We start from the raw sequence: 56,681 nt of genomic DNA, 5'->3' as shown, positions 1-56,681 counted from the left end.
CTCAAGCGAAAAGTCATGAACATCCATGACGGCTGAGGCGAGGTTCGGCGTTTCTGCCTTGGTGATCATTTTATCCATTTCCGAAGTTAGGCCGCTTACGGCGCTAAGAAGCGCTCGAGCGCAGGTGCCATCCAGCACCCTGCAGCCTAACGCTTCGCCATTGCCTTGTTGCGGGAAGTGACGTGTCCCTCGGTTTGATTTTTTAAGCCCTGCTCTCAAGAGGTGACAAAGCGTACACGCAGTGCGAGCAAAATTCTTATCTGTGATCAAACCGAGATAACTGGGTATCGATATACTATCGTAAACGTAACCACACAGTAAGGTTTCAAAGAAGAACGGGACTAACGTTCCGAAAGTGGCGATTTGGCTATATGTCGGATCGTGCGCCATTTGTCTTATCAGCTGAGGCGCTCGGCGCCTTCCGGCCAGAGAATCTCCACCCGGATGCGCCGGCGCCGCGCCGCGTCCACGACCTCCGCCGTCCCGCCCACGCCGCGCGAGGGCCCGCCGTCCCAGACCGCCACCAGCACGTCGGCGTCCGCCAGCATCACCTCGTTGGCCGCCGCGAAGACGGCCGGCGTCGGCTCCTCGTGGGACAGGCGGCGCACCGGGTCGGCCCGGTCCAGCAACCCCTCGAAACGCTCCCGGTCGGGCGGCGGCAGGGCGGAGCCGTACGCGCGGGCCGGGACGATGGCCTCCAGCCGGCCGCCCAGGCGCAGGACCGTCTCGGCGAAGATCTGGTCGGCCCCCGGGGCCAGGCAGCAGACGCCCACCACCTCCGCGCCGTGCGGGACGAGCAGGCCTTCCAGCGCCGTACGGACCAGGTCGGCGGTCCCCGGGCTGAGATCCCGGTGACCGGTCACGGCTACCCGCATCGTCTCCGCCTTGTGCGTGGGCCTGTGTTACCCGCCAACGAGATGGTTGAGCACGCGGACGCCGAAGTCGAGGCCCGAAACGGGCACACGTTCGTCGATTCCGTGGAACATGGTGAAATAGTCCAGGTCCGGCGGCAGCAGCAGGGGCGCGAAGCCGTAGCTGGGGATGCCGATGCGGGCGAAGGACTTGGCGTCGGTGCCGCCGGTCATGACGTACGGGACCGGGCGGGCGGACGGGTCCTCCCGGCGCAGGGCCGCGCAGAGGTCGTCGAAGAGGCCGTGCGCGGGGGCGGAGGGCGCCTCCTCGAAGTTGACGAACTCCCGGGTGATCTTGGGACCGAGCAGGCGGTCGACGGTGGCCAGGAAGTCCTCGTGGGTGCCCGGCAGGAAACGCCCGTCCAGGGTGGCCTCGGCGGTGCCGGGGATCACGTTCACCTTGTAGCCGGCGTTGACCATGGTCGGGTTGACCGAGTTGCGGATGACGCCCTTGAACAGGGCCGCGGCCGTGGGCGGCAGGCGCTTCAGCTCGGCGTCCAGGTCGCCCAGGTCGATGCTCGTGCCGAGCGCCTGGCCGATGCCCCTGATCAGGGCGGCGACGGCCGGCGTGAGCCGCACGGGCCAGGTGTGGTCGGCCAGCCGGGCCAGGGCGCGGGCCAGTTCGGCGACCGGGTTGTCGACGGGCGGCTTGGAGCCGTGGCCGGGTACGCCGCGGGCGGTGACCCGCATCCACGCGGTGCCGCGCTCGGCGACGGCCACGGGGTAGATCCTGGCGCCGTCCGCGGTGACGGTGAAGCCGCCGGACTCGCTGATCGCCTCGGTGCAGCCGTCGAAGAGGTCGCGGTGCCGCTCGGCGGCGTAGCGGGAGCCGTACTCCCCGGTGGACTCCTCGTCGGCGAGGAAGGCCAGGACCAGGTCGCGGCGGGGGCGCACGCCGCGGCGGGCCAGGTCGCGGACCAGGGCCAGGGTCATGGCCAGGCTGCCCTTCATGTCGACCGCCCCGCGGCCGTGCACGCAGCCGTCGGCGATCTCGCCGGAGAGCGGGTGCAGCTTCCACTCGGCGGGGTCGGCGGGCACCACGTCCAGGTGACCGTGGATGAGCAGCGCGTCGGGAGAGTCCCCGGGAACGCGAGCGATCACGCTGGTACGGCGCGGCGCCGACTCGACCATGACCGGTTCCACGCCCGCCTCCGCGAGCAGGCCCGCCACATACTCCGCGGCCGTGCGCTCACCGGGGCCGGGATTGGTGCTGTCGATGCGGAGCAGCCGCGAGCAGATCTCGGCTGCCTCGGTCGTGGAGTCGCTCACCGTGCCATTTTCCCCGGTCCGCGGGGGTGGCCGTGCCAGGGCGGCGGAAGGAACCTAACAAATAGGGCCTTGCCCGTGTGAGAAGTCGGAGTAAGGCTCGAAGTTGACCTCGGGGGCCGCGCGAGAGGAAGGCGCCCCATGACCGAAGTCTCCTCGACCCGTCCGCTCGGCGTCAGCCGCCCGGATCTCTCCGTCACCGACCTCCCGTCCCCCGAGGAAGTGTTCAAGGTCTCCAGGATCGGGCCGAAGGAGCTGGTCAAGTTCGCCATCGGCCCCAGCCTGATCGCCCTGGGCATCTCCATCGGCAGCGGCGAGTGGCTGCTCGGCCCGCAGGCCGTCGGCCAGTACGGCTTCATCGGCGTCGGCTGGGTGATCACCATCTCGGCCGTGCTGCAGACCTTCTACAACGTCGAGATCTCGCGCTACATCATGGCCACCGGCGAGGCCCCGGTGGTCGGCTGGGGCCGCGTCCCGCCCGGCTACCTGCTCTGGGTGCCCCTCTCGGTCTTCGTCGTCATCTTCGCCTTCATCGCGGGCGGCTGGGCCGCCTCCGCGGGCCAGGGCGTGTACGCGCTGGTCCACGGCGAGGTGCCCCCCGCCGGGGCCGAGGAGCCGAGGCTGTGGGCGATCGCCCTGCTGCTCCTGGTCTTCCTGATCACCGCCGCCGCCCGCCGGGTCAGCCGCGCCCTGGAGCTCGCCAACTGGGTCATGATCAGCGCCATCCTGGCGGGGCTGCTGATCATCGACCTGTTCGTGGTCCCGTTCAGCCAGTGGTGGGAGGCCATCCGCGGCTTCGTCACCCCGGCCGCGCCGCCCGCCGGCATCTCGGCCACCCAGCTCGGAGCGCTGGCCGGCTTCACCGCGCTCGCCTCCGGCCTGAACTGGTACGTGATGGGCCACTACCGGGACAAGGGCTACGGCATGGGCTACCGCACCGGCTTCATCTCCGGCCTGCGCGGCGCGCGTACCGAGTTGCTGGCCAGCGGCTTCACCTTCCCCGACGACGAGAAGAACCAGCGGCTCTGGAAGCGCTGGTACCGGCTGCTCCTGACCGACATGTGGGGCGTCTTCTTCGTCGGCGCCATCCTGGGCATGCTGCTGCCCACCATGCTGATGGCCCGCGCGGTGGAGATGTCCGGGGACCGCCCGACGACGGCGAACGTGCCCACCTTCGTGGCCGCCGCCCTCGGCGACGAGTACGGCCGGGGCATGTTCTACCTGATGCTGATCCTCGGCGTGCTCATCCTGTTCTCCACCCAGCTGGGCATCTTCGAGGCCATGGTCCGGGTCACCACCGACGCCGCCCACGCCACCAGCCCCCGCCTGCGCGCCCTCATCGAGGGCGACCCGCGCCGCTTCTACTACCCGTTCATGCTGGTCCTGCTCGTGATCATCGCGGTGGTGCTGCACCTGGCGCTGCCGGTCAGCCTGGTGCAGTGGTCGGCCAACATGTCCAACCTCGGCGCGCTCATCTACCCGTTCCTGCTGATGTACCTCAACAGCAGGCTGCCGAAGGCGGCCCGGCCGCGCCCGTGGCACTACGCGGTCCTGGTGCTCAACTTCCTGTTCTTCGGCTTCTTCTTCGTCAACTTCATCGCCGACTTCGTGGGCGATCCGCTCGTCACGTTTTAGGTAGGGGTGTACTCATGTGCCGGCAGCCCGTCCGGGACAGGCTGCCGGCATGGGAGTCAACCTGCTCGTGTACGTCCCCGGCCTGGACGGCGACCCCGCCCCGCTGCGCCGGCTGGCCGCGGACCTGGGGGAGTCGTGGCGGGCCGAGGTGTCGCCCGTACGCGTCCGGCCGTGGGACCGGCGTTCCGCCGGGGAGCTCGCCAGGGAGCTGAGCTCGTGGATCGCCAGGATCTGGTGGGAGATGGGCGGGCTCGGGCGGGTCGTCCTGGTCGGGCACAGCGTGGGCGGGCTGCTGGTCCGGCACGCGTACCTGATCGCGCGCGGGGACGAGGACAGCAGGGAGACGAAGGCGTGGGCCGGGCGGGTGAGCCGGATCGTGCTGCTGGCCGCCCCGAACCGGGGGGTGGACGCGCGGCGGCTGGCGCTCACCGGGCGGGCGATGGCGGATCTGCGGCGCGGCGCGCCGTACCTGACGGATCTGCGGGTGCGCTGGCTGGACCACTTCGACCGGACGGTGCTCCCGCCGCGGGTCGTGCAGCTGCTCGGCACCGGGGACACCCTGGTCACCCGGGACGACAGCCTGGACGTGGAGCAGTTCGCGAACGCGCGGCACGTCACGGTGCCCGGCGCGGACCACCACTCGCTGCGGGATCACCACCGGCTGATCTGGGCGGCCGTCGCCGGGCCGGGTCTCCCGACCACGCCGATCCTCGGCGTCGAGCCCCGCACGGTCGTCTTCCTGACCCGCTCCCGCGACCGGAACTGGCAGGCGCTGCGGCGCGCCCTGGCCGGGCGCGCCGACGTGCGGGCCGTGCCCGCGCACGGGTTCCTGGACGAGTACGGCCAGGTCTACGCCCGCCACCGGCACGGCGCGATCCACTTCGCCGGCCTCGGGCGCGGCGCCGGTGTGCTCGGCCGTGCCCTCGCCGCCGTCCCCGCGCTCGCGTTCGGCAACGTCTACCTGGCCGGGTCCGCCCTGCCCGGCTTCCCGTGGCGGCGGGTCCTGGAACGCGAGCAGGTCGGGAAAGTACGCGACGACGGAGACCTGAGTCTCGCCCAGGTCCCCGAGGTCGTTGCGTACCTGTCAGAGGTAGAGGCCGATGCCGGCGACCGGCTCAGGCTCGGCGGGCAGGCGGCCAGAACGTAGCGCGAACAGCTCCGCCAGCGTGGCCCCGCCAGGGCCGATGCCGTCGGTGGTGCCCAGCCAGGCCGCCGCCTGCTCGGTGTCCATCCGTCCCACCTCGATCTGCGCCAGGCAGCGTCCCGGCCGGACCACGGCCGGGTGCAGGCGGGCCAGGTCCTCGTTGGTGGTGATGGCCACGAGCACGTCCCTGCCCTGGCCGAGCAGGCCGTCGGTGAGGTTGAGCAGCCGGGACAGGCCCTGCCCGGTGGAGGCCTTGGCCTCGGCGTGGATCAGCTCGTCGCAGTCCTCCAGCACGAGCAGCCGCCACTTGCCCTCGCCGTGGTCCGGGCACTCGCAGCCGATCGCGACCTCCATGAGGTAGCCGGGGTCGCCGAACAGCCGCTCCGGGTCCAGCACGCAGTCGACCTGGCACCAGCCGGCCCACTCCCGGGCGAGTGTGCGCAGCAGCGTCGTCTTGCCCGTGCCGGGCGGGCCGTGCAGCAGCAGGAGGCGGCCGTTCACGTCGCCGGGGCGGACGGCCATGACCCGGTCCAGCCGGTCGGCGGCGGCGCGCGGATAGTTGGCCCGCACCGCCTCCCAGGGCGAGGTCGTGATCTTCTTGCCGGACCGGCGGCGGCCCTGCTGGCCCATCCACCAGAAGCCCATGGAGACCACGTCCGCGTCCTGCGGGGCCTCCTCCTCGGCGTCCTTGACCACCTCGTCCATGATCGCGGCGGCCAGCTCCTCGCTGATCGCGGACACCCCGACGGCGACCGACTGGTTGGTGTACCGCACCACGCGCAGCGTCCAGCCGTCGCCGGCGTACAGGCGGGAGTCGGGGCCGTCCACCGTGCTGGCCGAACGCAGCAGCCTGCCGCGCGAGGGCGCCAGCGGCGCGTCCGGGCGCACCCGGTCCAGCGTCACCGTGCGCGACCACGGCTGCTCCCCGGTGGCGAACGGGGAGAGGGCCAGGGCGTCGATGACGTCGCTGGGGGTGTCGCTGTCGTCGATCCAGACTTTCATCGCCAGCGGCTCGGGCTGCGGGGAGAACTGAACCTCCTTAACCACATTGCTCATATGCTCATGATCCTCACCTGGGGCGATGATTGTCGACGCATTTTCCCCCTAATGCCGTGGCCACCTGTAACCTCCTCGAAACTCTGGCATACCGGACGTGAAATTGGGCTGGCATAGGAAGTGGGGCGTAGCCGTAACCGGAACGTCGACCTGGCCACTTTTGGAGGATAAGTGGGGATCGATCCGTTCGTGCTGTGGGGAACGCCGCCGGAAACGCCCGGAGGTTCCGGGCCGCTCGCCGGGGTGAGGCTGGCCGTCAAGGACGTCTTCGACGTCGCGGGCACGCCGACGGGCGCCGGGCATCCCCGGTGGCTGGAGACGCACGGGGCGGCCACCGGCGACGCGGGCGCGGTGGCGCGGCTGCGGGCGGCGGGAGCCGTACTGGCCGGGAAGACGCACACCGACGAGTTCGCCTACAGCCTGGGCGGGACCAATCAGCACTACGGCATCCCCGAGAATCCGGCCGCGCCCGGGCACGTCTGCGGCGGCTCCTCCAGCGGATCCGCGGCGGCCGTGGCCGCCGGGCTGGCCGACCTCGGGCTCGGCACCGACACGGCCGGCTCCATCCGCGTCCCCGCCTCCTACACCGGCCTGTACGGCTTCCGCCCCACCCACGCCCGCGCCCCGCGCGACGGCATGGTCCCCCTCGCCCCCGAGTTCGACGTGCCCGGCCTGCTCACCCGCGACCTCGGCCTGCTCCGCACGGCGGCCGGGGCCCTGCTCGACGGGACGGGCCAGAACACGCCCGCCACCCGGCTCTGCGTGCCTCCCGACCTGTGGGCCGAGCAGTCGCCCCGGGTCGGCGCGGCGCTGGCCGCCGCGATCGCCCGGCTGGGCCTGCCGGTGCACCGCACCCCGCTCGGCCACGACGTCACCGACGCGTTCGCGATCGCGCAGGCGGCCCAGGCCTGGGAGTGCCACGGCGAGTGGATCACCCGGGAGCGGCCCGGCTTCGGGCCCGGCGTGGCCGCGCGGTTCCGGCGCGCGGAGGGACTCACCCGCGAGGAGGTCACCCTGGCCCGCAAGGCCCTCGGCGAGGCCGCCGACCGGATCAGGGTGCTGCTGGACGGCGGCGGCGTGCTCGTGCTGCCCGCCGCGCCCGGCGCGGCCCCGGCGATCGGGCGTCCCGAGGACCGGCGGCTGAGCACGCTCCGGCTGACCTGCCTGGCGCCGCTGTCCGGCGGCCCGGCCCTCAGCCTGCCCGCGGGGCTGCTCGACGGCCGCCCGATCGGCCTCTGCCTGATGACCGCCCGCGGCCACGACGAGGTGCTGTTCGACCTGGCGGCTCGCCTGTAGACGGACGGGTGTGTCTAGGCTGGCCCGTTATGAGGACGATTGACTGGGTGGACGGCGCGATCGTGCTCGTCGACCAGACCCGGCTGCCGGGCGAGCTGGCCTACCTCCGCGTCACCACGGTGGCGGACCTGATCGACGCCATCAAACGGCTGGCGGTCCGCGGCGCGCCCGCGCTCGGGGTGGCCGGCGCGCTCGGGGTCGCGCTCGCGGCGCGTACGGGCGAGCCGATCGGGCCCCTCAGGTCGGCCAGGCCCACGGCCGTCAACCTGGCCTGGGGCGTCGACCAGGCCGCGGCCAGCCCCGACCCGCTGGCCCGCGCGCTGGAGATCAGGGACGAGGACGTCGCCGCCTGCCTCGCCATGGGCGCGCGCGGCGCGGACCTGCTGGCCGAGCGCGGCGCCACCCGGGTGATGACGGTCTGCAACACCGGCGGGCTGGCCACCGTGGAACGCGGCACCGCCCTCGGCGTCATCCAGACCATGCACGAGCGCGGCGCGCTCCGCGAGGCCATCGCCCTGGAGACCAGGCCGCTGCTGCAGGGCGCCAGGCTGACCGCCTGGGAACTGGCCAGGATGGGCGCGCCGCACCGCCTGATCGTGGACTCCGCCGGGCCGTTCCTGCTGGCCAGGGGCGCCGCCGACGCCGTGCTCATCGGCGCCGACCGGATCGCCGCCAACGGCGACACCGCCAACAAGATCGGCTCGTACGCCCTGGCCCTCGGGGCCCGCCGCGCCGGTGTGCCCTTCCTGGTCATCGCCCCCGAGAACACCATCGACCTGGCCACCCCCGACGGGGACGCCATCCACATCGAGGACCGCGGCGCCGCCGAGGTCGTCTCCGTCGGCGGCGTACGGCTGGCGCCCGAGGGCACCGAGGCGCTCAACCCGGCCTTCGACGTCACCCCCGCCGACCTCATCACCGCCATCGTCACCGAGAGCCGGGTGATACGCGTGGATCGCGGCGAGAGGCCCGATCGCACATAGTCCATGCGGATTCGGGCAATCGGGCAATGCGCTAGACCGTTCCGCAATAGGCTCGCGAATCAGTACGACATACAGGAGATCTTCGTGGCCATCGACCTCGTGACCCGCACCGCCTGGGGCGCGCGTGCCCCGAAGGGGTCCTATTCGCCGCTCAGTTCGACCCGCGGCGTCAAAGTGCACTACACGGGCGGGCGCGTCGATCCGGCCATCGTCAATGATCACGCGAAATGCGTGGCAATGGTGAAATCAATTCAGAATTTCCACATGGATGGGAATGGCTGGATTGATATCGGCTATTCGATGGTGGTCTGTCCTCATCGCAAGGTCTTCACCGGACGCGGCCCGAGACACGTGCCCGCGGCCAACGGCGCCGGCCTCAACGCCGGCCACTACGCCGTGCTCGGCCTGGTCGGCAACGCCGGCCTGGTGGAGCCCACCGACGCGATCCTGCACGGCATCCTGGACGCCATCGAGTACCTGCGGGCCGAGGGCGGCGCGGGCCGGGAGATCAAGGGGCACCGGGACGGCTACTCCACCGACTGCCCGGGTGGACCGCTCTACGCCTGGGTCCAGCGGGGCGCGCCGCGTCCCGGCGGCGGCGACCCGCCGGTGGAACCGGGCGCGCCGCGCTGGCCGGGACGGCTGCTGCGCTTCCCGCCGGTGATGCGCGGCGACGACGTCAGGACCTGGCAGACCCAGATGAAGCGCATCGGCTTCGAACTCGACGCCGACGGCGCGTACGGCCAGCGTTCCCGGGACGTCTGCAAGACCTTCCAGAGAAGAGTCGATCTTCCTGACGACGGCATCGTGGGCCGCCTGACCTGGGACGCCTCGTTCAAGGCGAAGCCGTGACGCGCCGAAACGGACACCCGTTGGCGGAATAAGGGCCCGATTCGGCTTAGCATCCGGTTCATGACGGTGTCTCCTCTGGACCTCGCCGCCGGGTTCCCGCCGGGATCGCGGGAACGGTGGCGCGAACTCGCTCTCGGCGTGCTGCGCAGATCCGGCTACGAGGGCGATGATCCGGAGGCCGCGCTGTCCTCCGCCACCGACGACGGGATCGGGATCGCCCCCCTCTACGACCGGCTCCCGGCCGCGCCCCGCGTGCTGCCGCCCGAGGCCGGCTGGGACGTACGGCAGCGCCACGCCGACCCGGACCCGGCGGCGACCAGGGACGCGATCCAGGCCGACCTGGAGAACGGCGTCACCTCCCTCTGGCTGGACCTGACCTCGCTCGCCCCCGCCGACCTGCCGGCCGTGCTGGACGGGGTCTTCCTCGACCTCGCGCCGGTCGTGCTGGACGCCGGACCGCGCACCGAGGAGGCGGCCCGGATCTTCCTGGAGCTGGCGTCCGGCACCGCCCTGGCGGGCGGCAACCTGGGCGCGTCCCCACTCCACCCGGGCCTGGCCGGCCTGGTGCACCGCTGCGCCGCCGAGCAGCCGGCCGTGCTGGCGGTGACCGTGGACGCGTTGCCGTACCACGACGCGGGGGGCGGGGAGGCGGCCGAGCTGGGCTGCTCGATCGCGGCCGGGGTGGCGGCGCTGCGGGCGCTCACCGACGCCGGGGTCTCCGCCGAGCAGGCGTTCGGGCATCTGGAGTTCCGCTACGCGGCCACCGCCGACCAGTTCCTGACCATCGCCAAGCTGCGGGCCGCCCGCCGCCTGTGGGCCCGCGTGGCCGAGGTGTGCGGGGTGCCCGCCGCCACGCAGCGGCAGCACGCGGTGACCTCCTCGGCGATGATGACCGCCCGCGACCCGTGGGTGAACATGCTCCGCACCACGCTGGCCTGCTTCGGCGCGGGCACCGGCGGCGCGGACGCGGTGACCGTGCAGCCGTTCGACGCCGCCCTCGGCCTGCCGGACGGCTTCGCCCGCAGGATCGCCCGCAACACCCAGTCCCTGCTGGTCGAGGAGGCCGGGGTGGCCAGGGTCCTGGACCCGGCGGGCGGCTCCTACTACGTGGAGAACCTCACCGCCGCGCTGGCCGAACGCGGCTGGTCGTGGTTCCAGGAGATCGAGCGGGCCGGCGGGTTCGCCGCCGCCCTCGACACGCTGATCCCCGCCCGGCTGGCGGAGACCCGGACGGCCAGGGCGCGGGACATCGCCCGCAGGAAGCACCCGATCACCGGCGTCAGCGAGTTCCCCAACCTGACCGAGCGCCCGGTCGTCCGCGCGCCCGGCCCCGGGCTGCCCGCCTCGCCCGGCCTGGTCAGGCACGCCGCCGGGTACGAGGCGCTGCGCGACCTCGCCGACGCCCGGCCCACCCGCCCGGCGGTCTTCCTGGCCACCATCGGCCCGGTCGCCGTGCACACCGCGCGGGCCTCCTTCGCGGCCAACCTGTTCGCCGCCGGCGGGATCGCCACCGTCACCAGCGGCCCCGGCACCGACGCCGCCGCGATGGCCGAGGCCTTCCGCGACGCCGGCACCCCGGTCGCCTGCCTCTGCTCCAGCGACCGCCTGTACGGCGAGCACGCCGAAACCGTGGCCGCCGCGCTCCGCGCCGCCGGGGCCCGCCGGGTCTGGCTGGCGGGCAAGGGGGAATATCCCGGAGTGGACGGCACCATCCGCGCCGGCGGCGACGCCCTGGACGTGCTGAGAACGACGTTCGCGGACCTGGATATCCGCGTGCACACCTCGGAGGGAGACGGCCGATGAGCATTCCTGATTTCGCCGGCATCGGCCTCGGCATCGGGAAGGACCAGATCCCGGCCGTGGACGCCGAACCCTGGGACACCCCCGAGGGCATCGCCGTGAAACCCCTCTACGACACCGACGACCTGCCCGGCTACCTCCCGACCTATCCGGGTGTGGCGCCGTTCCTGCGCGGGCCGTACCCGACCATGTACGTCAACCAGCCGTGGACGATCCGCCAGTACGCCGGGTTCTCCACCGCCGAGGAGTCCAACGCCTTCTACCGCCGCAACCTGGCCGCCGGGCAGAAGGGCCTGTCGGTCGCCTTCGACCTGGCCACCCACCGCGGCTACGACTCCGACCACCCGAGGGTCGCGGGCGACGTCGGCATGGCGGGCGTGGCCATCGACTCCATCTACGACATGCGCCAGCTCTTCGACGGCATCCCGCTGGACCGCATGTCCGTCTCGATGACCATGAACGGCGCGGTGCTGCCGGTGCTGGCGCTGTTCATCGTCGCCGCCGAGGAGCAGGGCGTCGCGCCGGAGCAGCTGCAGGGGACCATCCAGAACGACATCCTCAAGGAGTTCATGGTCCGCAACACCTACATCTACCCGCCGGGCCCGTCGATGCGGATCATCTCCGACATCTTCGCGTACACGGCCGGGCGCATGCCCAAGTTCAACTCCATCTCCATCTCGGGTTACCACATGCAGGAGGCCGGGGCCACCTGCGACCTGGAGCTGGCCTACACCCTGGCCGACGGCGTGGAGTACCTGCGGGCGGGCGTCGGCGCGGGCATGGACGTGGACGCGTTCGCGCCCCGGCTGTCGTTCTTCTGGTGCATCGGCATGAACTTCTTCATGGAGGTCGCCAAGCTGCGCGCCGCCCGGCTGCTCTGGGCCGAGCTGGTCCGCGGCTTCGGCGCGAAGAACCCGAAGTCGCTGTCGCTGCGCACCCACTCCCAGACCTCCGGCTGGTCGCTGACCGCCCAGGACGTCTTCAACAACGTCGTACGGACCTGCGTGGAGGCGATGGCCGCCACCCAGGGGCACACCCAGTCGCTGCACACCAACGCGCTGGACGAGGCGCTGGCCCTGCCCACCGACTTCTCGGCCAGGATCGCCCGCAACACCCAGCTGCTGCTCCAGCAGGAGTCCGGCACCACCCGCGTGATCGACCCGTGGGGCGGCTCCTACTACGTGGAGCGGCTCACCGCCGAACTGGCCGAACGCGCCTGGGCGCACATCCGGGAGGTGGAGGAGACCGGCGGCATGGCCCGCGCCATCGACAAGGGCCTGCCCAAGCTGCGCATCGAGGAGGCGGCGGCCCGTACCCAGGCCAGGATCGACTCGGGGCGGCAGCCGGTCATCGGCGTCAACCGCTACCGGCCGGACGCGGACGAGCCGATCGAGGTGCTCAAGGTGGACAACACCTCGGTCCGCGACCAGCAGCTGGCCAAGCTGCGCCGGCTGCGCGAGGAGCGTTCGCCCGAGCAGGTGGCGGCCGCGCTCGAAGCGCTGGGCAAGGGCGCCGCCGGGTCGGAGAACCTGCTCGCGCTGGCCGTGGAGGCGGCGCGGGCGAAGGCCACCGTCGGGGAGATCTCCGACGCGCTGGAGAAGGTGTTCGGCAGGCACGAGGCCCGCATCCACACCATCACCGGCGTCTACCGCAGCGAGGTGGGTTCCGGAGTGGACGGGGTGCGGGCGGCCTGCGAGGAGTTCGCGCGGGCGCACGGCCGCCGCCCCCGCATCCTGGTCGCGAAGATGGGGCAGGACGGCCACGACCGCGGCCAGAAGGTGATCGCCACCGGCTTCGCCGACCTGGGCTTCGACGTGGACGTCGGCCCGCTGTTCCAGACGCCGGAGGAGGTGGCCAGGCAGGCGGTCGAAGCGGACGTGCACATCGTCGGCGTCTCCTCCCTCGCGGCCGGCCACCTCACCCTGGTGCCGGCGCTCAAACAAGCCCTGGACGAGCTGGGCGCCGGCGACATCATGATCGCGGTCGGCGGCGTCATCCCGGACGGCGACGTGCCCGCGCTCCTCGCCGCGGGGGCCTCGGCCATCTTCCAGCCCGGCACGGTCGTCTCGGAAGCCGCCCTCGATCTGCTGCGTCAGCTGGAACGATGAGCGCGGGGGAGTACGCGGACGGCGTGCTGTCGGGCTCCCGCCGGGGCATCGCCCGCGCGATCACCCTGGTCGAGTCCACCCTGCCCGACCACCGGCGGCTCGCCCAGGAGCTGCTCGCCGAGCTGAGCCCGCACGCGGGCAAGGCGCGCCGGGTCGGTGTCAGCGGCGTGCCCGGCGTCGGCAAGTCCACCTTCATCGAGGCCCTCGGCACCCGCCTCACGGCCAGGGACCACCGGGTCGCGGTCCTCGCGGTGGATCCGTCCTCGACCCGCTCCGGCGGCAGCATCCTGGGCGACAAGACCCGGATGTCCCGCCTGTCCGCCGACCCGAGGGCGTTCATCCGGCCGTCCCCCACGGCGGGCACCCTCGGCGGCGTGGCCCAGGCCACCCGCGAGGCCATGGTCGTGGTGGAGGCGGCCGGCTACGACACGGTCCTGGTGGAGACCGTCGGCGTCGGCCAGTCCGAGACCGCCGTCGCCGACATGGTGGACACCTTCCTGCTGCTCACCCTGGCCCGCACCGGCGACCAGCTCCAGGGCATCAAGAAGGGCGTGCTCGAACTGGCCGACGTGATCGCCGTGAACAAGGCCGACGGCGAGCACGAGCTGTCCGCCCGGCGCGCGGCCCGCGAACTGGGCGGCGCGCTGCGCCTGCTGCGCTCGGACACCCCGGTCCTCACCTGCAGCGCCCTCACCGGCGCGGGCCTGGACGAGCTCTGGGCCCGCGTCCTGCGCCACCAGGAACACACCGACCTGGACGCCAGACGCCGCCGCCAGGCCGTCGACTGGACCTGGCAGATGGTCCGCGACCGCGTCCTCGCCGACCTGCGCGACCGTACCCGCGAGGCCGCGCCCCGGATCGAGTCCCAGGTCCTGGACGGCACCCTGACGCCCGCCCAGGCCGCCGACCTGCTCTACGGGATGCGCTCAGGCGACTCCTGAGCGCGCCTCAGAGGTCGAGTTCCGAGCCGCCGAAGCGTTCCCTGAGGAATCGGCTCTGCGCGCGCAGCGCCTGCTCGTCGCCCTGGTAGACGGCGTCGGCGACCCTGGCCAGCCCGGCCCGGAGCAGGTCCAGCTGGCCGAGCAGCTCCGCGTGGGCCGCCGGGCGGCGGGACGGCGGCAGGTTGCGGTAGGCGTTGAGGCTCGTCGGCAGGTAGTCGCGGATGGTCTGGGACACGATGTGCAGCTGGTCGGGCGCGGTGGTGAGGACCTCCGCCCGGTCCAGCACCTCCCGCAGCAGGCCGCCCAGCTCGTGCGCCCGCCGCCGCACGTCCTCGGGGTACGCCCCGGGCAGGCCGGCCAGCAGCGCCTCCAGGTCCCGGCGCAGCTCGGTGGTCTCCACCTCGGCGTGGGAGAGGACCACGCGGGTGCGGTCGGCGGGGGCCAGGAGGGCGCCGATGCCGTACAGGCCCGCGACGACGATCGGCCAGAAGGCGCCCGCGACGCCCGCGAAGACGAGGCCGACGCCGATCAGCGCCAGGATCGAGCCGGTGATGTTCCTGGTGGAGCCCAGGTAGGTCAGCACCCGGTTACTGGTAGCCACGGATTTCCTTGAAGGCGGCGGCCAGCGAGCCGGTCCGGGCGTCGAAGACCGCGCCGCCGGTCAGGTTCGCGATCGCGGTCATCTCCTCCACGTCGCTGTCGCCGAACAGGACGACGAAGGTGGGGACCATGCGCTGGCCCTCCGGGAGGCCGCGGAAGAAGGCGTCGAAGTCCGCGGCGGTGGAGCCGTCGGTGTTCTCGCCGTCGGTCATCAGCACGATCGAGGTGTAGTGGCCGGGCTCCACCGGCTCCTGGTAGGCGGTGCGGAGCGCGTCGAAGATGGCGGTGCCGCCGCCGGCCCGCAGCCCTTCCGCGAAGGACCGGATCTCGCGCAGCGCCGGCTCCGGATCGCGTTCGGGCAGCGTGAACGCGCTGGGCGGCCGCGGGGTGTCGTTGAACGGGATCATGGTCACCCGCTCGCGGTTGCGGAACCGGGAGAAGGTGCCGGAGGCCGAGGTGTCCGCGCCGGTCAGGGTGACCAGGGCCTGGCGCAGGGCGTCGATCCGCTCGCCCTCCATCGAACCCGAGGTGTCCAGCACGAACCTCGCCCGCGCGGGCACCCGCACCTCGTTCAGGTACGCGCCGATCAGCTCGTCCGCCGCCGATCGCCGGTTCGGGAACGGCAGCTCCAGCACCGGCTTCTCGGACCCGATGCCGGGCACGATCGGCCGCCGGAACGTGGTGGTCATGATCTTCCGCTGGACGTCGCCGGAGCGCAGCCAGGTGGCCAGCCGGTCGTACTCGGCCTTCTTCGGGGAGGCGGCGAGCAGCGTCAGCGGGTAGTCGGCGGAGACCACCCCGTCGCTCGGGTAGATGAGCGTGAGGTTCATGCCGCGCAGCACCGACTCGTAGTTGATCAGGCCGTCCACGCCGGGGCTGCGCGCGTACGCGTCGGCGAGCCAGCCGGAGGAGCCCGAGGTCAGCCGCTGCGCCGAGAAGAAGCCCTTCAGCTGCGGGGTGACCGCGTGGATCTGCTCGGCGCTGAGCGCGTCGCCGGCGTCCGACAGCGCCGCCGCCACCCCGACAAGGGCGGAGAAGCCGCTGTTGGAGGAGGCCGGGTTCGTCATGCCGAAGGTGAAGCGCCCCGCGGTGGCCGCCGCGGCGATGTCCGACCAGGACGGGGGAGCCGAGTCCCAGCCGAGCTCGGCGGCCTTGGCCGGCTTCAGGCCGAGCACCACCGGCGACACCATGACCTTGGTCTGGGTGGACAGGCGCTCCCGCGCGCCGTCGATGAGGGACAGGTACCGGTTGGAGGAGAACCAGATCGCGTCGTAGCGGCCGTCCGCGCCGCCGCTCGCGACCTGCTCCGCGCCGTCCAGCGTGCCCGTGTAGGTCAGCTCGACGTTCAGGCCCGACTCCTTGAGCAGCGGCTCCAGGTCCTTGACCTCGCTCCCGGCCAGGACCCGCAGCGGCTCCTCCCCGCCCGAGCAGGCCCCGGCCCCGGTCAGCGCCAGCGCCCCGGCCAGCGCCACCCGCGCGACCAGCGGAACACGCCTCATTCCGCGCTCCTGGCCAAGTACGTCTGCGCGTGCTCCAGCTCCACCGACAGGCTGCCGATGGTCGTGGCCATGTTCTCCGTGGCCTGCGCGCGGAACGTGTCGATCATGTCGATGGTGGCGTAGATGTTGTCGAACGCCCGCCGCAGCGAGTCCAGGTTGACGGTGGTGGACGCGCTCTGCGTCTGGATCTCGGCCGCCTGGGTGCGCAGCAGCTCGCTGGTGGCCACGATCAGGTCCGAGGTGGTCTGGTTGAGCGCGCTGATCTGGTCCAGCACCAGCTTCTGCCCGGCCAGCGCCTGCGCCACCGTGACGGCCGTGCGCAGGGCCGCCACCGTGGTGGTCGTGGCCCGGTCGACGCCCTTGATGAGCTCCAGGTTGTTCTTGCGCACCAGGTCCAGGGCGAGATAGCCCTGCGCCGAGACGGCCAGCTGGGTGAGCAGGTCCTGGTGCTTCTGGCGGACCCCGAACAGGGCGTCGGAGCGGATCGCCACCGCGCGCTCCTCGTCCGCGGTGAGCAGGTGGTTCTCCAGCTCGGCGTCCAGGGCGGCGGCCAGCGTCGCGTACTCCTGGAGCTTCAGCATCGACTCCCAGAGCACACGGCGTTCGCCCTCGATCGCGGCGTTGTCCTTGAGCAGTTCGTCCTGGCCGGACCTGAGGGCGCGGACGATGTCGTCCAGGTGCTTCTGCGCGCTGTGGAACTTCGCGAAGTAGTCGCGCAGGCCGGCGGGGATGAGCCCGAGGAACTTGCGGGCTCCGGTGGCCTGGCGCGGGTCCAGGTCCACGATCGTGCGGCGCAGGGCGACCAGCTGCGTGGGGACCGGGCCCGCCGCGCTGACCACCGGGCGCTTGAGCATGCGGTTGGCCACCTGGGCGGACGAGCGGATCTCGGTGTCGCCCATGGCGGTGATGCCCGCCACCTTGCGGGTGAACTCCGGCGCGCGCGGGTCCATCCCGGCGAGCTCGGCGGCGAACGCGCGGGCCCGCTCGGCCAGTTCCGCGCCGCGCTCGGCCGAGATCGGCAACATCGAGGCGGCCTTCTCGGCGGGCACCGGCGGGACCGGGTCCGGCGGGGTGAGTACTAAGTCCAACGGAGAATCCTCACGGCTTCTACGGCTTCTCAGGCCTTTCACGGCCTGTTACGGCTTGAGGTAGCGCTCCTCGATCAACGAGATGAGCTGCTCCAGATGGTCGTATGTGGGTGGCTCGACCACGTTGACCAGATTCGTGGTGAGCGGGGTGTTCTTCGCGAGGCCTGCGAAGACCTGCGGGTTCGCGGTGCGGAAGCCGTACCGGGCGGCCAGGGCGGCGAACTCGGGGTCCTCGGTGAGCAGGCGGCCGACCCGGGTGGCCGGCTCGTCGAAGGGGACCAGGGTGTGCTTGCTGAGCACGGTGGGCGAGGGGTAGAGCAGGCGCATCTCCGGGCGGATCGCGCCGTCGGCGGCGAACAGGTGGGCCGCGTACTGCGCCTCGTAGATCATGACCATGGGCGTCTTGCCCATGCCCATGGCGAGGTAGTCCTCGAAGGGCGCCTCGGTCGTCGACTCGGAGTAGCCCTGGTCGAGGAAGAGCGGCGCGACCGCCTCGGCGACCTGCGCCGACCGGTCCGCGGAGGTCACCACGTCGTCGCCGTTGGCGACATAACTGGTCATCGCCAGGTACATGGCGGCCGAATTGGAGGTGCGGATGTCCGTCGTCGTCAGCAGGACCCGCTTCCGCGCCTGATACGACGAACCGGGCAATGCATCCCACCGCGTCCCTTTAGCCACCAGATCCAGATATTTCCGGATATCGAAGGTTTCGCCGGTGACAACGCCCGCTTTCGTGAGGGTGTCCACGATGGGCTGGAATGTCGCCACGCTCATGGGCGAGTGGAACGGGGAGAACGTCACGTTCGCGCCCCGGTCCTTCTTGATCTTCTCGGCCGCGGGGGCGCTCGACGGGAACGCGAACGCGTACGCGCTCAGGTCCACCGAGCCGGCGATCTCCCGGGAGCCGGCCGTGTCCACCTCCACCTGCAGGCCGTGCTTCGCGAAAGCGGCCTTGACCTGCGGGTCGTCGAAGAACGGCTTCTTCTCGGACCCGATCACCCCGCGTACCACCGTGAGCCCGGAGCCCTCCCGGTTCCCCAGGACCAGGGCGGCGGCGACCGCCGCGCCGAGCAGGAGCGCCAGTCCGGCGCCGATCCAGCGTCTAGTCATCTCACCCGAATTATGTGAGCCGACCGCTTTGCCCGGTGCGTCCGGAATAGAGAATTCAGCGCGTGTTCACTTTGGGGTAATTGAGGAGTCGAGTCCCCCCTGGGGCTGCCTCTTATCACACCCGGGTGCAGAGAACCGCACCGGAACGCACGATTGCATTTTTTCATTCAGGGGCGCATGTGACCATGCTGGCGTTCACGACTACGGGGAGGCCAGGTGTACCGCAATCCGATGCTGCCGCCGGTGGTGGCTCGCGCGCTGGACGAGTACCGCACTCTACTGGCCGAGCACGGCCTCACGTGGGGTGAACCGCCACTCGGGTATGTGCGGATGATGAGCTTCCTCCGGTTCCCGGATGAGGCGTACCAGATGTCGATGGCGCCGGACCTGGACGAGGCGTTCCGGGACGCGCTGCGCGGGCGGCCGACGCCCGACGGGCTGACCGTGCTGCGGCTCACGCCGGCCGGGCTGCGGCTGGAGGCCCGGCCGCTGGCCGTGCTGTCGGAGCACCCGTTACCCGGCGTGCTGCTCGTCGACTCCGCCCGCGGCGCCGCCACCGGCGTGACGGTGGACGGGCGGGAGTGCCAGGTCCCGGCCGGTGGGGCCCGGCTGCTGGAGATCACCACCGCCAGCCGGCTCACCGTGGCCGGGGAGGACGTCGACCTGTCGGTGCTGACCAGGGCCGCCGTCCCGGCGCGGCTGCGGCTGCGGGCGGGCTTCATGTGCCGCTGGAGCGTCACCACCGGCGACGGCCAGGGCTGGTACCCGGAGGGCGCCGACCGCCGCCGCGACTACCGGGGCGAGCCGTTCTTCCACGGCGACGACCTGGTGCTGGAGGTCCCGTCCGAGCCGCTCACCATCCGCGTCGCCCGCGGCATGGAGTACGGCACCGCCCAGACCTCCGTGCACCCCGCCCCCTGGCGGGAGACCCTGGTCGAGATGGCCCCCCGCCGCCTCTACGACGCGGCCGCCCGCGGCTGGTACGGCGCCGACCTGCACGTGCACCTCAACTGGGCCGGCGACACCGTGGGCACCCCCGCCGCGGCCGCCGCCATGCAGCACGGCGAGGACCTGCACGTGCTCAACCTGGTCGCCGGGAACGTGGCCGGCGAGCGCGTCTACGACAAGGAGGCGCTCCAGCACTGGGCCGGCCGCGACCTGCCCTGGTCGGACGCCACCCACGTGGCCAGGATGGGCGTGGAGTACCGCAACGACCTGCTCGGCCACGTGCACGCGTTCGGGCTCACCGCGCCCCCGTCGATCTACCACACCGGCTTCCTGGACCAGGCCGACTGGCCGCCCAACGGCGCCGCCTGCGGCGAGCTGAAGGAACTCCAGGCCGTGCTCGGGTACGCCCACCCGTTCCACGGCCCGATCGGGGAGCCCGGCGAGATCACCGGCGCGGGCGAGCGCAACTGCGACGCGCGCGCCCTCGTGGTGGACGCGGCCCTCGGCCTGGTGGACGGCATGGAGCTGCTGCACTTCTCGGAGATCTCCGGGACGGTCGGCGTCTACCGCCGCCTGATCGGCGCGGGCAACCGCCTGGCCGCCCTGGCCGGCACCGACACGATGCTCTCCTTCACCCGCCAGGACACCGTCTCCAGCCCGCCCGGCTGGGAGCGCGTCTACGCCCGCCTCGGCGGCCCCCTCTCCGCCGAGTCCTTCGCCGAGGCCGTACGGCACGGCCGGACCTTCGCCACCACCGGCCCCTGGCTGGAGCTCTCGGTGACCGACGAGAACACGGGCGTCGCGCACGACATCGGGGCCACCCTGCACCTGCGGCCCGGCGACCGGGTCACCGTCACCGCCCGTACGGTCGGGCCCGAGGTGGAGCGCCTGGAGCTGCACACCGCGGCGGGCGTGCTCGCGGCCGGCCCCGCCGGGGAGCTGTCGGCCACCTTCGACGTCCACGAACCCACGTACGTCGTGGCCGCGGCCTCCGGCGGCGCCCACCCCCGCTCGCTCCACCGCGAGGTGTACGCGCACACCAGCCCGGTCTACCTGGACGTCGCCGGCCGGCACGTGGCCCGCGCCGAGGACGTGCGCTGGTGCCTGGAGTGGCTCACCCTGCTGGTGGGCACGGTCCGGGAGCACGCCCGCCTCGACTCGCCCGACCAGCTCCGCGACCACCTCGACCTGATCGAGAAGGCCGCGGCCGTCTACCGTTCCCGGCTCTGACGTTTGACCTGGAGCGCGCTCCAGAATCCAGACTTCCTACCAGCGCCCGATCTGACCTGGCATATGCGACCCGGGCGCTGGAAGGAGATCCGGATGAGATACCGCACGATCGGCACCGACCCGGGCACCCGCCGCGAGGTGAGCGTGCTCAGCCTCGGCGCGATGCTGTTCGGCACGGCCACCGACGAGGCCACCTCGATGGCCATCCTCGACCGGTACGCCGAGGCCGGGGGCACCTTCATCGACACCTCCGGCAACTACGCGTTCTGGGAGAACGGCGGCCAGGGCGGGGAGAGCGAGAACCTGCTCGGGCGCTGGCGGCGCAGCCGGGGCGTCGGCGACGAGATCGTCATCGCCACCAAGGTGGGCGGGCGCCCGCTCGCCCCCGGCACCAGCTACGTGGACAACCCCGAGGGCCTCTCGGCCAAGATCATCAGGGAGTCGGCGGAGCGCAGCAGGGAACGCCTCGGCATGGACCGGCTGCACCTGATGTACGCGCACATCGAGGACACCAGGGTGCCGCTCAGGGAGACCGTGGAGGGCTTCGCCGACCTGGTCGCCGACGGCACGGTGGGCATGCTCGGCGTGAGCAACCACTGGACCTGGCGGGTGGAGCGGGCGCGTGCCATCGCCGCCGCGGCGGGCCTGCCCGGCTACGAGGTGCTCCAGTACCAGCACAGCTACCTGCGCCGCCGTACCGACCGGCGGATGGAGCTGTCGGCGGACGGCGACCTGGGCACGACCAGCGGCGACCTGCTCAGCTACCTGCGCGAGAACCCGGAGCTGACCCTGGTGGCGTACGGGCCGCTGCTCCGGGGCGGCTACGTCCGGCCGGACAAGCTCGGCGCCGGGCTGGAGGGCCCGGCCAACGAGGCGAGGAAGGCCGCGCTCGCCGCGGTCGCCGCCGAGACCGGGGCGACCGTGAACCAGGTGGTGCTGTCCTGGCTGATCGGCGGCGAGATCCCGGTGCTGCCGCTGGTCGGCTGCTCCTCGGTGGCCCAGCTGGACGAGGCGCTGGGCGCGGTCGACCTGGACCTCACCGCGGACCAGCGCGCGAGGCTGGACGCGGCCGGAGCCGGCTGAGCGGGCTCAGCCGAACAGGCCGCGGCCCCAGTAGTCGCCGGCGTCCCGCACTCCCGGCGGGACCGCGAACAGCCCGCTGGAGACGTGCTTGATGTACTCGTTGAGCACGTCCTGCCGGGCCAGCGCCAGTTGCACGGGGACGAACTGGCGGCGCGGGTCCCGCTGGTAGGCGATGAAGAACAGCCCCGCGTCCAGGCGGCCCAGGCCGTCGGAGCCGTCCACGAAGTTGTAGCCGCGGCGGAGCATACGCGCTCCGCCGTGGCTGGACGGATGGGCCAGCCGCACGTGCGCGATGTCGGCGATCAGGGGCTGGCCGTCCGGGCCCCGCTTGGCGAAGTCCGGCTCGTCGAACTCCTTCGCCATGCCGAGCGCCGCGCCCTCGCCCTTGTTCCTGCCGAAGATCGCCTCCTGCTCGGTGAGCGAGGTCCGGTCCCAGGTCTCGATGTGCATCCTGATCTTGCGGGTGACCAGGTAGCTGCCGCCGGCCATCCACGCCGCGCCGTCCTCGGGGGCCGCCCACAGGTGCTCCCTGAGCATGGCGGTGTCCTCCAGCTTCAGGTTGGCGGTGCCGTCCTTGAAGCCCATCAGGTTGCGCGGCGTGGCCTGCGACCGCGACGTCGAGGACGTACGGCCGAAGCCCAGCTGCGAGTAGCGCACCGAGACCCGGCCGAAGCCGATCCTGGCCAGGTTGCGGATCGCGTGCACCGCCACCTGCGGGTCGTGCGCGCACGCCTGCACGCACAGGTCGCCGCCGGAGATCTCCGGCAGCAGCGCCTCGCCGGGGAACTTCGGCAGGTCGGCCAGGGCCTGCGGCCTGCGGCCGGCGAGCCCGAACCGGTCGTCGAACAGGGACGGGCCGAATCCGACGGTGAGGGTCAGCCCGGAGGCGGGCAGCCCCAGGGCCTCGCCGGTGTCGTCCGGCGGGGCCTCGGGCAGGCCGCCCACCGCGCCGAGCGCCCCGGCCTCCTGGCCCTGGGTCATCCTGGCCGCCGCCGCCGTCCACTCCTGGAGCAGCTCGACGAGCTCGGCGCGGTCCCGCGTGGTCACGTCGAAGGCGACGAAGTGCAGCCGGTCCTGGGCCGGGGTGACGATCCCGGCCTGGTGCTCGCCGTAGAACGGCACCGCGGCGGATTCGGTGCCGGACCCGGCGGCGGTGGCCGTCGTGGGACCGGCCTCCTCGCCCTGGAGGGACCGGACCGCCAGCGTGCCCGCGCCCGCGGCGGCCACTCCGGCCGCGCCGAGACCGAAGAGTCTCCGGCGGCTGATGCCCGCCATATCCGCTCCTTCTCAGTCGTGAGCCCGGCGGCTACTGCGCCACCACGGCGGCGATCCTGCTGACCGGCTCGGCCAGGGCGTTGATCGCGTCCGAGAGCACCTTCAGCTCGTCCTTGGACAGCTCGGTGTGCAGCTTCCAGCCGTCGCCCTTGCGGTGCACCTCCAGGGCCGCCTCGGCGGCGGCGAACTTCTCGTCCAGAGTCTGCACCAGCGCGGCGTCCCGCGCCTCCAGGACCGGGCGGAGCGACTGCACGGCGGCCTGCGAACCTTCCAGGTTGGCCGCGAAGTCCCACAGGTCGGTGTGGGAGTAGCGGTCCTCCTCACCGGTGATCTTGCCGGTGGCCACCTCGTCCAGCAGTTCCTTCGCGCCGTTGCCCAGCTGGAGCGGGGACAGCTTCTCCGCGTTGGCCTTCTCCACGATCAGCTTCACGTCGCTCATCAGCTGGTCGGCGATCGGCCCGGAGCCGCTGATGTCCCCGGTCTTCCACAGGTCCCGCTCCAGGCGGTGGTAGCCGGTGAACTCCATGCCCTCCTCGATGACCTCCTCACGGCCGTCGATCTTGGGGTCCAGGTCGCCGAAGATCTCGGCCACCGGCTCGATCCGCTCCCAGTACGTGCGCGCCACCGGGAAGAGCGCCTTCGCCTTCTCCTGGTCGCCCGCCTTGACCGCGTCCACGAACTCCTGCGTCTTGACCAGCAGCGCGTCCGTCTGGCTCTTGACGTAACGCCCGTAGCTGGCGGTGGCCTCGGCCAGCTGGGCGTCGTCGGTGAGCGGCTTGTGCTCGCCGGTCACCTTGAGCGGCCCCCGGATGCCCTTGCCGATCATGCCGGGCTTGCAGGCCGTCTCGTACGTCCCGGCCGGCAGCTCGATCACCAGGTCCCGGGTCAGGCCGGGCACGATGTTCTCCACCTCGCCCATGACCCGGTCGCCGGGGGCGTACACGTAGAACTCGGTGACCTTGCTGCCGCCGTTGGTGATGGAGAACGTCGAGGTGCCGGCCGCGACCTCGGCCGTGCCCACCTGGCAGGCGGTGTCGCTGGCGGCCACCGCCACCTTCCCGTTCCCGGCGGGGGCGGAGCCGCCCGCCGCGGGGGCCGCGCTCTCGGTGCCGCCGCAGGCGGTGAGGGTGGCCAGGGCGAGAGCGCCGAGGAGAAGGGTCTTGCGCATGGGATGACTCCAGTCGGTTTTACGAGGCGGGCGCGGCGACCTTGGCCGGGGCGGCCGGGCGGAGGAAGAGGAACATGACCGGCAGCACGTACGCCGTCCAGGCGATCGTCTCCAGCACGCTCGGCGCGGCGGTGATGTTGAACATGCCGCTCAGCAGGGCCGAGTACCAGGCGCTCGGGTCGAGCACCGCGCTGATGTCGAAGGCGAGGGTGTTGAGGCCCGGGAGGATGCCGGCTTCCTGGAGGTCGTGCACGCCGTACTTGAGGATGCCGCCGGCGACCAGGATGAGGAGGATGCCGGTCCAGGTGAAGAACTTGGTGAGGTTGACGCGGATGGCGCTGGCGTACAGGCCCCAGCCGATGACGATGGAGGTGAGCAGGCCGAGGGTGATGCCGATGAGCGGGGTGGCCGTGGCCGCCGCGCCCTGCGCGGAGGCGAAGAACAGCAGGGAGGTCTCCAGGCCCTCGCGGACCACCGCCAGGAAGGCCATCACGGCCACCGCGACCGACCCGACCTCGAGCGCCTCGCCCAGCTTGGCGCGCAGGTCCGCGCTGATCCGGCGGGCCGCGCCGCGCATCCAGAAGATCATCCAGGTGACGAAGACGGTGGCCGCGATCGAGGCGACCGCCTCGAACAGCTCCTGCTGCTCGAAGGCCAGGTGGGCGGCGGTGAAGGAGAGCAGCGCGCCGAACCCGACCGACAGCGCCACCGCGGCCGCGACGCCCGTCCAGACCAGGGGGAGCTTGTCCCGCCTGTCGCTCTTCACGAGGAAGGCCACGAGAATCGAGACGACCAGGGTCGCCTCCAGCCCTTCCCGCAGGCCGATGAGGTAGCTGGCGAACACGCGATCACTTCCACAGGTGAGCCTTGCCTAATTTAGGCGAGCTTTACCTTACCCATGCGGCGATCGGGCCACTCCGGCGGGGGCGTTAATTGCTTTGATCCGGGTGGAAGGGGGCGCGTAACGTGGGTCGCGTCCCATCCCCGGTCCTGGGAGTGTCCCTTGGAGTTCTGAGGTCGGCGCCGCTTCTGTAATGCGGCGTCCTCGCGTGTCCGATGAAACACGACCTCAGCAGGGACGTTTATGTTGACAATTCATGATCTTTCTTTCGCGTGGGCCGACGGCACGCCGGTGTTCGACGGGCTGGAGCTCGCGTTCGGGCCGGGGCGTACCGGCCTGGTGGGGGTGAACGGGTCCGGGAAGTCCACGCTGCTGCGGCTGATGGCCGGAGAACTGACACCGGCTCAGGGCAGCGTACGCGCGACCGGCGTCGTCGGGTACCTGCCGCAGAACCTGCCCCTCGGGGTGGCCAGGACGGTGTCCGACCTGCTCGGCATCACGGCGGCGCGGCGCGCGCTGCACGCGATCGAGCGGGGGGAGGCGACCGAGGCCGACTACGCGGACGTCGTCTGGGACGTCGAGGAGCGGGCCCGCGGCGAGCTGGACCGGCTCGGGCTGCGCGACGTGGAGCTCGACCGTACGGTGGCCGGGCTGTCGGGCGGGGAGACCGTGCTGACCGGCCTGGCGGCGCAGTTCCTGCGCGAGCCCGACGTGCTGCTGCTGGACGAGCCCACCAACAACCTCGACCTGGACGCGCGGCGGCGGCTCTACGACGCGGTCCTGGCCTGGCGGCGCACCCTCGTGGTGGTCAGCCACGACCGTACTCTGCTCGGCCTGGTCGACCAGATCGCCGAGCTGCCGTCCGGCCGGGTGTTCGGCGGCGACTACACCGCGTACGAGGAGATCCTGGCCGTGGAGCAGCAGGCCGCCGAGCGCGGCGTGCGCACGGCCGAGGGGGAGCTGCGGCGGCAGCGGCGGGACCTGGCCGACGCCCGCGTCAAGCTCGACCGCAGGCTCAGGTACGGCAGGAAGATGGAGGAGCAGAAGAGAGAACCGAAGATCATCATGGGCGCCCGGAAGCGGCAGGCCCAGGTGTCGGCGGGCAAACACCGCAATCTGCACGAGGAGAAGGTCGAGCAGGCCCGCGAGCGCCTCGCCGAGGCCGAGGAGGCGGTCCGCGACGACGCCGGGATCCGCGTCGTCCTCCCGGCGACCGCCGTCCCGTCCGGCCGCACGGTCCTGTCCCTCCCGTTGGACGGACTGAGCGTCACCGACCACGACATCTCCGAAATATCCGTCGCCAGTGTGTTCCCCGGAAAGGAGCTGACCCGGCTCGTCGTCCGCGGACCCGAACGGATCGCCCTGGTCGGTCCCAACGGCTCGGGCAAGACCACCCTGCTGGAGCGGATCGCCACGCACGTGCGCGCCCCGGGATCACCCGACGGCGTCTTCGTGCCGACGCGCTACCTCCCGCAGCGCCTGGACATCCTCGACGACGGGCTGAGCGTGCTCGGCAACGTCCGCGCGGCGGCGCCGGAGACCTCGGCGCACGCCGCCCGCGCGGGCCTGGCGCGCTTCCTGTTCCGGGGAGCCCGCGTGGACCAGCTCGCGGGCACCCTGTCCGGCGGCGAGCGGTTCCGCGCGGTGCTGGCCGCGCTGCTGCTGGCCGAGCCCCAGCTGCTGCTCCTGGACGAGCCCACCAACAACCTCGACCTGGTCAGCGTCCGGCAGCTCGCCCAGGCGCTGTCCGCCTACCGGGGCGCGCTGATCGTGGCCAGCCACGATCTTCCGTTCCTGGAGTCCATCGGCCCGACTCGCCGAATTGACACTTCCGGACTTGTCGGTAAACAGTTGGACAGGTGATCACTCCCCGGTTCCTCGCCGTCGCCGCGGCGGCGGTCACCTTAGCCGCGTGCACCGCCGCCCCGGAGCCGCCGCCCGGCTCCGGCGGCTCGTCCCAGGGCGCCGCCGGGTCGCCGCAGCCGTCCGGCCTCAGCCCCGCCGCGTACCGCACCGCGCTGGACGCGGCGGGCGGCCCGGTCGACACCGCGCTCAAGGACCTGGCCAAGGCCAACACCCCCAAGACGCTGAGCCAGCGGCTGACCAAGGCCGAGACGGCGGTCGGCGCGGCCCTGACCCAGCTGCGGCCCGTCCAGCCGCCCGCCGACATCACCACCGAGCACTCCGACTACCTGGCCGCGCTGAGCGGCGTCGAGACCGCCCTCGGCGACCTGCGGACCGCGGTGCAGGACAGCTCGCTCTGCACGGCGACCGCGGTGCTGGCCAAGCTCGGCAAGTCCGACGACTTCGCCGCGCTCAAGGAGGCCGGCGTCGACCTGGCCTCGCTCGGCGACTACCCGGGCGGCAAGCTCACCGTGAAGCCGCCCAAGGAGCAGAACCGGCGGCAGTCCAACGGGAAGGTGCTGCGCTCGGCCGTACGGGGCGGGCGGAGCAAGCTGATCGTGAAGAACGGCGGCGCGCAGGACGCGGTGCTCACCATGATGCTCGGCAAGCGCAAGGCCGTCTCGGTCTACGTGCGCAAGAAGAGCCGGGCCACCGTGGCGAACATCAAGGACGGCAACTACCGGGTGTTCTTCGCGACCGGGGTCGACTACGACAGCAAGAAGCGGCGCTTCAACCGGACCTGCGGCTACGAGCGCTTCGACGACCCGGTGCGGTTCAAGACCACCTTTAGCGGCAGCACGATCCGCTGGAGCGACTGGACGCTCACCCTCAACAAGGTCACCGGCGGCAACGCGCCGTCCAGCCGGGTGGACCCGGAGGACTTCCCGATCTGAGCCCGGGAACGCGAAAGCCGCGGCCCCGGGGAGGGGCCGCGGCCGGTGGGGCTCAGCTCGAGAAGAGCGCGTTCACCCAGCTCTTGCGGTGGCCGTGGTGGTAGCCGTGGCCGCCGTGGTGGCCGCCGCCCCAGGCCGGGCCGGGGGCGGGGGGCGGGGGAGCCGCGTAGGTCTGCTGCGCCCACTGGTTCTCCATGCGGGAGAGAGTCTCAAGCTCGCCGTAGTCGAGGAAGATTCCACGACAACCGTCGCACTGCTCGATGTGGACGCCGTTACGGTCGAAAGTCCGCATGTTGCCGCGGCACTTGGGGCACTGCATGAGCGTCATCTCCTTAAGAGGTGTTAACCAGTCACCCTACGACGGTGGCGGTGTGGCCAGGATCCTCTCGCAGGAGGAGATCAGAGCCCCAGCCGCCTCGTCAAGGGCGGTGTCGTCGCGGCGCGCGGTGGTCAACGCCGTGGCGGCCAACTGGACCGTCAACGCGCGGGCCGGCCCGTCGAGTTCCCGCCACGGATCCCCGGCGGAGACGGCCGTCCCCCCGGCCTCCAGGTAGGCGCCCAGGAAGCGGTCCCACTCCCGCGGCGAGACCAGGCCCGAGGCGTACCAGGCCGCCGGGCGGGCGAGGTCCCAGACCGGGTCGCCGTACCCGAGGTCGTCGGGGTCGATGAGCAGCCACGCGCCGTCCAGGCGGAGCAGCTGCCCCAGATGCCAGTCGCCATGCGTGAGCCCGTGCCCGCGCTGCCGCAGGTCCAGCGTCTCGTACGCCCTGCGGGGCAGGTCGTCCGGTTCGAGCCGGGCGACGGCCCTGGCCACCCGGGCGGGACCGCCCATCGGCGGCAGCCCGGCGGGGACGGGCTGGGCGTGCAGCCGCGCCAGCAGCCGGCCGCCCTCCTCCCACGGGGGTTTCTCCAGGTCGTCGGGCGTGACCGGCTCCCCGGCGGGCCAGATGCTGACGATCCGGTCGTCGATCCGGTCGGTCCCCAGCGGGGCCAGCAGCAGGCCCGGCAGCCGTACCTCCAGGCGGGCCTTCAGCTCGGCCTCGTCGGTGTCCGCCGGGTGCGCCTTCAGCACCACGTCGCCCACCCGGACGACCAGGACCCGGGTGTCCTTGAGGACCGTCACGGGGCCTTCGCGGCCGGACAGCCGGACCAGACGGGGGAGCAGCTCGGGGGGCACCGGGACAATCTACCCGGCGGCGGATCGGGCCCGCGCGGGCTCTACTGTGGCCGTATGAAGATTGGTTTCGGGGTTCCGGTGTCCGGCTCGTGGGCGACGCCCGGCAACATGCTCCGGGTCGCCACCCGGGCCGAGGAGCTGGGCTACCACGAGGTCTGGACGTTCCAGCGCCTGCTCTACCCGGTGGGGCACCCGATGGGTCCCGGCTACCGCAGCGTCCACGACCCGACGGTGACAATGGCGTATCTGGCCGGCGTGACCACCCGGATCCGGCTCGGCGTGGCCGTGCTCAACATGCCCTTCGCCTCCCCGGCCCTCCTGGCCAAGCAGCTCGCCACCCTGCAGACCGTCTCCGGCGGGCGCCTGGACGTGGGCCTGGGGCTCGGCTGGGTGGAGGAGGAGTTCGCCGCCTCGGGCGTGCCCCTGGAGCGCCGCGGCAAGCGCGGCGAGGAGTACGTGCGGGTCCTGCGCAAGCTCTGGACCGAGGACCCGATCGAGTTCGAGGGCGAGTTCTACACGGTGCCGCCCGTGCACCAGGACCCCAAGCCGCCGTCGGTCCCGCCGATCCTGATGGGCGGCGCCGCCCCCGCCGCGCTGCGCCGCGCGGGCCGCCTGGCCGACGGCTGGATCAGCTCCAGCCGGATGGACCTCTCCAGGATCCACGAGCAGATCGACGTGGTGAAGGAGGCGGCCGCGGAGGCCGGCCGCGACGCCGGCGCCCTGCGCTTCATCTGCCGGGGGGTGACCCGGCCGGGGGCCGACTCCGGGGCCCCGCTCGCCGGGTCGTACGAGAAGATCAGGCAGGACGTCGCGGCCCTGGCCGAGCAGGGCGTCACCGAGGTCTTCCACGACCTCAACTTCAACCCCGAGATCGGCTCGGTCGACGCCGACCCCGCCGCGTCGATGCGCCTGGCGGAGGAGGCCCTGGCGGAGCTCAGGCCCGCGGACTAGGGCGTCATCTCGTACGCGCGGGCGATCAGCTCGTAGGAGCGCAGCCGGGTCTCCGTGCCGTGCACCATCGTGGTGATCATGAGCTCGTCCGCGCCGGTGCGCTTGCGCAGCTCGTCCAGGCCGGCGCGGACCTGGCCGGGGTCGCCGTGGACGACGTCGGCCAGCCGCCCGTACACGAACTCGGTCTCCGCCGCCGAGTACGGGTACGCGGCGGCCTCCTCCGGCGTCGGGAACCGGCCGGGCCGCCCGAGCCGCATGCGCAGGAACGACAGCGCGCCCGGCATGGCTTGCCGCAGCGCCTCCTCCTCGCTCTCCGCCGCCACCGCGGCGACCCCGATCATCGCGTACGGCTCGGCGAGCACCCCGGACGGGCGGAAGGACGTGCGGTAGATCTCCAGCGCGGGCTCGGTGTTGGCCGCGCTGAAGTGGTGCGCGAACGCGAACGGCAGGCCCAGCAGCCCGGCCAGCCGCGCGCTGAAGCCGCTGGAGCCGAGCAGCCAGATGGGCGGCCGGTCGTCGCCGCGGGGGATGGCCTGCACCCGGGTGTCGGTGCCGTCCAGGAACGCGGTCAGCGCGGCGACCTCCTGGGGGAACTCGTCCGGGTCGACGTTGGCGCTGCGGCGCAGCGCCTGGGCGGTGACCCCGTCGGTGCCGGGGGCGCGCCCGAGCCCGAGGTCGATGCGCCCTGGGTGGAGCGCGTGCAGGGTGCCGAACTGCTCGGCGATCACAAGCGGCGCGTGGTTGGGCAGCATGACGCCGCCGGAGCCGAGCCGGATCGTGCGGGTGGAGGCCGCCAGATGGGCGATGATCACGGCGGGGGAGGAGCTGGCCACGCCCGGCATGCCGTGGTGCTCGGCCACCCAGAGCCGGTGGTATCCCCACGTCTCGGCCCGCTTGGCCAGCTCGGTCGCGCCCCGCAGCGCCTCGGCCGGGGTGCTGCCCTCTCCGACGGTCGCGAGTTCGAGCACCGACAGCGGGACCTCGGCCGCACCTCGCGCGACGCCGCGAATATTCTCCATGAGCGGGGACAACCCGAGACACGCTCGGGATATTTCCGGATATTTCGGCTTATGTGGGTGGCGGACGATCTTCGCGGACCTGCGATGCTTGGGACATGACTGAGCGCAAGCCCATCGACTGCTGGCTGTCGGACATGGACGGCGTCCTGGTCCACGAGGGCAAGCCCGTGCCGGGAGCGGACGAGTTCATCAAGAAGCTCGGCGCCTCCGGCAAACGCTTCCTCGTCCTCACCAACAACTCCATCTACACCCCCCGAGACCTGTCCGTACGGCTCCGCGTGGCCGGCCTGGACGTGCCGCCGGAGGCGATCTGGACCTCCGCCATGGCCACCGCCGACTTCCTGGCCGCCCAGCGCCCGGAGGGCTCGGCGTACGTGATCGGCGAGTCGGGCCTGACCACCGCGCTGCACGAGGCCGGCTACGTCCTCACCGACCTGGACCCCGACTACGTCGTCCTGGGCGAGACCAGGACCTACAGCTTCTCCCACATCACCCGGGCGATCCGCCTGATCGAGAACGGCGCCCGCTTCATCGCCACCAACCCGGACGCGGTGGGCCCCTCCCACGAGGGCAACCTGCCCGCCTGCGGCGCGGTGGCCGCCATGATCACCAAGGCCACGGGCGTGGAGCCGTACTTCGTCGGGAAGCCCAACCCGATGATGATGCGCAGCGCGCTCAACCGCATCGAGGGCCACAGCGAGAGCACCGCCATGATCGGCGACCGGATGGACACCGACGTCGTCTGCGGCATGGAGGCCGGTCTGCACACCATCCTCGTGCTCACCGGCGTCACCCAGCGCGAGCAGATCGACCGGTTCCCGTTCCGGCCCTCCCTGGTCGTCCCCTCGGTCGCCGACCTGATCGAGCTCGTCGATTAACTGCCACCCCCTGACAGCATCTGGTGTGAGGCTGACGGGATGAACCACGTCTACCTGGAGATCGGCCCCAAGAGGGTCTTCGCGTGCTCGATCGACTGGCCCGGATGGTGCCGCATCGGCAAGTCCGAGGACCAGGCGATCGAGGCGCTCCTCAGCTACGAATCCCGCTACCGCCTCATCGCCGAACGCGCGGCCCTGCCGTTCGATCCCGGCGACCCCGTCATCACCGAACACGTCAAAGGCGACTCCACCACTGATTTCGGCGCCCCCGGCGCCATCCCGCCCAGCGACTTCACCCCGGTCGCCGAGCCCGAGGCCACCCGCGCCGCCGCCCTGCTCACCGCCGCCTGGGCCGAGTTCGACGCGTACGCCCAGGTGGCCCCCGAAGAACTCCGCAAGGGCCCCCGCGGCGGCGGCCGCGACCGCACCAAGATGATCGGCCACGTTTTCGAGGCCGAACGCGCCTACGCCCGCAAAGCCGGCCTCAAACCCAAACCCATCAAAACCCCCGCCGACCTGACCGCCATGCGCACTGCCATCACCCAGACCCTCGGCGTCCCCTCCGACACCCCCGCCGACCACGGCTGGCCCGCCCGTTACACGACCCGCCGCATCATCTGGCACGTCCTGGACCACCTCTGGGAAATGCAGGACCGCTCGATCTGACTCAGCCCTCGAAGCGGCGGAGGCGTTTGACGGCGGAGCGGTGCTTCTTGTCCGAGAGGCGGTGTTCGACGGCGCCGCGGGAGGGCTTGGTGGGGCGGCGTTTGCGGGGTGGGGGTGCGATCGCCTCGCGGAGGAGCTGGGCGAGGCGCATGCGGGCGGCCTCGCGGTTGCGGAGCTGGGAGCGGAACTCGGAGGCGGCGATGGTGATGGTGCCGCCGACGAGGCGCGGGGCCAGGCGGGCGAGGGCGCGCGCCTTCAGGGCGGGCGGGAGCGCGTCGGTGCCGGCCAGGTCGAAGGTGAGCTCCACCCGGCTGTCGGTGGTGTTGACGCCCTGGCCGCCGGGGCCGGAGGAGCGGGAGAAGCGCCAGCTCAGTTCGGCCTCGGGCACGCTCACGGCGGCGGTGACTGTCAGTGGTTCCGGCATGGGGTTCTCCTCCTCTCGGTACGCCAAGGGTATCTGTGGTGAATACCCACCGATCAAGGCATTTATTGGTATTCGGTGACGGGCAGGCGACGGACCATCGCCGAATATTCGCTTACCCGACGTCACATGTTCGGCTTGAGTAAAATTACTGAGGGTAATCCGCAGGTTTGTTCACTTATGGTTTCTTCGCAGGTCAGAGGCCCATCTTGTATTCGCAAGCCGGGGGGGCTCCACTGGTGGAGTGCAGGGAAAACCGTCACGCAGAGTGTTCATGTCCGGCGTCGCGGCCGGCGGGCTCCTTCTTACCGGAGCCGGGTACGCCCCGACAAGATCCCCCGCGAGGTCCCTACGTCAGGACCCGTTCGGCGTCGGCCTGGCCTCGGGCGACCCGTCCGCCGACGGCTTCGTGCTGTGGACCCGGCTGGTGCTCGATCCGCTCGGGCTGAACGGCCGAGGCGGCATGCCCGCCCGGGACTACGACGTGCAGTGGCAGGTCGCCACCGACGAGCGGTTCGCGGACATCGTCCGTACGGGCACGGAGACGGCGGCGTGGCGTTCGGCGCACAGCGTGCACGTCGAACTCCAGGGCCTCCAGCCCGGCCGGGAGTACTTCTACCGGTTCCGGGCGGACGGGCACGTGTCGCCGGCCGGGCGGACGCGGACCTCGCCCGCCGGGCTGTCGCCCCTGACGTTCGCCATAGCGGCCTGCGCCCACTACGAGCACGGCTACTACACCGCGTACAAGCGGCTGGCCGAGCAGGAACCCGACCTGGTCGTGCACCTCGGCGACTACATGTACGAGTACCAGCCCGACGGATACACCGCCCCCGGCGGGAACATCCGGCACCACTCCGGCGGGCAGAAGTGCGCCACCCTCGCCGACTACCGGATGCGGCACGCGCAGTACAAGAGCGACCCCGACCTGCAGGCCGCGCACGCGGTCGCCCCCTGGCTGGTCGCCTTCGACGATCATGAGATCGAGAACAACTGGGCCGGCGAGAAGTCGAGCAGCGGCGCGCCCGCGTTCGAACGCCGCCGGGCCAGCGCCTTCCAGGCGTACTACGAGAACATGCCGCTGCGCCGCGCCAGCCTGCCGCACGGCGCCGCCATAAAGATCAACAGGCGGGTGGCCTGGGGCGACCTGGCCCAGTTCCACCTGCTGGACACCCGCCAGTTCCGCGACGACCAGGCCTGCGAGGACGGCGTGCGCGCCGGCTGCGACGACCGCCTCGACGAGAAGCGCACCCTGCTCGGCCAGGACCAGCACCGCTGGCTGCTCAGCGGGCTGAAGGCCTCCCAGGCCCGCTGGAACCTGATCGGCCAGCAGATCCTCATGGCGCAGAAGGACTACAAGCTCGGGCCCGGCAGCGAGGTCAACCTCGACTCCTGGGACGGGTACGCCGCCGAGCGCGCCTCGCTGCTGCGCGGGCTCAAGGACGTGGCCAACCCGGTCGTGCTCACCGGCGACGCGCACATGCACCACGCCGCCGAGCTCCACGCCGACCCCGGCGACCCGGACAGCAAGGCCGCGGTCGAGTTGGTCACCTCCTCCATCGCCAGCGACGGCGACGGCTACCGCGACGTCGAGCGCACCGCCGCCGTCCTGGCCGAGAACCCGCACATCTCCTACATCGACCAGCGGCGGGGATACATCCTGGCCAGGCTCACGCCGGACACGCTCACCGCGGACTTCCGCACCCTCGACTACATCAGCCGCCGCGGCGCCCCGGCCCGCACCTCGGCCAGGTTCACCGTCCCTTCGGGTGAGCGGAGCCTGGTGTGAAGTCCCTCCTCGCCGCCGTCCTGCTCCTGCCCTCGCTGCACGGCACGGCAGCGGCCGCCTGCGCCGGCGTCGCGGCCGACTACAACGGCGACGGGCGGCCCGACCTGGCGGTGGCCATGCCGTACGCGACGGTGGGCGGACACGACCGCGCGGGCGCGGTCGCGCTGTTCGACGGCACCGGCGACGGCTTCCGCGAGAGCAAGGTGATCTCGCAGGACAGCGACGGGATCCCCGGCGAGGCCGAGCGCGGCGACGCGTTCGGCGCGGCCCTCGCCACCGGCGACTTCAACGGCGACGGCTGCGCCGACCTGGCCGTCGGCGCGTCCGAGGAGTTCGTCGGCCGCGAGCCGGTGGCCGGCGCCGACGGCCACGGCATGGTCCACCTCCTGTACGGCTCCCGCTCCGGCCTGCGCCACGTCAAGATCCTCGACCTGTCCGACCACGGCAGCGACCGGTTCGGCGCGGCCCTCGCGGCGGGCGACCTGGACGGCGACGGCGACGACGAACTGGCCATCGGCGCGCCCGGCTACGAGGGCGGCGGCGCCGTCGTGATCCACGGCGCCAAAATGAAGATGATCAAGAACTCCGGCGCGGCCACCGACCAGTTCGGGTCCGCGCTCGCCACCGGCGACTTCGACGGCGACGGCACCGCGGAACTCGCCATCGGCGCCCCCGGCGACAACCTGGCCAGGAAGGCCGAAGGCTCGGTGACCGTCGTCCAGAAGGGCCGCTCCACCCTCTACAGCCAGGACAGCCCCTGGGTGAAGGGCTTCGCGGAGAGCTGGGACTACTTCGGCTCCGCCCTGGCCGCCGCCGACTTCAACGGCGACGGCCGCGACGACCTGGCCGTCGGCGTCCCCGGCGAGGGCCTCAGCGTCTACCCGCGCGCCATGGAGTACGGCGAGGGCACCGTCCACGTGATCTACGGCTCCGGCGGCGGGCTCAAGACCTCCACCACCGAGGGCTGGTCCCAGAACAGCCTCGTCGGCGTCCCCCGCATGTACGACCACTTCGGCGCGGCCCTGGCCGCCGGGGACCTCAACGGCGACGGCGACGCCGAACTCGCCATCGGCATCCCCGGCGAGAACGCCGTCCAGGTCCTCGCGGGCACCAAGTCCGGCGGCCTCACCAAGAACCACAACCTGCTCATCCCCGGCCCCGGGACCAGCGAGTTCGGCGCGGCCCTGACGATCGTCGGCGGCGACCTGGTCGTCGGCGCGCCCATGCTCGGCGAGATCACCCTCTTCCGCGGCCACCGCAAGATCGGCTCCTACCCCGGCGTCACCAAGAAGGGCCAGCGCCTCGGCACCGGCTCCGGCCTGTACGGCTACAGCCTGATCTGAACCGCCACCAGCGAGATGAGCGCGGACACCGCCATCATGGCCGCGCAGATGACCATCGCCGTCTGGAACCCGGCCGACAGCGCGGCCGGGTTGTCGTAGGCCGCCCCGGTGAGCCCCACGATCGGCGGGATGGCCGCCACCGCGAGCAGGCTCCCGGTGCGGGCGACCGCGTTGTTGATGCCGCTGGCGATGCCCGCGTGCCGCTCCGCCGCGCTGGCCAGCACGGTCGCCGTGAGCGGCGCGACGGCCGCCGACAGCCCGAGCCCGAACACCGTGGCCGCGGGCAGCACGCCCGTCAGATAGCCGGTGCCCGCGCCGATCCCGCTCATCATCAGGAATCCCGCCCCGCACAGCACGATCCCGGCCGTCATCGGGATCTTCGGCCCGATCCGCCGGGCCAGCTCACCGGCCCTGGGGGAGAGCAGCAGCATGAGCGCGGTCACCGGCAGCATGGCCGAACCGGCCGCGATCGGGCTGAACCCCGCCACCACCTGGAGTTGCAGCACCAGCAGGAAGAAGACGGCGCCCATCGCCGCGTACATGAACAGCGTGACGACGTTCACGGCCGTGAACGTGCGCGAGGTGAAGATGTCCACCGGGATCAGCGGGTTCCGCCGGGAACGCTCGACCAGCACGAACGCCGCCAGCAGCGCGAACCCGGCCAGCAGCGGCAGGTTCAGCGCCTCGATCAGGCCGTACGTGATGCCGGTCAGGGCCAGGGCCGCCAGGGCCGAGCCGAGCAGGTCGAAGTCGCCGGACGCGCTCTCGTCGCGGCTCTCCGGCACGTGCCGCATCGCCACCGCGACCACCAGCGCCGCCAGCGGCAGGTTGATCAGGAAGACCCAGCGCCAGCCGGCCGCCTCCACGATCCAGCCGCCCAGCAGCGGCCCGATCGCCGCCGCCGTGCCGCCCAGGCCCGACCAGAGGCCGATCGCGCGCGGCCGGTCCTCCCGGGCGAAGCTGGACTGGATGATCGCCAGCGACCCGGGCGTGAGCAGCGCCCCGCCGACGCCCTGCAGGGCCCGCGCCAGGATCAGGGTCTCGATGTTGGGCGCGATCCCGCATAATGCCGACGCCACCGCGAACCAGATCACCCCGAACAGGAAGATCTTGCGCCGGCCGTACCGGTCGCCGAGGGAGCCGCCCAGCAGGATCAGACCCGCCAGCGTCAGCGTGTACGCGTTGACGGTCCACTGCAGCCCGGCCACGTCGGCGTCGAGGTCGGTGCCCAGGACGCGCAACGCCACGTTCACCACGGTGCCGTCCAGCATGGCGATCCCGGACCCGAGCACGGTCGTGAACACGATCCACCGCCCGGCGCCGGACTTCAGCCGCACCGCGTCCTTTCCAGCCATCCTCAGACCGTACCGGTGCGGAAAGGATGCGAAGCCTGGGGGCCAGGTCAGGTCTGTTCAGGTCAGCGCGCGGAGGATGAACGTGGTGACGAAGGTGGTGGCCTCGTCGACGGTGATCGAGCCTTCCATCAGGGGGAGGCGTTCTGCGCCGAGGATGGCGAGGATGACGCGGGCCGTCGCGGGGACGTCGGTGGGCTGGAAGGCGCCGGTGTCCACGCCGCTCTGGACGATCTCGCAGAGGATGCGCTGCATGGGGGCCACGTGCGCGGCCAGCTGCTGGTACGCGTCCGGCCCGAGGGTCGCGGACAGGTCGGCCGCGCCGGGATGGGGGTGCGCCATCAGGCCGGTGAGCTGGAGGCGGACGAAGGCGGTGAGCCGTTCCGAGGGGGACGCGTCCGCGGGCAGGTCGCGGTCGTAGCTCTCCACGAAGTACCGGGTCACCCGCTCGGTGAAGCTGAGCAGCAGGGACGCCTTGTCCGGGAAGTAGTTGTAGAGGACGGTGCGGGTGATGCCCGCCTCGGCCGCGACGTCCGTCATCGAGATCGCGTCGATGCCCTGCCGGCGGGACAGCCGCGCCACCGCCTCCAGGATGCGGTCCTGCGTCTGCGCGCGATGCTCGCCGATGGTCGCGGCCGAGATGCGGGGCACGTCAGGCCGCTGCCCGCGCGAGCCGGCCGAGGTCGCCCAAGACCTCGGTGTTGAGCTGGTAGGCGAGCTTGGTCTCCCGGATGATGCGCTGCTGCCCGGCCTCGTCCAGGTCGAGCGCGTCCAGGCGCCGCCGGTACTCGTCCTTGAAGCGGGGCAGGCTGCCGATGTCGAAGTAGTAGAAGTCCACGCCGCCGCCCCTTCCGTACCCGTAGATCTTCTGGAGTTCCATCCGGATGAACTGGCCGCCGGACAGGTCGCCGAGGTAACGAGTGTAGTGGTGGGCGATGTAGCCGCCGGGCCGGTCGGCGACCTGGTTGATGCGGGCCACCAGCGTCTGGGTGGGTTTGCTGGGTTCGATGTGGTCCGCCCAGTTCGCGCCGAAGATCGTCGTCAGGTCGCGGACCAGGGCCTCCTCGCGGTACAGCTCGGGAAAGACGAACGCGCCCGCGACCGGGTGGTCCGCGAGCGCCTTCGCGGCCCCGTCCAGCGCCAGGTAGGCGAAATAGTGCTGGGCCACCATCGCGCCGTACGCCTCGGGGCTGAGCCGCCCGGCCATCAGGCTCTTCAGGTAGCCGTCATCCTCGGCGGACGCGTGGTCCGACCAGGTCGCCGCCCGCAACACCTCGGAAAAGCCCATCCAAACTCCTTTAAGGGTTCTTCATGACGAAGTGTCACAAAAGACGGATGGGCGCGTCAACAACTTGACGACAGTGTGTCATGAACCTGGGCGCACGAGGCCGATCTCGTACGCGTACACGATGGCCTGCGCCCGGTCCCGCAGCCCCAGTTTGGCGAGGACGCGCCCGATGTGCGTCTTCACCGTCTGCTCGGAGACCACCAGCTCCCGCGCGATCTCCTGGTTGGACAGCCCCCGCGCGATCAGCGTGAGCACCTCGGTCTCCCGGTCGGTGATGCGCTCCACCTTCACCCGGCTCCGCGCCGGCAGCCGGGTGAACTCGGCGATCAGGCGGCGGGTCACCCGGGGCGACAGCAGCGCCTCCCCGGCCGCCACCACCCGGACCGCCTCCGCCAGCTGCGCGGCGGAGGCGTCCTTCAGCAGGAAGCCGCTGGCGCCCGCGCGGAGCGCCGCGTAGACGTACTCGTCGAGGTCGAAGGTGGTGAGGATGAGCACCCGCGCGGTGCGGATCAGGCCGGTGGCGGTGATGCCGTCCATGCCCGGCATGCGGATGTCCATCAGCACCACGTCGGGTTCGAGCTCCGCCGTCCTGGCCACCGCCTCCGCCCCGTCGGCGGCCTCGCCGACGACCTCGATGTCGGGCTGGGTGTTCAGGAAGGCCGCGAAGCCCGCCCGGACCATGCCCTGGTCGTCCGCGATCAGCACGCGGATCGTCACGCGTCCGCCGCCAGTGGCAGCGTGGCCCGCACCTGGTACCCGCCCCCGGGAACCGGCCCGGCGCTGAACGAGCCCCCCAGCATCGCCGCCCGCTCCCGCATCCCGATCAGCCCCTGCCCCTCGCCGGACCCGAGCCCGGTACGGCTGCCGCCCCCGTTGGCGACCACCACCGTCAGCTCGGTCCCGGACCGGGTCAGCTCCACCCGCACCCGGCTCCCCGGGGCGTGCCGCATCGCGTTGCTGAGCGACTCCTGCACGATCCGGTACACCGACAGCCCCACCGCCGCCGGCACCTCGGGCACCTCGGCCGGCAGCTCCACCGTCAGCCCCGCGCTCCGGGCGTTGGCGGCCAGCTCCGCCAGGCGTCCCAGGCCGGGCTGCGGCGCGGTGTCGGCCCCGCCGTCCTCGTCCCTCAGCACGCCCAGCACCCGCCGCATCTCCTGGAGCGCCTCCAGCGACAGCTCCCTGATGCCGGCCAGGCCCGCCTCCAGCCGCCCCCGGTCGCCCTTGGCCTGCAACGGAACCGCCTCCGCCTGGATCGCGATCACGGACACGTGGTGGGCGACCACGTCGTGCAGCTCGCGGGCGATCCTGGCCCGCTCGGCGAGCAGCGCCCTGGCGTCGTGCTCGACGGCCAGGTCCCCGGCGGCCTGCCTGCGCCGCCGCACGTTCCACCCGAGCGCCAGCACCCCCGCGACCAGGAACGGCCCGAAGCTCATCACCGGCCCGAAGCTCATCACCTCCGGCTTCTCCGGCAGGAAGTACATCGCGGCCACCGACCACACGCCCACCCCCGCCGTGGTGGGTCCGGGGCAGCGGACGGCCACCGTGTAGAGGCAGGCCGCGTACACGATGACCGCGCCGCTCGTGACCGGGCCCGTCCCGACCTGGAGGACGATCGGCGCGACCAGGAAGAGCGCCACCGTCGCGTACCGCCAGGCCCACAGCGGCCAGCGGCGGCGCAGCAGCAGCGGGGAGGCCGAGGCGAAGGCGGCCAGGGCCAGCAGGCCGTCGTGCACGCGCTCGATGTCCCAGATCCGGATCTGTGTCCCGGTGGGCCCGCCGTCGCTTTCGAAGACCACCGAGTCCAGGGGACTCTCGTCGGCGAGGAGCATGGAGAAGACGAAGTAGAAGATCAGCAGGAAGAAGCCGGCATCGGTGGCGTAGGCCAGCCGGGGTTTGTCGGGCCGGTCAGGGCTGGCCCGGCCGAGGGCCAGGGCGTCCAGCAGGCCCCGCGGGAGCCGTACCAGCTGAGAGAAAATCATGGCCTCACGCTAGAAATCCGCTGTTGTCTCCCGCATCACACCCCGGTGTGATGTTTCGCGTCACCCCCAGAGATGCCTGATTACACGATTACGCTCGCTCACAGCGAACACGCGCAGATCTGGGAACACGGCTGCACTCCTGTTAGTTGAGCGTGCATAACTCAACCTTTGGGAGTACGCATGACTGAGATCCTTCCGGTCCTGCCGCTGGACGACGAGGTCGTCCTGCCCGGCATGGTCGTCCCCCTCGATCTGTCCGACTCCGAGGTGCGCGCGGCGATCGAGGCGGCCCAGGCCACCGGCGCCAAGAAGCCGCATGTCCTGCTCGTGCCGCGGATCGACGGCCATTACGGCGCCGTGGGCGTGACCGCGGTGGTGGAGCAGGTCGGGCGGCTGCCCGGAGGCGAGCCCGCCGCCGTCGTGCGCGGAGTCAGCCGGGCCAGGGTCGGCACCGGCACCACCGGGCCCGGCGCGGCGCTCTGGGTGCAGGCCACCGTCGTCGAGCCCGTCACGGGGGCCGACGCCGAGGCGCTGATGAAGGAGTACAAGGCGCTCACCATCACCATCCTGCAGAAGCGCGGCGCGTGGCAGGTCGTGGACGCGGTGAACGCGATCAAGGACGCGTCCGAGCTGGCCGACAGCTCCGGCTACGCGCCCTGGCTGTCCACCGCGCAGAAGCTGCTGCTCCTGGAGACCGCCGACCCGGCCGAGCGCCTGGAGAAGCTGGTCGGCTGGGCCCGCGACCACCTGGCCGAGGTGGACGTGGCCGAGACGATCCGCAAGGACGTGCAGGAGGGCATGGAGAAGCAGCAGCGCGAGTTCCTGCTCCGCCAGCAGCTGGCCGCCGTCCGCAAGGAGCTGGCCGAGCTGAACGGCGACCCCGAGACCGAGGAGCAGGACTACCGCGCCCGCGTCGAGGCCGCCGACCTGCCGGAGAAGGTCCGCGAGGCCGCGCTCAAGGAGGTCGACAAGCTGGAGCGCACCTCCGACCAGTCCCCCGAGACCGGCTGGATCAGGACCTGGCTCGACACCGTGCTGGACCTGCCCTGGAACACCAGGACCGAGGACGAGTACGACATCGCCGGCGCGCGCGCCATCCTGGACGCCGACCACACCGGCCTGGACGACGTGAAGGACCGGATCATCGAGTACCTGGCCGTCCGCAAGCGCCGGGCCGACCAGGGCCTGGGCGTCGTGGGCGGGCGGCGCAGCGGCGCCGTGCTGGCGCTGGCCGGGCCTCCCGGAGTGGGCAAGACCTCGCTCGGCGAGTCCGTGGCGCGCGCCATGGGGCGCAAGTTCGTCCGCGTCGCCCTCGGCGGCGTCCGGGACGAGGCCGAGATCCGCGGCCACCGGCGCACCTACGTGGGCGCGCTGCCCGGCCGCGTCGTCCGGGCGATCAGGGAGGCCGGTTCGATGAACCCGGTCGTGCTGCTGGACGAGGTGGACAAGGTGGGCGCCGACTACCGGGGCGACCCGACGGCCGCCCTGCTCGAAGTGCTCGACCCGGCCCAGAACCACACCTTCAGGGACCACTACCTGGAGGTCGAGCTGGACCTGTCCGACGTGCTCTTCCTGGCCACCGCCAACGCGCTGGAGCAGGTGCCCGGCCCGCTGCTGGACCGCATGGAGATCGTCACCCTGGACGGGTACACGGAGGACGAGAAGGTCGTCATCGCCCGCGACCACCTGGTCCCGCGCCAGCTGGACAAGGCCGGGCTCACCGCCGAGGACGTGGTCATCGACGACGAGGCGCTGCGCAGGCTGGCCGGCGAGTACACCCGCGAGGCGGGCGTGCGCTCGCTGGAGCGGTCGATCGCGCGCATCCTGCGCAAGGTCGCGGCCGGTCTCGCGCTCGGCACCCGCACGCTGCCCGTCGAGGTCACCGACCTGGTGGACTACCTCGGCCGGCCGCGGCACGTGCCCGAGTCGGCCCTGCCGGAGTCCCGGCAGCGGACGGCGGTGCCCGGCGTGGCCACCGGCCTCGCGGTCACCGGCGCGGGCGGCGACGTGCTCTACGTGGAGGCGTCGCTGGCCGACCCGGAGACGGGCGGCACCGGCGTCACGCTCACCGGCCAGCTCGGCGACGTGATGAAGGAGTCGGCCCAGATCGCGCTCTCCTACCTGCGCTCCCGCGGCGTGGAACTGGAGCTCCCGGTCGGCTCGCTGAAGGACCGCTCGGTCCACATCCACGTGCCGGCCGGCGCGGTCCCCAAGGACGGCCCCTCGGCCGGCGTCACCATGACGACCGCCCTGGCGTCCCTCCTGTCCGGCCGTCCCGTCCGCGGCGACGTGGCCATGACCGGCGAGGTCTCCCTCACCGGGCGTGTCCTGCCCATCGGCGGCGTCAAGCAGAAGCTCCTGGCCGCCCACCGGGCCGGCGTCACCACCGTCCTCATCCCGGCCCGCAACGAGCCGGACCTGGACGACGTGCCCGCCGACGTCCTCGCCGACCTCACCGTCCACGCCGTCAGCGACGTCCGCGAGGTCCTCGACCTGGCCCTCACCCCCGCCACCGTCGCCCAGACGGCCGCCGCCTGACCCCTCCGATGCGATGACCGAATCATTCAGCCGTTTGTCTGAATGATTCGGTCATTCGTATGAGTGTTGGACTCATGCGGCCCACGACGCCGGTCCAGGGCGCGGTTCTACCCGTCTGGGCCGAGGATGCTGGAGCTCAGGGGCGGTTTCGCGCGGCGGAGGCAGGTGCTGGTTGATCCCTATCCGGAAGGATAGATCGACGGTACTTCGGGTTAGGTGGGTGGCTGAGCGGGTGTGAACGGTTCTCCTGGGGGACTTGGGGCGTGTCCCGAAAGGAGAACTCGAGATGCGAATGGCTGTCCGAGTCATCGCCGGGATCGGCTCGGCCGCGATGTTCGCGGTCGCCGCTCCGGTGGCGTCCGCGCAAGCGGCCGAGTTAACCGGCGCCCCCACGACGTGGGGTCCGTACGCGTCCAGTGACGGCAAGGCGAAAGCCTCGGGGACCGTCACCGTGGCGAAGAAGGAGAAGAAGGTCCGCTACTGGAAGCGGTGGTGGACCTGGGAGCGGAAGTGCTCGTGGCACGAGGGCGACCGCGTCTGCAAGAAGGTCAAGGTGTGGCACAAGAAGCGGGCGTTCAAGACCGTCCGCTACGAGGTGTTCACCGTGGATTCGACGCTGGTGAACTACCGCGTGCACGCGCGCAAGTTCCGCTGCGCGTGGGAGACCTTCAAGGTCGTGAAGAAGGACGGCGACACCGACTTCCGCAGCGCCAAGGCCTGCGGCGGGTCCGCGAAGCTGTCGTTCACCGTGGTGAACGCCGACAAGATCTGGGTCGACGTCTCGCGCGGCAACTTCCACGCCCCGAAGGGTAAGCACTCCGGCTGGAAGGCCGTCCACCCGGCGGTCTGATCCCGGCGAAATCGAGGCCGCGTCCCCCGCCCGGGGGGCGCGGCCCTCGCGTGTCCCGGGGGAGCGGCGGGGTCCTCGGCGGAATATGCCGTGATCAGGGGCATGAGCAGGCGGTTAAAGCGTCGTGTAAGTGCCCGTCAACTGCCTCCTCGTAGACATGGGGTGTCAGAAATCCTTCCCGAGAGGACCCGTAATGCGATTCATCAAGAAGCTCGCGGTGAGCGCGGTAGCAGCCGCCGCGCTCATCGGGGGCGCCCTGCTCTCGCCGGCCACGGCGAACGCGGCCGTGCCCTTCGACGCCCCGTGGGGCCCCGTGTTCTCCGCCGACCACAAGGCCGAGGCCAACGGCCACGTGAGGGTCGAGGACTACAAGTACAAGCAGTGGTACTGGAAGCACGAGAAGGTCGACTTCAACTGCTCCTTCAAGCACAAGGCCAAGAAGTTCTGCCACTGGAAGTGGGTCGAGGGCAACAAGTTCCACGTCCGCTTCACGCTGGACAACGACGGCTGGAAGGGCCACCACAAGTTCAAGTGCGCCTGGGCCACCTTCAAGATCGAGCCGTTCCACGGCCCGGACTACTTCAAGAAGTTCAAGAACTGCGGCAAGCACCCGAAGTCGTTCTGGTTCAGCGGCAAGAACGCTGAGCACATCTCGGTCGTGGTCTCCCGCGGCGACCACTGGAAGCCGCGCGGCTTCTGGGGCGCCTGGACCCCGATCTACGACGCCTAGGATTCACCGCACCTGACACCCTCAATCAGGTCAGTAGCATCCCGCAGTATCGAGCAGTACTGAGCAACACGACGGCTCGCGCCTCCTCTCCCGCGCGGGCCGTTCCCGTTCCTTCCCCGCGAACATCAAACCGATTAACGTTCGGTTCATGCACCCGGGAGCCATCGCCGCCGCCACCCCCGACAGAGCCGCCGTGATCATGGCGGGGTCCGGGCGGGTCGTCACGTACCGAGAGCTGGACGAGGAGTCCAACCGGCTGGCCCACCTGCTGCGCGCGGCGGGGCTGCGGCCGGGGGACCACATCGCGTTCATGCTGGAGAACCACCCGCTGTTCCTGGCGGTCGCGTGGGCCGCGCACCGGTCCGGCCTCTACTACACCGCGATCAGCTCCCGCCTCCAGGCGGGCGAGCTCGCCTACATCCTGGAGAACTGCGAGGCCCGCGCCTTCATCGCCTCGAAGGCCCTGGAGGAGGTGGCGGAGGTGGCGGTCACCGCCGCCGGCGGCGTCGAGATCCGCCTCATGCTGGACGGCGTCGCCCCCGGATTCGCCTCGTACGAGGAGGCGGTGGCGCGACACCCGGCGACTGCCGTACCGGACGAATGCCAGGGTGCGGACATGCTGTACTCGTCCGGCACGACCGGGCGCCCGAAGGGTGTGAAACCGCCGCTGAGCATGGCCACGCTGGACACCCCCGGGCCGCTCATGCAGCTCGTGCAGTTCCTGTTCGCGCCCAGCGCCGACAGCGTCTACCTGTCGCCCGCGCCGCTCTACCACGCGGCGCCGCTGCGCTACTGCCTCACCTTCCTGCGGTTCGGCGCCACCGTCGTCGTCATGGAGCGCTTCGACCCCGAAGCCGCCCTGGCCGCCATCGAGCGGTACGGCGTGACCCACTCCCAGTGGGTCCCCACCATGTTCATCAAACTCCTCAAACTCCCCGCCGAGACGCGCGCCCGCCATGACCTGTCGTCGCTGCGCTGCGCCATCCACGCGGCCGCGCCCTGCCCGGTGCCGGTCAAGGAGCGGATGATGGACTGGTGGGGGCCGATCGTGCACGAGTACTACGCCGGCACCGAGGGCAACGGCTTCCTCTACGCCGGGCCCGAGGACTGGCTGAAACACCGCGGCACGGTAGGCCGCCCGCTGCTCGGCGTGCTGCACGTGTGCGACGAGGACGGCGCCGAACTGGGGCCGGGGGAGCACGGCACGGTCTACTTCTCGGACGGGCCTGCCTTCGAGTACCACGGCGATCCGGAGAAGACGCGGTCGTCCCGGGATCCGCTCGGCCGCGGCTGGACCACGCTGGGCGACATCGGGTACGTGGACGAGGAGGGCTTCCTCTACCTCACGGACCGCAGGTCGTACATGATCATTTCGGGTGGGGTGAACGTCTACCCGCAGGAGGCGGAGAACCTGCTGGCCGTGCATCCCAAGGTGGCCGACGTGGCCGTCTTCGGGGTGCCGGACGAGGAGATGGGCGAACAGGTCAAGGCCGTCGTGCAGGCCGCCGACCCGGCGGAGGCCGGGCCCGCCCTGGAGGCCGAGCTGATCGCCTACTGCCGCGCCGGGCTCGCCCACTACAAATGCCCGAAGAGCGTGGACTTCCGCGCCGAGCTGCCGCGCCACCCGACCGGGAAACTTTACAAGCGCCTCCTCCGCGACGAGTACTGGCCATCCGAGCAGCGCGGATAAGATTCCTGTACGGCTTTCGCGAGGTCAGGCCCGTGATCGCTTAGCCGGGCCTTATCGGGGGTTTGCCATCGTAGAGGGGTACCGGCGGACAAAGCCGGGGGCTTCGGTAAGGGGATGGCACACAATGAACGCTGACGAGCCGCGCGAGCAGACTCCGGGTTCTCCGGCGAGCGCTGCGCACGAGACAGGCAACCAGGCCGGCCACCAGACGGGCGGCCGCGGGGCGGGGGACGCCGCGGCGAGCGGGCCGACCGAGGTGCTGAACACGCAGGGGTGGAGCCAGTTCGGGAGCCGTCCGCCGACGGCCGGGCAGTACCGGACCGGCGACACCGCCGTACTCACGCTCCCGCCGCCGCCTCCGCCGTCGTCGTCTGCGGTCCCGCCGGTGCCTTCGGCTCCGTCCGGCCGGAGCGCCGGGCTCAGGAGGGGCGGCGCGGTGCTCGCGCTGGCCGCCATGGCGATCGGCGGCGGGGTCGCGGGGGCGCTCGTCACCAACGCCGTCAACGGCCCCCGGACCGTGGTGTCCAGCCCCGTGCTCAACTCCGGCAACGCCACCGGGTCCACGGTGGCCGACGTCGCCCGCCGGGTGCAGCCCTCGGTCGTGATGATCACGGTCACCTCGCAGATGGGCGGCGGCGAGGGGTCCGGGGTCATCCTGTCCGACGACGGGCTCATCCTCACCAACAACCACGTCGTCTCCGGCGCGGGCGCCAACGCCGACCTGAGCGTGAAGTTCAGCGACGGCAGGACCGCCAAGGCGACCCTGGTCGGCACCGACCCGACCACCGACATCGCGGTCATCCGCGTGCAGAACGTCACCGGCCTCACCAAGGCCGCGCTCGGCGACAGCGACAGCCTGCAGGTCGGCGACTCGGTGCTCGCCATCGGCAGCCCGCTCGGCCTGGAGGGCTCGGTCACCGCGGGCATCGTCAGCGCCCTGGACCGTACGGTCACCTCCGGCGGCGGCCAGCCCGACCAGCAGCAGTTCCCGCCCGGGTGGGGGCAGCCGCAGCGGTCCCAGGAGGAGACCACCACCATCGGCGGCATGATCCAGACCGACGCCGCGATCAACCCGGGGAACTCGGGTGGCGCGCTGGTCAACGCGGCCGGGCAGGTCATCGGCATCAACACCGCGATCGCGACCTCCGGCGGCAACGGCAACATCGGCGTCGGCTTCGCGATCCCCATCACCACCGCCAAGCAGGTCGCCGAGCAGCTGATCAACACGGGCCGGGCGGTCCACGTCTACCTCGGCGTCAGCGTCAGCGACGCCTCCGGGGACACGCCGGGCGCCCTCGTCGGGCCCGTCACGCCGGGCAGTCCCGCCGAGAAGGCCGGCCTCCAGCAGGGCGACATCATCACCAAGATCGACGACACGCCGATCGACGCCGGCGAGACGGTCGTCGGCATCATCCGCGGCCACCAGCCCGGCGACAAGATCAACCTCACCTACCTCCGCAACGGCCAGCCCGCCACCGTCACCATCTCCCTCGAGGAGAAGACGGCGACCAACTGACCTTCTCCGGAAACGGCCGCACCGCTCGGGGGTGCGGCCGTTCCGCGTTCCGGGGGATGCCCCACCCACCCACCCGCGCAGCGGCGGGAGCCGCCCCCGGGAGGATCCTGGCGCGGAGCCGTCCCTGGGAAGCTCTGGCGTGGAGCCTGCGCCTGGGGGTCCTGGCGCGGAGCCGCCCTGGGAAGCCCTTCCGCGGAGCCGCTCCCGGGAAGTCCTGGCGTGGAGCCGTTTCCAGCCCGGGGGCTTACGTGTGGAGCATCGACTCGGCTTGCCAGAGGGTGCGGTAGTAGCCGTCGGTGGTGGAGAGGGCGGCGTGGGTGCCGCGCTGGGTGATGTGGCCGTCTTCGAGGACGAGGATCTCGTCCACGGCTTCGAGGCCGCGGAGGCGGTGGGTGATGAGCAGGGTGGTGCGGCCGTGGGTGGCGTCGAGGAGGTCGGCCATGAGGGAGGTGGCGGTCTCCTCGTCGAGGGCTTCCGCGGGTTCGTCGAGGAGGAGGACGGGCGGGTCGTAGAGGAGGGCGCGGGCCAGGGCGAGGCGCTGGAGCTGGCCGCCGGAGAGGGTGCGGCCGTCCTCGCCGAGGGAGGTGTCCCAGGCGGCGGGCGAGGACCAGTCGGTGAGCTGGGCGGAGCGGATCGCCTGGGCGAGCTGGTCGTCGGTGGCCTCGGGGCCGGCCAGGCGGAGGTTGTCGATGAAGGTGGCCTGGAAGACGTAGGGGTCCTGGGTGAGGCCGGTCATCAGGCTGCGGACGTCGTCGGCGGCCAGGTCCCGGGCTTCCACGCCGTTCAGGGTGATATTTCCGGACTCGTAGTCGACGGTGCGCATCAGGGCGGACAGCAGGGTGCTCTTTCCCGCGCCGCTCGGGCCGACCACGGCGACCCGCTTGCCGGGGGTCAGGGCGAGAGAGACTCCGTCGAGAGCCGGGGGTGCGTCGCCGTGCCGTACCACCAGGTCGGTGACGGTGACGGTGAGCGGGCCTGACGGGGGAGCGGCGGGTGAAGCGGGTTCGGTGACCGCGGGCGGGGTGGAGCGCAGGGCGGTGAGGCGGCGCAGGGCGGCGAGCACGCCGGTCAGGCGTTCCCCGGCAGAGGCCAGCGGCAGTACGGGTTCGAAGGCGACCAGCGACATCAGGGCGAGCACGGCCGTCGCCACGGAACCGGTGCCCGCCGCCTGGCAGATCCAGACGACCGCGACGACCGTGAGCCCCTGCGTGAGCACGCCGGCCAGCAGGGCGGTCGCGCTCACCCGGGACTGGCCGCGCTCCAGGGCGGCCAGCCGCTCGTCCGCCTCCGTGCCGGCGGCCAGGGCCTGGGCCTTCGCGCCGTACGCGGCCAGGTCGGCCGAGCCGTGCACCAGGTCGGCCACGCGCGCCGCCAGTTCGGCACGCGCGGGGGCCAACCGGGCCGACCAGCGGCGGGAGGCGGCAGCCGTGCCCAGCGGAAGCAGCACACCCGCCACCACCAGCCCCGCCAGCAGCGCGAACGCCGCCGCGGGCAGCAGGAAGAGCGAGATCACCACGGCCACCGCCCCCGTGACCAGGGCGGCCACGGCGGGCAGCAGGACCCGGACCAGCAGGTCCTGGACCGCGTCGGTGTCGTCGACCATGCGGCTGAGCAGGTCCGCGCCCCGATGGCTGAGCGGCTGCGACGGGATCAGCGCCTCGTAGAGCCGTTCCCTGGTGGACGCCTGCGCGCGCAGGGCGACGTCGTGACCGGCCAGCCGCTCCGCGTACCGGAAGACGCCCCGGCTGGTCGCGAAGGCGCGGACGCCGACGATGGCCACCGACAGCGCGGCGAGCGGCGGCTGCTCGGCCGCCCGGGTGATCAGCCACGCCGCCGACGCGATCAGCCCCAGCCCGGCCAGATCGGCCGCCGTCCCCGCCAGCGCGGCCAGGACCAGCCGCCGATTCAGCCCGGGCGGAATCAAGGTGCTCATCGGCGGCCTCCCGGGAGGGGCAGGATCAGGATGCTCATCGGCATCCTCCCGAGTGGGTCGGCCGGTTCGGCGGGACGCCCGGCCGGCCGGGCGGTCAGGAGGGGCGGGGCCGGGGTGCTCATCGGGAGGTCCTCAGGGAGTCTTCGGTGATGACGCCGCCGGTGATGCGGATGACGCGGTCGGCGAGGTCGATCATGGCGGGGCGGTGGGCCACGATGACGGCGGTACGGCCTTCGGCGAGGGCGCGGGTGGAGTCGAGGACGGCGGCCTCGCTGCGGCCGTCGAGGCGGGCGGTCGGCTCGTCCAGGAGGAGCACCCGGGCGTCGGGGCGGCAGAAGGCGCGGGCCAGGGCGACCCGCTGGCGCTGTCCTGCCGACAGGTTCGCGCCGCGTTCGCCGAGCACCGTGTCGTACCCGTCGGGGAGGGCTTCCGCGAACTCGGCGGCCTGGGCGGCGGCGGCAGCCGTACGGACCTGGCCGGGGGAGGCGGAGGAGCCGAGCCGGATGTTGTCGGCGACCGAGGTGGCGAACAGGTGGGGGCGCTGGGGCACGAAGGCGAGGCGGCGCCGCCAGGCGTCCAGGTCGAGGTCGGCCAGGTCGACGCCGCCGACGAGCACGCGTCCCTCGGCCGGGGAGACGAACCCGAGCAGCAGGTGGAGCAGGGTGCTCTTGCCGGCCCCGCTCGGCCCCACCAGCGCGACCCGCTCACCCGCCCCGATGACGAGCGAGACGTCGCTCAGCGCCGCGTCCTCCCGGCCCGGGTACCGCACGGTGACCGACTCCAGCCGGATCTCCGGCACCCCGTCCGGCGGGTCCAGCCGCCCGGACCGTTCCCCGCCTTCCTCCCGGAGCAGCGCGAACGCCTGGTCGGCGGCCGTCACCCCCTCCATCGCGGCGTGGAACCTGGTCCCCATCGCCCGCAACGGCAGGTACGCCTCCGGCGCCAGCAGCAGCACCAGCAGCGCCGTCTCCAGATTCAGCGACCCGGACAGCAGCCGCAACCCCACCGGCACCGCGACCAGCGCCAGCGACAACGACGCCACCAGTTCGAGCACCAGCGAGGACAGGAACGCCACCCGCAGCGTGCGCATGGTCGCCCGCCGGTGCTCCCCGGCCACCGCGTGGATCACCGACGCCTGGTAGCGCGCCCGCCCGAAGGCCCGCAGCGTGGGCAGGCCGCGCACCACGTCCAGGAAGTGCCCGCCGAGCCGCGCCAGCGCCCGCCACTGCCGCTCGGTGACGGCCTTGGTGGTCATGCCCACCAGCGCCCCGAAGATCGGGATCAGCGGCAGCGTGAGCAGCACGATGACCGCCGTCGCCAGGTCCGCCACGAAGAGCCGGACCAGCACCGCGACGGGAACCACGGCGGCCACCGCCACCGACGGCAGATACCCCGTCAGGTACGGATCGAGCGCGTCCAGCCCCCGCCCGGTCAGCGTGACCAGCTCCCCCGACCGGTGCTCGGCCGGGCTCATCTCCTGGAACCGGGACAGCAGCCGGTGCCGCAGCAGCGACTTCACCCCGCTCGCGGTACGCCCGGCCGCGATGCCCTGCGCCCAGCCGAGCGCCCCCCGCAGCGCGACCACCAGCGCCAGCGGCAGCAGCGCCGCGACCGCGAACCGGCCGGACAGCACCCCGGCCAGCAGTTCGGCCTGGACCAGCACGAGCAGGCCGGCCACGATCGCCGCGCCCAGGCAGACGGCCAGGTGCCGGCGCGGCAGCGACCGCATGAGATCCCGGTGCACGAGCCCTCCGGAGTGAGCAGGGAGCTAGAAGAAGGTCGGGACGGCGCCCCTCCGGAACGCCCGCCAGACCCAGATCTGCGCGCCGGCCAGGAGGGGCACGACTGGCAACACGATAAGGCTCAGCACCGTCAGGGTCGCCGACGGGGCGGCCCTGCCGACCACCTCGGGGGCGAGCGCGGCCAGCGGCACCACGATCGGCAGGCAGGCCACCGCCGCCGACCCCGCCAGGGCCCTGCCCGTACGGCTCGCGCCCTGCGCCGCGGCCTCCTCCGGCAGCCGCCACGCCAGGAACGTCCACCCGTGGAAGGCGAACAGCACGGCCACCACGACCCCGTACACGACGCCGAGTAGTGCGGGAGCGCCGGTGATGCCCGCGATCACCCCGCCCCAGGACAGCGCCAGCCCCAGCGAGCCCAGGGCCACCGCCGCCGTCCAGAACGACCGCCAGCGGGCCCCGTCCAGCCTGCGCCGGAACCACAGCCCGGCGTCCCGCAGGATCCACGACACCAGCAGCCCCACCACGACCGGGTAGAGCCCGCTCAGCACCTCCCCTTCGAGTGACGGGAACGCGCCGAACAGCACGCCGACGACGGCCACCAGCCACACCTCGTTGGCCAGCACGAACGGCGCGATCGCGCCCACCGCCCGGTCGCGCTCCGCGGTGAAGGGCAGCAGCAGCCCGACCCCGATGTCGAAGCCCTCCAGGGCGAAGTAGCCGGCCAGCAGCACGGCGAGGATCCCGAACCAGAGGATCTCCATTTACAGCTCCTTCAGAAGGTCAGGACGGGCTGGGGCGCGGGCTGCTCGCCCAGCGCGATCACGGCGGGGCCGCGCCGGACCAGGCGGGCGATCAGCAGGTAGTCGACGACCGCGAGCAGGCCGAGCACTCCGGCGAAGGCGACGAAGGAGAGCATGATCCGGCCCTGGGTGAGCCCGGGGGTGAGCGCGTCGGCGACCGTGAGCTTGTTGTAGATGAGCCAGGGCTGGCGGCCCACCTCGCGGGCGATCCACCCGAGGATCAGGGCGATGAACGGCAGCGGCGTGATCAGCATCAGCACCGGGTGCGCCCACCGCCAGCGCGGCAGCCATTTCACGCAGATCAGGGCGAGCATGGTGAGCAGGACCATCGTCTCGCCGATCATCTGCATGCTCCCGAGCCCGGTCCCGGCCAGGGGAGTCGCCGACCATTTGTCCGGCTGGACGGAGTCCACGAACCCGAACTGGGCATAGCCGAAGCCGCTCGTCAGAAACGCGCCCGCGAAGGCGGTGACCACGCCGATCCGCAGCGACCTGGTGAAGAAGGCCTGCTCAGCCGTCCTCCGGAACAGCTGGTACGCACTGGCCCCCATCACCACGCACCCCGCGGTCAGCAGCCCCGCGGCGAGCACGTGGGGCAGCGCCATCACCAGCGTCGGGTTGCCGAGCAGCGCCCCGAAGTCGACGAGCTCCAGGTGGTCGCCGCGGACGACCGCGCCCGCCGGGTTCTGCAGGAACGAGTTGCCCACCATGATCCAGAACGCGGAGGCGTACGCGGTCAGGGTGACCAGCCAGATGCAGGCCAGGTGGAGCCGCTTCGGCAGCTTGTGCCAGCCGAAGATCCACAGGCCCAGGAAGGTGGACTCCAGGAAGAACGCGACCAGCGTCTCGACGGCCAGCGGCGCGCCGAAGACATCGCCCGCGTAGTGGGTGAGGCCGCTCCAGCTCAGCCCGAACTGGAACTCCATCACGAGGCCGGTGACGATGCCGAGCGCGTAGTTGGTGACGTAGATCTGGCCCCAGAACCGGGTCATGCGCTCCAGTTCGGGGTCGCCCTTGCGGACGTACCGGGTGTTCATGATCGCGACAAGAGGGGCCAGGCCGAGCGTCAGCGCGACGAACAGGAAGTGCAGGCTTCCGGTCACCGCGAACTGCAGCCTGGCCAGGTCAAGAACGTCCATGAGGCTCCTTATGCGTGGCTACATATAGAGAGCCTACATGTAGACTGGCTACATGATGACGCCGGATAGGGTAAACGCGTGAACGCCGACGCACTCCGCGGGCATCTGGACGCCCTGCTTCTCTCGGTGCTGGAACACGAGCCGCGGCACGGCTACGCCATCATCGAGGCCCTCCGGGATCGCAGCGGCGGCGTGCTCGACCTGCCCACCGGAACGATCTATCCCGCGCTGCGCCGGCTGGAGCGCGCGGGGTTCCTGGCCAGCGAGTGGGCCACCGTCGGCGGGCGCAGGCGCCGCACCTACCGGCTGACCGGCGCGGGCCGCGCCGAGCTGGCGGGGGAACGGTCCGCCTGGACCTCGTTCACCAGCGTGATCGGCAGCGTCCTGAACCCCTCCCGCTGATCCCTCAGACGGCCGGAGCCGTCCCCTTCGCGCTGAATCTGAGGCACCGGGAGGCGCACCACAGCTGCCACGCCCAGAGCCCGATGCTGAGATACGTCGCGACCGTGCCCGGCGGGTACGAGGCCAGGTCCACCGCGTGCCGCGACCCCCAGACCAGGGCCGAGCAGAGCACCGCCATCACCGGCATCTGCCCCAGCACGAGCAGCCCGAGCGAGCGGGTCAGCACCCGGGTGCGGCGGCCCCGGCGCAGCGCGAACAGCACCAGGCCGCTCAGCAGGCCGGTGGTCAGCTGGAGGTAGTCGACCGTGACCGCGACGCCGCCGAACCAGGCCGGCTTCGCCGCCGTCTCGGCCGCCGGGAAGATGTGCCAGATCGCCGACCACATGAGCGCGGTGAACGGCACGGTGACGAACAGCACCGCCGCCGTCCTGCGCCCCTGGCCCGCGGTCAGCTCCTCCTGGTAGCCGGGCGCGATCACGTCGACCGGCCCGAAGTCCTCGATCGCGAGGCGTTCGGCGCGGTCCCGGTCCAGGCCGTCGGCCCGGTAGGCCTCGGCGGCGTCGAGCAGGCTGTCGCGGGCCTCCGCGAGCATGTCCCGCTTCAGCCTGCCGGGCCCGCGCAGCGCGCGGCCCAGCCGGGCGACGTACGCGTCGACGGTCTCGGTGGCGGTCAATGTCTCCATGGTCGCCTGCCAGGGTACGCGCCGGGGTCGCCGGTGGGCATCAGGGGTTACCCTGACCCGGCCCCCGGGGAACCCGGGTCACCCGTGCAGGCCGCTGTGCTGGGTGGCCACCGGCGGCGTGGTCGGGCGGTGGCCGATCGGGCGGCGCGAGCTGGGCTGCGGCACGGCCGACAGCACCAGCGCGGCCACCGTGACCAGCGCGGCCAGCGCGAACCAGCTGACCTTGATCATGGGTAACCGGGACCCTCCGGCCCGGCTCTCCCGCCGCCTCCACCGCCCTCTCCACCGCCCCGTCCACCGGCCCGTCCACCGCGGTGGCCAGCGGGGCGGCCAGCTGAGCCGCAGCTGGTGCCCGCCGCTCGGGGTGGCCGCGAACACGCAGTCCCGCAGCCGCAGCCCTTCGGGACCGAGCACCCCCGGCAGATGGCACCCGCTCAGGTCGGCGCCGTCGATGGTCAGCTCCTCGGCGTCCAGCCGGTCCACCGACACCACCCGGACCTCGCCGCCGCGCCGGGTCACGCTGGAGGTCCCCCGGCTGACCAGGCCGCGCAGATCCAGGTCCGCGTCCCCGAGCCGGAGCACCAGCCGCCCGAGCACCCGGGCCCCGTCCAGCACCACCGGGCACCCGGTGGCGTCGATCTCCACCGCGCCCTGCGCCCGCGCCTCGGTCAGCACCAGCCTCCTGGCCACCGCCGACGGCGCCAGGAACGCCTTGCCGACGAAACGCACCGACTCGAACCCGGACGAGCCGTCGAACCCGGTGCGCCGGAAGGACACCGCCCGCCAGAACCGCGCGCCCCGGAAGGTCGCGTCGCCGTGGAACCTGGTCCGGTCGAAGGAGGCGAAGCCGTGGAACTCCGCGGCGCGGAAGGAGGCCGAGCCCAGGCACGCCTCGCCGAACAGGGCGTCGTGGGCGATCACCGCGTGGTCGAGGGAGAGGTGGCCGCGGACGCGGGAGCCGTACAGGGAGAACTCGCGGGCGAAGCGGACGCGGTGGAAGCTGGCGTTGCCGGCGAAGCCGGTGCCGAAGAAGGAGGCGAGACCGTCGAAGGAGGCGCCGTCGAAGGAGGCGTCGGCGGTGAAGGCCACGTCGGCGAAGCGGGCGGGGGACAGGAACCTGGCGGAGTCGAACCTGGCCCGGCCCACCTTGCGGCCGGTGGCGGTGAGGATGCGGTCGAGCAGCTCGCCGGTGATGACCGTGCCGCGCAGGTCCACCGCCTGCCCGGGGGAGAAAGCGTGCAGGCACGCCTCCAGCTCTTCGGCTTCCAGGTGGTGCAGACAGCGCCCGTACGGCTGCCGCGCCACCCCTACGCAGTCGGCGCTCGTGGCGCACGTGCTCCAGGGCAGGATGGGCCTCATACCCAAAGGCATACCCAGAAACGGCAGCCTCCGCTAATTCTTCCTGCGGCCTCACAGACGAAGTGTGAAATATGCGGCAATTTCACCTTGTGTTCAATTGAGTAGACGGGCGGAGCTTGACCGGGATTCAGGACCTGTCCGCGGCACGCTTGACATTCACATTAATGTCAACGTCTAGCGTCTGGCCGAGGTTGAAGCCACCGAAGATCACAAGGAGATATGGCCATGACCGAGGCACTGGCAGGAAAGACCGCGCTCGTGACCGGAGGGTCGCGGGGGATCGGCGCGGAGATCGCCCGTGAGTTCGCCCGCGAGGGCGCGAACGTCGTCATCACCTACCGGAAGTCGCGCGAGCAGGCGGAGAAGGTCGTCGCCGAGCTGGCCGCGCTCGGGGCGAAGGCGCTCGCCGTACAGACCGACCAGGCCGTTCCGCACGAGGCGTCGACGGCCGTCGAGCGGGCCGCCGAGTTCCTGGGCGGCCGGATCGACGTGCTGGTGAACTCCGCCGGCATCGCCGTGATGGGCACCGTGGACCAGGTGGACCTGGACCTTCTCGACGGGGTCCAGCAGATGCTGGCCACCAACGTGCTGGGGACCATCGTGACCACGCACGCCGCCGCCCGTTTCCTGCCGGACGGCGGACGCGTCATCCTGGTGGGGAGCAACGTCGCCGAGCGGGTTCCCGTCCCCGGCGTCGCCGAATACTCGGCGAGCAAGGCGGCCGTCGACCAGCTCGCCCGCGGGTGGGCGCGTGACTTCGGCCCGCGCCGCATCACTGTCAACGTCGTCCGGCCCGGCGGGACGG

50 protein-coding genes are annotated in these 56,681 nt (G+C 71.9%); 24 read left to right on the top strand and 26 right to left on the bottom strand.

Annotated features, from left to right (window positions below; all coding sequences use genetic code 11):
• Positions 1-398: 398 nt before the first annotated feature.
• The gene (locus Aph01nite_RS10445) at positions 399-875 is read right to left on the bottom strand and encodes a hypothetical protein (RefSeq protein ID WP_204040596.1); all 477 of its coding nucleotides are present in this window, start codon (positions 873-875) and stop codon (positions 399-401) included.
• Positions 876-902: 27 nt separating this feature from the next.
• Positions 903-2,180: a M20/M25/M40 family metallo-hydrolase gene (locus Aph01nite_RS10440; RefSeq protein WP_204040595.1), complete on the bottom strand. Its 1,278-nt coding sequence runs from the start codon at positions 2,178-2,180 to the stop codon at positions 903-905.
• 138 nt (positions 2,181-2,318) lie between these two features.
• Between Aph01nite_RS10440 and Aph01nite_RS10435 the strand changes: the two genes are divergently transcribed.
• Positions 2,319-3,812, top strand: a complete 1,494-nt coding sequence (locus Aph01nite_RS10435) for an Nramp family divalent metal transporter (protein ID WP_204040594.1) — start codon at positions 2,319-2,321, stop codon at positions 3,810-3,812.
• 49 nt (positions 3,813-3,861) lie between these two features.
• Positions 3,862-4,959, top strand: coding sequence for a lipase family protein (locus tag Aph01nite_RS10430; RefSeq protein ID WP_204040593.1), 1,098 nt, complete (start codon positions 3,862-3,864; stop codon positions 4,957-4,959).
• Here Aph01nite_RS10430 and Aph01nite_RS10425 read toward each other — a convergent pair.
• Positions 4,897-6,012 carry a DUF5925 domain-containing protein gene (locus Aph01nite_RS10425; protein ID WP_239161558.1) on the bottom strand — a complete coding sequence of 372 codons (1,116 nt, stop codon included), beginning with the start codon at positions 6,010-6,012 and terminating at the stop codon, positions 4,897-4,899. The genes Aph01nite_RS10430 and Aph01nite_RS10425 overlap by 63 nt on opposite strands.
• 171 nt (positions 6,013-6,183) lie before the next feature.
• On the opposite strand from Aph01nite_RS10425, the gene Aph01nite_RS10420 reads away from it, so the two are divergent.
• The 6 genes from Aph01nite_RS10420 to meaB all read left to right on the top strand — a co-directional run bounded on the left by Aph01nite_RS10420 (position 6,184) and on the right by meaB (position 13,992).
• A complete protein-coding gene (locus Aph01nite_RS10420) occupies positions 6,184-7,308 on the top strand; it encodes an amidase family protein (protein WP_204040592.1) in 1,125 nt (374 codons plus the stop codon).
• A 29-nt stretch (positions 7,309-7,337) separates the two neighbouring features.
• Positions 7,338-8,291 carry an S-methyl-5-thioribose-1-phosphate isomerase gene (mtnA, locus tag Aph01nite_RS10415; RefSeq protein ID WP_204040591.1) on the top strand — a complete coding sequence of 318 codons (954 nt, stop codon included), beginning with the start codon at positions 7,338-7,340 and terminating at the stop codon, positions 8,289-8,291.
• Between the two features lie 300 nt (positions 8,292-8,591).
• The gene (locus tag Aph01nite_RS10410; protein ID WP_239161557.1) at positions 8,592-9,143 is read left to right on the top strand and encodes a peptidoglycan recognition protein family protein; all 552 of its coding nucleotides are present in this window, start codon (positions 8,592-8,594) and stop codon (positions 9,141-9,143) included.
• 60 nt (positions 9,144-9,203) lie between these two features.
• Positions 9,204-10,946 (top strand): methylmalonyl-CoA mutase subunit beta, encoded by a 1,743-nt coding sequence (locus Aph01nite_RS10405; protein ID WP_204040589.1) that lies wholly within the window; start codon positions 9,204-9,206, stop codon positions 10,944-10,946.
• On the top strand, positions 10,943-13,051 hold the full coding sequence (gene scpA / locus Aph01nite_RS10400; protein ID WP_204040588.1) for a methylmalonyl-CoA mutase: 2,109 nt from the start codon (positions 10,943-10,945) through the stop codon (positions 13,049-13,051). Before Aph01nite_RS10405 ends, scpA begins: the two co-directional genes overlap by 4 nt.
• Complete coding sequence (meaB, locus tag Aph01nite_RS10395) at positions 13,048-13,992, top strand: methylmalonyl Co-A mutase-associated GTPase MeaB (RefSeq protein ID WP_204040587.1); 945 nt, start codon at positions 13,048-13,050, stop codon at positions 13,990-13,992. The genes scpA and meaB overlap by 4 nt, the downstream gene beginning before the upstream one ends.
• A gap of 7 nt (positions 13,993-13,999) precedes the next feature.
• Here the strand turns inward: meaB and Aph01nite_RS10390 are convergent, their stop codons facing one another.
• The 4 genes from Aph01nite_RS10390 to Aph01nite_RS10375 are packed head-to-tail and all read right to left on the bottom strand — an operon-like array spanning position 14,000 to position 18,289.
• Positions 14,000-14,593 (bottom strand): hypothetical protein, encoded by a 594-nt coding sequence (locus Aph01nite_RS10390; RefSeq protein WP_204040586.1) that lies wholly within the window; start codon positions 14,591-14,593, stop codon positions 14,000-14,002.
• Positions 14,580-16,091, bottom strand: a complete 1,512-nt coding sequence (locus Aph01nite_RS10385; RefSeq protein WP_204040585.1) for a VWA domain-containing protein — start codon at positions 16,089-16,091, stop codon at positions 14,580-14,582. The genes Aph01nite_RS10390 and Aph01nite_RS10385 overlap by 14 nt, the downstream gene beginning before the upstream one ends.
• The gene (locus Aph01nite_RS10380) at positions 16,088-17,179 is read right to left on the bottom strand and encodes a toxic anion resistance protein (protein ID WP_239161556.1); all 1,092 of its coding nucleotides are present in this window, start codon (positions 17,177-17,179) and stop codon (positions 16,088-16,090) included. Before Aph01nite_RS10380 ends, Aph01nite_RS10385 begins: the two co-directional genes overlap by 4 nt.
• Positions 17,180-17,227: 48 nt before the next feature.
• Entirely contained in the window at positions 17,228-18,289 is a 1,062-nt protein-coding gene (locus tag Aph01nite_RS10375) for a hypothetical protein (protein ID WP_204040584.1), read from the bottom strand.
• Between the two features lie 216 nt (positions 18,290-18,505).
• Between Aph01nite_RS10375 and Aph01nite_RS10370 the strand changes: the two genes are divergently transcribed.
• Together Aph01nite_RS10370 and Aph01nite_RS10365 are read left to right on the top strand one after the other, a co-directional pair.
• Positions 18,506-20,467: a CehA/McbA family metallohydrolase gene (locus Aph01nite_RS10370; RefSeq protein WP_239161555.1), complete on the top strand. Its 1,962-nt coding sequence runs from the start codon at positions 18,506-18,508 to the stop codon at positions 20,465-20,467.
• A gap of 93 nt (positions 20,468-20,560) precedes the next feature.
• The gene (locus tag Aph01nite_RS10365; protein WP_204040583.1) at positions 20,561-21,550 is read left to right on the top strand and encodes an aldo/keto reductase; all 990 of its coding nucleotides are present in this window, start codon (positions 20,561-20,563) and stop codon (positions 21,548-21,550) included.
• Positions 21,551-21,556: 6 nt separating this feature from the next.
• Here Aph01nite_RS10365 and efeB read toward each other — a convergent pair whose 3' ends face one another.
• Genes efeB through efeU form a run of 3 tightly spaced genes read right to left on the bottom strand, consistent with a single transcriptional unit; the run spans position 21,557 to position 24,837 of the window.
• Complete coding sequence (gene efeB / locus Aph01nite_RS10360; RefSeq protein WP_204040582.1) at positions 21,557-22,825, bottom strand: iron uptake transporter deferrochelatase/peroxidase subunit; 1,269 nt, start codon at positions 22,823-22,825, stop codon at positions 21,557-21,559.
• A 31-nt stretch (positions 22,826-22,856) separates the two neighbouring features.
• Positions 22,857-23,993, bottom strand: coding sequence for an iron uptake system protein EfeO (efeO, locus tag Aph01nite_RS10355; RefSeq protein ID WP_204040581.1), 1,137 nt, complete (start codon positions 23,991-23,993; stop codon positions 22,857-22,859).
• Between the two features lie 19 nt (positions 23,994-24,012).
• Entirely contained in the window at positions 24,013-24,837 is an 825-nt protein-coding gene (gene efeU, locus Aph01nite_RS10350; RefSeq protein WP_204040580.1) for an iron uptake transporter permease EfeU, read from the bottom strand.
• A gap of 240 nt (positions 24,838-25,077) precedes the next feature.
• Between efeU and Aph01nite_RS10345 the strand changes: the two genes are divergently transcribed.
• Both Aph01nite_RS10345 and Aph01nite_RS10340 read left to right on the top strand, forming a co-directional pair.
• A complete protein-coding gene (locus tag Aph01nite_RS10345; RefSeq protein WP_204040579.1) occupies positions 25,078-26,697 on the top strand; it encodes an ABC-F family ATP-binding cassette domain-containing protein in 1,620 nt (539 codons plus the stop codon).
• Positions 26,694-27,632: a hypothetical protein gene (locus Aph01nite_RS10340; RefSeq protein ID WP_204040578.1), complete on the top strand. Its 939-nt coding sequence runs from the start codon at positions 26,694-26,696 to the stop codon at positions 27,630-27,632. Before Aph01nite_RS10345 ends, Aph01nite_RS10340 begins: the two co-directional genes overlap by 4 nt.
• A gap of 52 nt (positions 27,633-27,684) precedes the next feature.
• Here Aph01nite_RS10340 and Aph01nite_RS10335 read toward each other — a convergent pair whose 3' ends face one another.
• Both Aph01nite_RS10335 and Aph01nite_RS10330 read right to left on the bottom strand, forming a co-directional pair.
• On the bottom strand, positions 27,685-27,960 hold the full coding sequence (locus tag Aph01nite_RS10335; RefSeq protein ID WP_444978685.1) for a TFIIB-type zinc ribbon-containing protein: 276 nt from the start codon (positions 27,958-27,960) through the stop codon (positions 27,685-27,687).
• Positions 27,961-27,987: 27 nt separating this feature from the next.
• Positions 27,988-28,809, bottom strand: a complete 822-nt coding sequence (locus Aph01nite_RS10330; protein WP_204040577.1) for a phosphotransferase family protein — start codon at positions 28,807-28,809, stop codon at positions 27,988-27,990.
• A 54-nt stretch (positions 28,810-28,863) separates the two neighbouring features.
• On the opposite strand from Aph01nite_RS10330, the gene Aph01nite_RS10325 reads away from it, so the two are divergent.
• Entirely contained in the window at positions 28,864-29,760 is an 897-nt protein-coding gene (locus tag Aph01nite_RS10325) for a TIGR03619 family F420-dependent LLM class oxidoreductase (protein WP_204040576.1), read from the top strand.
• On the opposite strand, the gene Aph01nite_RS10320 is transcribed toward Aph01nite_RS10325, so the two are convergent.
• The gene (locus tag Aph01nite_RS10320) at positions 29,757-30,779 is read right to left on the bottom strand and encodes an LLM class flavin-dependent oxidoreductase (RefSeq protein WP_204040575.1); all 1,023 of its coding nucleotides are present in this window, start codon (positions 30,777-30,779) and stop codon (positions 29,757-29,759) included. The two genes, Aph01nite_RS10325 and Aph01nite_RS10320, sit on opposite strands and share 4 nt — an antisense overlap.
• A gap of 95 nt (positions 30,780-30,874) precedes the next feature.
• On the opposite strand from Aph01nite_RS10320, the gene Aph01nite_RS10315 reads away from it, so the two are divergent.
• Positions 30,875-31,657, top strand: coding sequence for an HAD-IIA family hydrolase (locus tag Aph01nite_RS10315; protein ID WP_204040574.1), 783 nt, complete (start codon positions 30,875-30,877; stop codon positions 31,655-31,657).
• Between the two features lie 39 nt (positions 31,658-31,696).
• Positions 31,697-32,323, top strand: coding sequence for a hypothetical protein (locus Aph01nite_RS10310; protein WP_204040573.1), 627 nt, complete (start codon positions 31,697-31,699; stop codon positions 32,321-32,323).
• A gap of 1 nt (position 32,324) precedes the next feature.
• Here the strand turns inward: Aph01nite_RS10310 and arfB are convergent, their stop codons facing one another.
• Positions 32,325-32,747: an alternative ribosome rescue aminoacyl-tRNA hydrolase ArfB gene (gene arfB, locus Aph01nite_RS10305; protein WP_204040572.1), complete on the bottom strand. Its 423-nt coding sequence runs from the start codon at positions 32,745-32,747 to the stop codon at positions 32,325-32,327.
• Positions 32,748-33,018: 271 nt separating this feature from the next.
• Here arfB and Aph01nite_RS10300 point away from each other — a divergent pair, with 271 nt between their 5' ends.
• The gene (locus Aph01nite_RS10300) at positions 33,019-34,530 is read left to right on the top strand and encodes an alkaline phosphatase D family protein (protein ID WP_239161554.1); all 1,512 of its coding nucleotides are present in this window, start codon (positions 33,019-33,021) and stop codon (positions 34,528-34,530) included.
• Entirely contained in the window at positions 34,527-35,873 is a 1,347-nt protein-coding gene (locus tag Aph01nite_RS10295; RefSeq protein ID WP_204040570.1) for an FG-GAP and VCBS repeat-containing protein, read from the top strand. The genes Aph01nite_RS10300 and Aph01nite_RS10295 overlap by 4 nt, the downstream gene beginning before the upstream one ends.
• Here Aph01nite_RS10295 and Aph01nite_RS10290 read toward each other — a convergent pair.
• The 5 genes from Aph01nite_RS10290 to Aph01nite_RS10270 all read right to left on the bottom strand — a co-directional run bounded on the left by Aph01nite_RS10290 (position 35,858) and on the right by Aph01nite_RS10270 (position 40,495).
• Entirely contained in the window at positions 35,858-37,228 is a 1,371-nt protein-coding gene (locus tag Aph01nite_RS10290; protein WP_204040569.1) for an MFS transporter, read from the bottom strand. The two genes, Aph01nite_RS10295 and Aph01nite_RS10290, sit on opposite strands and share 16 nt — an antisense overlap.
• A 57-nt stretch (positions 37,229-37,285) precedes the next feature.
• Entirely contained in the window at positions 37,286-37,876 is a 591-nt protein-coding gene (locus Aph01nite_RS10285) for a TetR/AcrR family transcriptional regulator (RefSeq protein WP_204040568.1), read from the bottom strand.
• A gap of 1 nt (position 37,877) precedes the next feature.
• Positions 37,878-38,513, bottom strand: a complete 636-nt coding sequence (locus Aph01nite_RS10280; protein ID WP_204040567.1) for a biliverdin-producing heme oxygenase — start codon at positions 38,511-38,513, stop codon at positions 37,878-37,880.
• Between the two features lie 78 nt (positions 38,514-38,591).
• Complete coding sequence (locus tag Aph01nite_RS10275; RefSeq protein WP_204040566.1) at positions 38,592-39,230, bottom strand: response regulator; 639 nt, start codon at positions 39,228-39,230, stop codon at positions 38,592-38,594.
• Entirely contained in the window at positions 39,227-40,495 is a 1,269-nt protein-coding gene (locus tag Aph01nite_RS10270) for a sensor histidine kinase (RefSeq protein WP_204040565.1), read from the bottom strand. The genes Aph01nite_RS10275 and Aph01nite_RS10270 overlap by 4 nt, the downstream gene beginning before the upstream one ends.
• A gap of 180 nt (positions 40,496-40,675) precedes the next feature.
• Between Aph01nite_RS10270 and lon the strand changes: the two genes are divergently transcribed.
• The 5 genes from lon to Aph01nite_RS10245 all read left to right on the top strand — a co-directional run bounded on the left by lon (position 40,676) and on the right by Aph01nite_RS10245 (position 47,819).
• A complete protein-coding gene (gene lon / locus Aph01nite_RS10265) occupies positions 40,676-43,033 on the top strand; it encodes an endopeptidase La (RefSeq protein ID WP_204040564.1) in 2,358 nt (785 codons plus the stop codon).
• Positions 43,034-43,319: 286 nt separating this feature from the next.
• Complete coding sequence (locus tag Aph01nite_RS10260) at positions 43,320-43,883, top strand: hypothetical protein (protein WP_204040563.1); 564 nt, start codon at positions 43,320-43,322, stop codon at positions 43,881-43,883.
• Between the two features lie 193 nt (positions 43,884-44,076).
• Complete coding sequence (locus Aph01nite_RS10255; protein ID WP_204040562.1) at positions 44,077-44,613, top strand: hypothetical protein; 537 nt, start codon at positions 44,077-44,079, stop codon at positions 44,611-44,613.
• Positions 44,614-44,761: 148 nt separating this feature from the next.
• Entirely contained in the window at positions 44,762-46,303 is a 1,542-nt protein-coding gene (locus tag Aph01nite_RS10250; RefSeq protein ID WP_204040561.1) for an acyl-CoA synthetase, read from the top strand.
• A gap of 124 nt (positions 46,304-46,427) precedes the next feature.
• Positions 46,428-47,819: a S1C family serine protease gene (locus tag Aph01nite_RS10245; RefSeq protein ID WP_204040560.1), complete on the top strand. Its 1,392-nt coding sequence runs from the start codon at positions 46,428-46,430 to the stop codon at positions 47,817-47,819.
• Between the two features lie 244 nt (positions 47,820-48,063).
• On the opposite strand, the gene cydC is transcribed toward Aph01nite_RS10245, so the two are convergent.
• The 5 genes from cydC to Aph01nite_RS10225 are packed head-to-tail and all read right to left on the bottom strand — an operon-like array spanning position 48,064 to position 53,433.
• A complete protein-coding gene (gene cydC, locus Aph01nite_RS10240; protein WP_239161553.1) occupies positions 48,064-49,752 on the bottom strand; it encodes a thiol reductant ABC exporter subunit CydC in 1,689 nt (562 codons plus the stop codon).
• Positions 49,749-49,874, bottom strand: a complete 126-nt coding sequence (locus Aph01nite_RS42090) for a hypothetical protein (protein ID WP_275419028.1) — start codon at positions 49,872-49,874, stop codon at positions 49,749-49,751. The genes cydC and Aph01nite_RS42090 overlap by 4 nt, the downstream gene beginning before the upstream one ends.
• Positions 49,871-51,496: a thiol reductant ABC exporter subunit CydD gene (gene cydD, locus Aph01nite_RS10235; RefSeq protein WP_239161552.1), complete on the bottom strand. Its 1,626-nt coding sequence runs from the start codon at positions 51,494-51,496 to the stop codon at positions 49,871-49,873. The genes Aph01nite_RS42090 and cydD overlap by 4 nt, the downstream gene beginning before the upstream one ends.
• Positions 51,497-51,520: 24 nt before the next feature.
• Positions 51,521-52,255 carry a cytochrome d ubiquinol oxidase subunit II gene (locus tag Aph01nite_RS10230; protein WP_204040559.1) on the bottom strand — a complete coding sequence of 245 codons (735 nt, stop codon included), beginning with the start codon at positions 52,253-52,255 and terminating at the stop codon, positions 51,521-51,523.
• Positions 52,256-52,266: 11 nt separating this feature from the next.
• A complete protein-coding gene (locus Aph01nite_RS10225) occupies positions 52,267-53,433 on the bottom strand; it encodes a cytochrome ubiquinol oxidase subunit I (protein WP_204040558.1) in 1,167 nt (388 codons plus the stop codon).
• Positions 53,434-53,511: 78 nt separating this feature from the next.
• Here Aph01nite_RS10225 and Aph01nite_RS10220 point away from each other — a divergent pair, with 78 nt between their 5' ends.
• Positions 53,512-53,835, top strand: a complete 324-nt coding sequence (locus tag Aph01nite_RS10220; RefSeq protein WP_204040557.1) for a PadR family transcriptional regulator — start codon at positions 53,512-53,514, stop codon at positions 53,833-53,835.
• Positions 53,836-53,839: 4 nt separating this feature from the next.
• Here Aph01nite_RS10220 and Aph01nite_RS10215 read toward each other — a convergent pair whose 3' ends face one another.
• Both Aph01nite_RS10215 and Aph01nite_RS10210 read right to left on the bottom strand, forming a co-directional pair.
• Positions 53,840-54,517 carry a permease prefix domain 1-containing protein gene (locus tag Aph01nite_RS10215; protein WP_204040556.1) on the bottom strand — a complete coding sequence of 226 codons (678 nt, stop codon included), beginning with the start codon at positions 54,515-54,517 and terminating at the stop codon, positions 53,840-53,842.
• Between the two features lie 78 nt (positions 54,518-54,595).
• The gene (locus Aph01nite_RS10210) at positions 54,596-55,876 is read right to left on the bottom strand and encodes a pentapeptide repeat-containing protein (protein ID WP_204040555.1); all 1,281 of its coding nucleotides are present in this window, start codon (positions 55,874-55,876) and stop codon (positions 54,596-54,598) included.
• A 225-nt stretch (positions 55,877-56,101) separates the two neighbouring features.
• Here Aph01nite_RS10210 and Aph01nite_RS10205 point away from each other — a divergent pair.
• Positions 56,102-56,681 (top strand): SDR family NAD(P)-dependent oxidoreductase (locus tag Aph01nite_RS10205; RefSeq protein WP_204040554.1); only part of this gene is annotated, 580 nt, incomplete at its 3' end.

The sequence above is a fragment of the Acrocarpospora phusangensis genome (assembly GCF_016862995.1).
GTDB lineage: Bacteria > Actinomycetota > Actinomycetes > Streptosporangiales > Streptosporangiaceae > Acrocarpospora > Acrocarpospora phusangensis.
This window is presented reverse-complemented; position numbering and strand designations above follow the sequence as displayed.

Bases quoted from the DNA above. Each gene is read 5' to 3' on its own strand.
- Aph01nite_RS10445 (WP_204040596.1), bottom strand. From the start codon at position 875: ATGCGGGTAGCCGTGACCGGTCACCGGGATCTCAGCCCGGGGACCGCC.
- Aph01nite_RS10435 (WP_204040594.1), top strand. From the start codon at position 2,319: ATGACCGAAGTCTCCTCGACCCGTCCGCTCGGCGTCAGCCGCCCGGAT.
- Aph01nite_RS10430 (WP_204040593.1), top strand. From the start codon at position 3,862: ATGGGAGTCAACCTGCTCGTGTACGTCCCCGGCCTGGACGGCGACCCC.
- Aph01nite_RS10425 (WP_239161558.1), bottom strand. From the start codon at position 6,012: ATGAGCAATGTGGTTAAGGAGGTTCAGTTCTCCCCGCAGCCCGAGCCG.
- mtnA (WP_204040591.1), top strand. From the start codon at position 7,338: ATGAGGACGATTGACTGGGTGGACGGCGCGATCGTGCTCGTCGACCAG.
- Aph01nite_RS10410 (WP_239161557.1), top strand. From the start codon at position 8,592: ATGGTGGTCTGTCCTCATCGCAAGGTCTTCACCGGACGCGGCCCGAGA.
- Aph01nite_RS10405 (WP_204040589.1), top strand. From the start codon at position 9,204: ATGACGGTGTCTCCTCTGGACCTCGCCGCCGGGTTCCCGCCGGGATCG.
- scpA (WP_204040588.1), top strand. From the start codon at position 10,943: ATGAGCATTCCTGATTTCGCCGGCATCGGCCTCGGCATCGGGAAGGAC.
- meaB (WP_204040587.1), top strand. From the start codon at position 13,048: ATGAGCGCGGGGGAGTACGCGGACGGCGTGCTGTCGGGCTCCCGCCGG.
- Aph01nite_RS10385 (WP_204040585.1), bottom strand. From the start codon at position 16,091: ATGAGGCGTGTTCCGCTGGTCGCGCGGGTGGCGCTGGCCGGGGCGCTG.
- Aph01nite_RS10375 (WP_204040584.1), bottom strand. From the start codon at position 18,289: ATGACTAGACGCTGGATCGGCGCCGGACTGGCGCTCCTGCTCGGCGCG.
- Aph01nite_RS10365 (WP_204040583.1), top strand. From the start codon at position 20,561: ATGAGATACCGCACGATCGGCACCGACCCGGGCACCCGCCGCGAGGTG.
- efeB (WP_204040582.1), bottom strand. From the start codon at position 22,825: ATGGCGGGCATCAGCCGCCGGAGACTCTTCGGTCTCGGCGCGGCCGGA.
- efeO (WP_204040581.1), bottom strand. From the start codon at position 23,993: ATGCGCAAGACCCTTCTCCTCGGCGCTCTCGCCCTGGCCACCCTCACC.
- Aph01nite_RS10345 (WP_204040579.1), top strand. From the start codon at position 25,078: ATGTTGACAATTCATGATCTTTCTTTCGCGTGGGCCGACGGCACGCCG.
- Aph01nite_RS10335 (WP_444978685.1), bottom strand. From the start codon at position 27,960: ATGACGCTCATGCAGTGCCCCAAGTGCCGCGGCAACATGCGGACTTTC.
- Aph01nite_RS10325 (WP_204040576.1), top strand. From the start codon at position 28,864: ATGAAGATTGGTTTCGGGGTTCCGGTGTCCGGCTCGTGGGCGACGCCC.
- Aph01nite_RS10320 (WP_204040575.1), bottom strand. From the start codon at position 30,779: ATGGAGAATATTCGCGGCGTCGCGCGAGGTGCGGCCGAGGTCCCGCTG.
- Aph01nite_RS10315 (WP_204040574.1), top strand. From the start codon at position 30,875: ATGACTGAGCGCAAGCCCATCGACTGCTGGCTGTCGGACATGGACGGC.
- Aph01nite_RS10310 (WP_204040573.1), top strand. From the start codon at position 31,697: ATGAACCACGTCTACCTGGAGATCGGCCCCAAGAGGGTCTTCGCGTGC.
- arfB (WP_204040572.1), bottom strand. From the start codon at position 32,747: ATGCCGGAACCACTGACAGTCACCGCCGCCGTGAGCGTGCCCGAGGCC.
- Aph01nite_RS10300 (WP_239161554.1), top strand. From the start codon at position 33,019: ATGTCCGGCGTCGCGGCCGGCGGGCTCCTTCTTACCGGAGCCGGGTAC.
- Aph01nite_RS10290 (WP_204040569.1), bottom strand. From the start codon at position 37,228: ATGGCTGGAAAGGACGCGGTGCGGCTGAAGTCCGGCGCCGGGCGGTGG.
- Aph01nite_RS10280 (WP_204040567.1), bottom strand. From the start codon at position 38,513: ATGGGCTTTTCCGAGGTGTTGCGGGCGGCGACCTGGTCGGACCACGCG.
- Aph01nite_RS10270 (WP_204040565.1), bottom strand. From the start codon at position 40,495: ATGATTTTCTCTCAGCTGGTACGGCTCCCGCGGGGCCTGCTGGACGCC.
- lon (WP_204040564.1), top strand. From the start codon at position 40,676: ATGACTGAGATCCTTCCGGTCCTGCCGCTGGACGACGAGGTCGTCCTG.
- Aph01nite_RS10260 (WP_204040563.1), top strand. From the start codon at position 43,320: ATGCGAATGGCTGTCCGAGTCATCGCCGGGATCGGCTCGGCCGCGATG.
- Aph01nite_RS10255 (WP_204040562.1), top strand. From the start codon at position 44,077: ATGCGATTCATCAAGAAGCTCGCGGTGAGCGCGGTAGCAGCCGCCGCG.
- Aph01nite_RS10250 (WP_204040561.1), top strand. From the start codon at position 44,762: ATGCACCCGGGAGCCATCGCCGCCGCCACCCCCGACAGAGCCGCCGTG.
- Aph01nite_RS10245 (WP_204040560.1), top strand. From the start codon at position 46,428: ATGAACGCTGACGAGCCGCGCGAGCAGACTCCGGGTTCTCCGGCGAGC.
- cydC (WP_239161553.1), bottom strand. From the start codon at position 49,752: ATGAGCACCTTGATTCCGCCCGGGCTGAATCGGCGGCTGGTCCTGGCC.
- Aph01nite_RS42090 (WP_275419028.1), bottom strand. From the start codon at position 49,874: ATGAGCACCCCGGCCCCGCCCCTCCTGACCGCCCGGCCGGCCGGGCGT.
- Aph01nite_RS10230 (WP_204040559.1), bottom strand. From the start codon at position 52,255: ATGGAGATCCTCTGGTTCGGGATCCTCGCCGTGCTGCTGGCCGGCTAC.
- Aph01nite_RS10225 (WP_204040558.1), bottom strand. From the start codon at position 53,433: ATGGACGTTCTTGACCTGGCCAGGCTGCAGTTCGCGGTGACCGGAAGC.
- Aph01nite_RS10215 (WP_204040556.1), bottom strand. From the start codon at position 54,517: ATGGAGACATTGACCGCCACCGAGACCGTCGACGCGTACGTCGCCCGG.
- Aph01nite_RS10210 (WP_204040555.1), bottom strand. From the start codon at position 55,876: ATGAGGCCCATCCTGCCCTGGAGCACGTGCGCCACGAGCGCCGACTGC.